We start from the raw sequence: 57,671 nt of genomic DNA, 5'->3' as shown, positions 1-57,671 counted from the left end.
TGTTTTCCTTCTACAACTGATTCGATACCAAATCCCGGAATCGCTTCAAACGTTTCTGAACTTGGGATATCAATTTTCTTTTCTTTAATTCCTTCTACAATCGCTTCTGCAAGTGGATGTTCAGAATTTCTTTCTGCTGCCCCTACTAATCTAAGCAGTTCATTTTCATTGAATCCATCTGCTACAATTACATCTGTTAACACCGGCTTCCCATTTGTCACTGTACCCGTTTTATCTAAAATAACCGTATCTAATCGGTGCGTTGCTTCTAAATGCTCTCCACCTTTAAATAAAATACCATACTCTGCTGATCTTCCTGATCCTGCCATAATAGATGTAGGCGTTGCAAGACCTAATGCACATGGACAAGCGATAACAAGTACTGCTATCATTTTCTCAAGTGCTCCGCCAAAATCACCAGGTGTAACAAATATCATCCATACTGCAAATGTGATAATCGCAATCACAACTACAACCGGTACGAAAATACCTGAAATTTGATCTGCTACCCTTTGAATAGGAGCTTTTGAACCTTGTGCCTCTTCTACTACTTTAATAATTTGAGCTAATGCAGTATCTCTTCCTACTTTAGTTGCTTTCACTTTTAAAAATCCATTTTTATTTATTGTCGAACCTATTACTACATCCCCAATTGACTTATCAACAGGAATACTTTCACCCGTTAACATCGATTCATCAATTGCTGACTTTCCTTCTACAATCTCACCATCTACTGGTATTTTTTCACCAGGCTTTACATAGACGATATCACCAGCTACTACTTCTTCAATCAAAATTTTTATTTCTGTTCCATCTCGCACAACTGTAGCTGTCTTCGCTTGTAAACCCATCAATTTTTTAATTGCTTCTGATGAGCGCCCTTTTGCTTTCGCTTCAAATAATTTACCTAAAATAATTAATGTAATAAGTACCGCACTCGTTTCAAAATATAAATCTGTCATATGTTTCGAAGAACCAATAGATTGAATACTTAAATATACACTATAGAAATACGCGGCCGACGTTCCAAGTGCCACGAGAACATCCATATTCGCACTTTTATTACGTAACGCTTTATAAGCTCCAACATAAAACTGTCCACCAATGATAAATTGAACAGGGGTTGCAAGTGCTAGTTGCACCCAAGGGCTCATTAACATATCCGGTAAATAAATAAACGACGTAAATGAGAAATGACTAACCATTGCCCACAATAATGGGAAAGATAAAATAAACGAAATAATAAACTTCTTCTTTTGTCTTTCAATTTCTTGTAATCGATGATCAGTTGATGCATCTTGATTATCTGGTTTCACTTCTAATTTATATCCTAGCTTCGTAATCGCACTCTTCATTTCATTTACATTAACTTCATCAGGATTAAAGTCTACTGTAGCTGATTCTAAAGCAAAATTTACTGTCGCTTTGTTCACACCATCTAACTTATTTAAGCGCTTTTCAACTCTATTTGCACATGCTGCACATGTCATTCCTGAAACAGTAAATTCAGCTTTATCACTTACAATTCCATATCCTAACGATTCAACTTTTTCTTTAAACTGTTGCGGATTTGTTTTAGTTGGATCGTACATTATTTTTGTTTTTTCAAGTGCAAAATTTACATTCGCCTCATGAACACCTTCTACTTTTTTTAGACCTTTTTCAATTCTATTTGCACATGCCGCACATGTCATTCCTGATATTTGAAGATTGGCCTCTTTTTTTTCATTCATGTCTCTCACCTCTATATACCCTTATGAGGTATAATTATTAGCAAAATAAATCGTACTTCATTTAAAGTACGATTTATTTCCATATCTAAAAATAATTATTGAACATCGTATCCTTGGTCTTCGATTACAGCAACGATATCTTTTAATGTTACGGCAGACGAGTCGATAGTAACTTCAACAGTTCCTTCTGCTAATTGAACCTTCACTTGTTCAACACCGTTTAGCTCTTTCACACTGCTTTCGATAGCATTTACACAATGTCCACAAGACATACCTTCAACCTGTAATGTTAACTGTTCCATTTAAAATCCTCCTCTTGTTTATTCATTGTTTGTTAATCACAATTACATCTTACCATACCCCCCTAAGGTAATCAATGGTTTTATATCATGATTTTTCAATTATTTTCTAAAAGTTTATTTTACACACACTTTTTCACATCAATACGCCGAGATCTTATTATGAAGGTAAACAAAAAAAAACAAGCCAGTGACATACTAGCTTGTTTTTACGCTTTTGAAAAACGTTCAAATACAGTCATTAATTCTTCAATTGCTTCGTCACCATTGCCATCTTTAATAGCACCTGAAACACAATGACTTGTATGGTTTTTTAATACACCCATTCCTACTTTTTTCATCGCTGCATTAATCGCTGAAATTTGCACTAAAATATCCACGCAATAACGATCATTTTCAATCATATTTTGAATACCGCGGACCTGTCCTTCAATTCTCTTTAATCTATTTATAATCTGTTCTTTTTCTTTTTCTGATCTATGTGTTACTGCTTCATGCTCTTTATGATCCATATTATCACCTTCTTAAAGTTTCTCTTCACCCAATAAAACAATTGTTTTTATGAGTATACCAATTATAGCATTAAATATCTACGCACGATACCCCATAAGAGTATATTTACGCTTTATGATTATTCTTAACAATGCATTAGCTTCTTAATCTCAATTTTTAGTATACCCTTTCCTTTTTGTCAAAAAAATCATTATATCTCTCATCAAAATTCAATAAAGTGAAACAAGAATAAGCGGGGATTACCCGCCCCCGCTTATTCTTCATCTATAATATTAAAATCTTAATTTTCAGATATTTAATCCAAGAATTTTTTCTTTCCATATATAATTATTGTTGATCACATACTTTTGTATCATTCACTACTGAAGTTCCTTCAACGGTTACCGTATGAAAACAGTCATTTACTCGAACTGTTACAACATTATCTTGCCGGTCAATGATATGATATTCATTAAAATTTTTATTCAGAGCACTGCGAATTTGTTCTCCTTCATAAATTGGGATGCCATGCGATAGAACCCAAATAAGTCCAGCGATAGCAAGAATAGTTTTCATACGATCTACCTCCTTGGGAATATAGTGAACTTTTAATCCATACTTTTTCAGCTCTACAAATCATGATCGGAATAAACCGAGCCTTTTTGGAAATAAGTTCATTTCGTCTATTTTATGTTTATGCTAATTGTGACCGTTTTGTGACAACTTTTTGTCTCTTTAGACGAAAAGTTGAAACAAAACTTTCAAAAAGGACAATTCTACATATCAAAAAAGGTTATGGAATGTTTCATCCATAACCTTTTTTCCTATATGTAACTAATAAATCTCAACCCTTTACTTAAAGACGTCGGCACAACAGATGCATGATTCTCCCCTTCAGCTTCATAAAACTTAAATTTAAGTTTATCGTGGTTTACTTGGAGAAGGCGCTCTGATAATTCATTTGCACCTACAACCATATGCTCTCGTTCTAGTGACCCAACTGTAAGGAACACTCCTGTTTCAAACTTAGCATTGTTTAATTCATTTATAAGGTTCTCTTCTTTTTCAAGTACGGATTGGTTATTCCACCATATAGATGGACTACTAATAAAATAATTTTGAAAAGCATTTAAGTTTGTAAATAGTATATGGAGAGCAAATAGTCCACCTAAAGAATGTCCAAATAACGTTTGCTTACTTTTATCAATCTCAAAATTCTTTTCAATTTGTGGTTTTAGTTCTTCTTCAATAAAAGTAAAGAAATTATGTGCTCCTCCTGTTTTAGGCCACGGTTTACCGTCTGGTTTTAAAGGGGCATCTTTTGAAATTACGCTAGGCGTAAAATCATAACATCTTTCTTCCCCTGAAAATGCGCCTTCAATTGGATAACCCACTCCTACTATAACAGCTGGTGAAACACCAGTTTTTTCCGCTCTTACTGATTGTATTTTAACTGCTTCATGAAATGTTTGAAAAAAGGCATTGCCATCTAATACGTAAATGACAGGATATCCTGAATCCGGTGCTGGTTGCCTCGGCTTTGAAATATGAATTTGATATTCCTTACCTTCTAATTTTGAATACATTTTCCACTGTTCTGTATTAGATATTATAATCTGCTGTTTTTCAACTGTAGTATTCACCCTATCCCCCCCTTTTTAACTTGTTACATATATTTCGATTTTTTCTTCTTGAGATACAACGCTATCATAACCGAAACAAACAGGAGCCCCGTTATACGGATCAATCATGACACGTGCATCAATATGAAATACTTCTTTTAATACTTCATTTGTAATGATTTCTTCTGGGCTACCAGTTGTAACAATTTCTCCTTCCTTCATTGCAATAATTTCATCTGAAAATCTTGCTGCATGGTTGATATCATGTAATACCATAACAACCGTACAATTATGTTCTTTATTTAACTTCTCCACAATTTGTAATACATCTAATTGATGAGACATATCAAGGTATGTAGTTGGCTCATCTAATAGCAACACTTCTGTCTCTTGTGCTAATGCCATCGCTAGCCATACCTTTTGTCTTTGACCACCTGATAAATTTGCAATTTGTCTCGTTCGAAATTCAGAAGTTTTCGTTATATTTAATGCCCAATCAATCATTTCTTTATCTTTTGTCGTTAACTTATTTACGTTATTTCGATGTGGATAGCGTCCATAAGAAATTAATTCTTCCACTTTAAGTTCACCTGGTGCAATTGGAGTTTGCGGGAGTAAAGCTAACTGCTTCGCAATTTCTTTCGTTGAAATTGTATGTAAATCTTGCCCTTGCAAATATACTTTTCCGCTTTTTTGTTTTAAAATTCTTCCCATTGTTTTTAACAATGTCGATTTACCGCAACCGTTTGGACCTATAATTGTCGTTACTTTTCCTTCTTGTATTTCCACATTTAAATCGCGAAACACTGTAAGCTTTTCATAACTTGTTTCTAAATTTTTTGCACTTAAAATACTCACTTTTATTCCTCCTCTTACGCTTTCGCCTTATAAAGTAAATATAAGAAATACGGTACACCGACAATAGAAATAACGATTCCAACTGGTAACTCTACCGGTGTGAAAACTGTTTTTGCAATAAAGTCTGAGGCAATTACAAGAAACATTCCGATTACGCCGCACGTAGGAATTATATACTTATGTTGAATACCGACAAGTCTTTTCGCTATATGCGGTGCCATTAAGCCAATAAAACCGATACTCCCTGAAACAGCAACACATGCACTCACAAGCCCGATACTGCTTAATAATAAAATCGATTTCTCTCTTTCTACTGAAACACCTAAACTTGTAATACTCGTTTCTTCCAATTGGAATAAATCTAATAAATAAGCTTTCTTTTGTATAAGTGGAATTAAGATAATAAGCCATGGTAACATAGCCACAATATACTTCCAGTTCGCACTATATATGCTTCCAGACACCCACACTGCAGCCATCTCGAAATCAGTTGACTTCATTTTGAGTGATAAGTACATAGAAAAAGCTCCAAATCCCGATCCAATTGCAATCCCTGTTAATAAAAGTCGCTGCGAATCTAATTTACCGTTTTTCCAAGAAAACAGATAAATGATGATAGCTGCACCTAATCCACCTACTAAACCAAACATTGGCATCATCATAATAGAAACCCAGTCTGTGCTTTTTAATTGTCCTTGAAAGAAAAACATAAAAATGACAATCGCTGTTCCCGCTCCGGCATTTACTCCTAAAATACCTGGGTCCGCCAATCCATTTCTCGTAATCCCTTGAATAACAGCACCTGCAACACCAAGGCCTAATCCTACTAATCCAGCAATTACGATACGCGGAAGACGAAACTCAAAAATAACTAAATCATGTTCTGGTACTGGATCAATTCTAAAAAGTGTTTTAAATACATCTGTAATCGTAATGTCGAACGTACCATTTGTTAAACTAATATAGATAGCACATAGTATTAAAAATATAATAATCCCCATCGTCATTCCGAAACGTTGACTTGAACTTTTAAGCATGTCTCTCTCCTCCTCTAGTACGGATTAAATAAAGGAAGAAAGGAATTCCAATTAAGGAGGTAACGACTCCAATAGGTGTTTCAAATGGATAGTTTACAAATCTACTCAAAACGTCACATAACGCTAAGAAAACGCCACCAATAACACCTGCACATGGCAAAATCCACTTATAATCTACCCCAATTATAAAGCGGGTAATGTGCGGAATAATTAAACCTACAAAACCAACTTTCCCCACTAAAGCAACTGCTGTTCCTGTTAAAAAAATTACCGATAAAATTGCCATCGCTTTAACTAGTTTTGTACGCTGTCCTAAATTAATAGAAACCTCTTCGCCTAATGAAAGAATGGTAATAGATTTTGATATTAACAATGCTAAAATTATTCCAATTATCCCAAACGGTATCGTGATTTTAATTATATTAGGATCTACTTGATCTAACTTTGCATTAAACCAAAAACTAACATTTTGAGAAATTTGGAAATACGAAGCCATTGCAGCCGATACACTGCTTAAAAATGTTCCAATAACTGTTCCTATAATCGCTAACCTAACTGGTGATAAGCCATTTTGAAGGAGCGAACCAAAACCAAACACGATACCGGCTCCGAGTGCAGAACCAATCATTGAACATATAACCATACCAATTGATGACATTCCTGGAAGAAAAATTATACAAAGTGTAATAACAAAGGCAGCACCATCCGTCACACCCATAATAGAAGGGGATGCAAGATAGTTTCTTGTCATCCCCTGCATAAGTGCTCCTGATATGGCTAGAAATGCTCCGACTAAAAGAGCTGCAACTACCCTTGGTAAACGTGAAGTAATAATAATATTATGATTTACATCACTTGAATCAAAATGAAATAATGCGTTCCACACTGTTTCAGCATCAATACTTTTCGCCCCATACAAAATCGAAAGTATAACTGTAAATAAGATGAGTATGGGTGCTATACATAATATAGTTACTGGTACTGCATTTGTTTTCTGCATATCATTCAACGCACCTTACTTATTGTATTATTTAGATAAATTTTTCACTGCTTCTTTTAAGAAGGCAGTTTTACTCCAAGCAGTACCACCTTGCGCCATTGGATCTACAACGTTTACAAATACTTTCTTTTCCTTCGCAGCATTCATACTTTGCCAAATTGGATTACTTTCAATTTCTTCTAACACTTTTGGATTTTTATTTTCACTTGCCTCATATTGTAAGAAAATATAATCTGGGTTAAGTTCAGCAAGTTTTTCAAATGAAATTTTCTCTTGTGCTTTTACAGTTTTCAATTGTTCTGGAGCAGTTAGTCCAAGATCTTTATAAATTACAGGGTTGAAGTATACTCCTTCTGGATATAGGAATAATTCGTTTGCTCTTAGTCTAATGACAAGTACTTTTTTATCTTTTAACTTATCTCCTAGTTTTGCTTTTGCTTTTTCAGCGTCTGAATTGTAGTCTTTAATAATTTTTTCTGCTTTATCTTTTTTACCAGTTAATTCTCCCATTAACTTTAAGTTATCTTCCCAATTTGTTGAAACGTGTGATACCGGGAATGTAGGAGCTACTTTCGTAAACTTTTCAGCTGTTTCTGCTGGGAATTTCGTACTTGATGTAATCACATCTGGTTTTAATTGTAGTAATGTTTCGAAATTGGGTTGCATTTTCTCACCAACAGATTTCGCACCTTCTAACTCTTTTTCCAAGTATTTTGGTAGTTTACCACCTACAGTAATGGCACCAACTGGTTTAATTCCAAGTACTGCCGCATCTTCCATTGACTCTAAACTAGCTGTCGCAATTTTATCTACTTTTGCTGGCACTGTATATTCTTTACCTAAATATGTAATTTTTCGTTTTTCATCTTTTTTCGTTTCCGTAGCTTTTGTCTGTTGTTTTTGCTCGCCTGAAGTTTTATCCGCACTATTACATGCCGCTAAACCTACACTTAAAACGGTAACCATCCCTAAAGTAAATAATTTCTTGTTCATCTTTATATGTCTCCTCTCAAATTTTCAAACTATATTCTCAATAGAATTTAACTATATGAATCTTATTCCATATATATATTTCATTAGATTAATAATTTTATCCAGAACTCATTCACGTTCACTTCCCCTAGACTATAATTCTTTTACGTCTTCATCACTTGATAATCATTTTCACTGATAATGATTATCGTTACTAAGTATATATTTAATATAAAATTATTTCAAGAATGATTTGAAAAATTTTAACAAACTGAATTAAAAAAAGAAGTATCTCCCTAATATTAGGGAGATACTTCTTTTTTTAGAAATTTATATGTAATTCAACTGGACAATGGTCTGATCCCATCACTTCACTATTAATTTTCGCTTCTGTTATCTGGTCTTTCATTCTTTCCGAAACAACAAAATAATCTAAACGCCATCCGATATTTTCACCTTTGTAATCTTGCTCTTACATTTATGAATACATACATACGCACTTTATTCAGGTTATACTAATTTCAGAGGTGATGTTCTTTGCACAATGAAGGAGTTACATTAACAAATGAGTATTGGCAAGCAATTATTCATAACGATTCTTCCTATGATAGCAAATTCTTTTATGCTGTGAAATCAACTGGAATCTTTTGCAGGCCATCATGCAAATCAAGAATACCAAATAGAAACAATGTACGAATTTTTCATCATGCAGAGCAAGCATTAAGTGAAAACTTTCGCCCGTGCAAACGTTGTAAGCCAAATGGGATCACTTTACCTAATGAAGAGTGGGTAGAACAAATTAAAGACTATATCGAAAAGCATTATGACAAATCCTTAACTCTCGACATGCTTGCGGGAATGTGTCACGGTAGCCCTTTTCATTTACAACGTACTTTCAAAAGAATAATAGGGCTAACTCCTATAGAATATATACAACAATTCAGGATTCTTAAAGCAACCAAATACCTTTTACACACAAATCAATCTATTAAAGAAATTAGTACTGCTGTCGGGATAGAAAACCCAGAGTATTTCGCAACTTTATTTAAAAAGAAAACCGGCTTTACTCCTACTGAATATCGAAAAAAGAACGAGATGAAAGAGGGATACGATAATGAATTCCTACAAAAATAATTATATATATTGGACGCTACTTACACATAAAAATTGGCGATTTCATATTGCTGCAACTGAAAATGGACTATGTTTCATTGGATCACAAGACGAAAACTTTGAAGAATTAAATATATGGGCTAGAAAAAAACTGCCCCAACATATATTGATTCATAGTCCAGATTACTTGCAAATATATACGCAAGAAGTTATCGAGTATTTAGAAAACAAGCGAGAAACTTTTACATTTCCTATCGATGCTTATGGAACTAATTTTCAATTATCTGTTTGGAATACGGTACGTGAAATTCCTTATGGAAAGACATATTCTTATACAGAAATTGCTGAAAGAATTCAAAAACCTAAAGCTGTGCGCGCCGTTGCTTCTGCTATTGCTGCTAACCCTCTCCTTATTACTATTCCTTGTCACCGTGTTATTGGGAAGAATGGGAAACTAACCGGATTTAGGGGTGGATTAGAAATGAAGAAAAAATTGCTTACATTAGAAAAGTTACAGGTGGAATTCATATGACAGCAGAATATAATAGCGCATTATCTATAGTAGTTCCAAAAGAATTTTGTTTCCAAGAAAATTTACGTTATCTATCACGTTCTAACAATGAATGTATGTTTCATATTGAAGATAACAAAATTTATAAAGTTATCCCTGTTCAAGATGTAAATCCTTTAGTTGAAATTAGTGTGAATACAGATGGCAATATTCAAATACGTTGTTTAGAAGATCATATACATCTGAAAAATCGATACGTGAAACTGTAGCTAACTATGTAAAAGAATGGTTTGATTTAACTACTGATTTAGCTCCCTTTTATACATTAGCTAAACATGATTTACTCCTTCAAGGACCAATTGAACAATATTATGGCCTTCGTACTTTAGGTATTCCAGACTTATTTGAGGCACTTTCCTGGGGAATTATCGGTCAACAAATTAACTTAACATATGCTTATACGCTAAAAAGAAGATTAGTTGAGCAATTTGGCAGTTATGTAGAATGGGACGGTAGAAAGCATTGGATATTCCCATTACCTGAAACAATTGCAAATCTACATGTAGAAGATCTCCAACAATTAAAAATGACGACTAGAAAATGTGAATATTTAATCGGTATTGCGAAGCTTATTACAGAGAGAAAACTATCAAAAGAGGATTTACTGCAAACACAAGATGTAAAGGTTGCTGAGAAACAATTAACCGCTATCCATGGTATAGGACCATGGACTGCCAACTATGTTTTAATGCGTTGTTTAAGATTTCCTTCAGCTTTTCCAATTGATGATGTTGGTCTGCATAATGCAATTAAATTTATAACAGGTTCCGAAAATAAACCGACTAAAAATGAAATAAAAGGTTTCGCGGCAAACTGGGCTAATTGGGAGTCTTATGCGACTTTTTATTTGTGGCGAGTACTATATTAAAAAAACCAAGTAGCACATTCGTACTACTTGGTTCTTTTTTAAGCTTGCTCCTCAAAACGTCTTGCAATTTCCACAATAACTTGAACGGCTTTTTCCATAGTATCTACCGAAACATATTCAAATTTACCGTGATAGTTTTCACCACCAGTGAAAATATTCGGCGTCGGTAATCCCATATATGATAATTGTGATCCATCTGTGCCTCCGCGAATCGGATGAATATTTGGTTCAATGTCTAAACTTTTCATTGCTTCATATGCAATATCAACAATTTCTCTTACCGGTTCAACTTTTTCAAGCATGTTATAGTATTGATCATTCATTTCTAAAACGACTGCATCTTCGCCATACTTTTCTTGCATAGTCTTCACAATATTTTTAACGTTATTTTTACGCGCCTCAAAATTTTCACGATCAAAGTCTCGAATAATATAATACGCTTTACTTTGCTCAACATCACCATTTAAAGAAAGTAAATGATAGAATCCTTCATAGCCTTCTGTATATTCTGGCGCCTCTTCTACTGGTAAATACCCGTTAAACTCCATAGCCAGTTTAGTAGCATTGCGCATTTTATTTTTCGCTGTTCCAGGATGTGTATTCGTTCCGTTAAACGTTAACTTAGCACCTGCAGCATTAAAACTTTCATACTCTAAACCACCTAATGGACCTCCATCCATCGTATAAGCGAATGATGCACCAAACGCTTCTACATCAAAATGCGCTGGCCCACGACCAATTTCTTCATCCGGTGTAAATGCTACTCTTATTTTCCCGTGCTTAATTTGCGGATTATGTATTAAATGGTTCATTGCAACCATAATTTCTGTAAGACCAGCTTTATCATCTGCTCCTAGAAGTGTTGTACCATCAGTTGTAATAATGGTATGTCCTTTATATGATGGTAATTCCGGGAACTGCTCTGGTGTTAACACAACATTTAGCTCTTCATTTAACGTAATTGCATTACCATCAAAATTTTCATGAATTTGTGGTTTGACGTTTTTCCCTGTAAAGTCTGTTGCTGTATCTAAATGGGCTAAAAATCCAATTACAGGAACATCCTTGTCCGTATTAGCTGGAAGTGTTGCCATTACATAACCATTATCATCCATCGTTACTTCTGTTAAACCAATTTCTTTTAGCTCTTCCACTAATAACTTACCAAACTCAATTTGTCCTGGTGTTGTTGGTACTGTATGGCTTTCTTCATTTGATTGCGTATCAATTTTTACATATCTCGTAAATCTTTCAATAAGTTCTTGTTTCAAGTTCATTCACTCCCTTTTATGTTTCTCCCTCCATTATAATCCTTAAAACGAAATATTTTAACTTTTTTGAATGTGAAGATGTATATTTCATTTACATTGTTAACACTTTTACATATTTTACATAACAAAAAGAAAATTAGTGAACATATTTAAAGTACAGCTTAATACAAATAAATTCACCCTATTTACGACTCTCATCGCAAATAGGGTGTTTCTGTTTTTATCTCGCAATTTAAGAATATATACTACTCATTTACAATAAAAGTATATACATCATCATAAATACAGCCATTTACTTTAATCACATACTTCCCAGGTTTATTAAAACTAATTGTGTATTTATTTAACTGAATTGCTTCTTTATCTCCAGAAAGAATATCAATACTTCTGCCACTTAATACATACAATTCATTTAGATTCATCGTTACATCAATTATATTGAAATTTTCTACTTTCACTTGCTGTGCTTCCGCAACGCTTACACTTGGTTCTAAAAACAGTAGTCCACTCAATCCAATCGTCCCCGCTAAAGCAACTCCCGCAAACTTTTTAATCTGTTTCATTACAATGACCTCCTTATAGATTTTGTGTAAAGGTGATGTCCTCCCTTACACCACAAAGCCTATATGTAATGAAATGAAAAGTAAACGGGGACTGTAAGACAAAATTCTACATCTTTTTCTCCTATTGAATATAAATCCAACGTTTGGAGTTTTGACACATTTAAAATTGTTTCCCTAAACCAATTTCTCCATAATTTATTCAAAGACTGAATAATTACTTATTTATTTAACATTCTAAAAATAGTTGATAAAGATGCTTTCTATTCAAAAAAAAGACTTTGCTATAAAAGTAACTTTTACAACAAAATCCATGCAACTAATTTTATTCCTCTTTCCATAATCTCTCTACATTCATTAATTGTTCTTCTTTAAACTCCATCTTATATATATCCGGTTTTGACGTATTCATTAAAAATTCAAAACCATATTGTTTATCAAAATAGTTTATCATTAATGTCATGACAAGCCCATGTGTACCAATTACAATTTTGCATCCTTGAAAATCCATTAAGATTTCTTTTAATACTTTCACTACTCTTCTCTGGCAATCTGCATATGACTCTCCTTCCGTTCGTGCAAAGTCCGGATTAGAGAACATCTTCTGTACAAGTGGATACACCTCTTTGTCTGATATAACCTGATCCTCACTTGAAAACATACACTCTTTAAGATTTTCATATACTACTATTTCTTTTTCATGGAAATTAGCTGACTCCTCTATCGTTAACACAGCCCGATTATAAGGACTTGAAATAAAAGTATCAATCCTCTCCGCTTTTAATATGTCAGTTACTCTACGGGCATCCATATGTCCCCTCTCAGTTAACCCGCGCATTCTTTCATTTCCTTCTAGTTTTGGTGATTCACCTTGTCTAACCATATAAATATATGTGCTCATAATTTCTCCTTAAAATTTTTTATAAAGTGAAACTTTAATTAGCCCTTACTAATCGGGCTTTTACAGGAAAATAGCGAGATAAGTTAATAAATCACGTTCATTTATCCCATTTCAACACTTAGGCGTAATACTAAAATACTTTATAAACTGTGCTGATTTGTTCGTCTAATCCATTCTCCTACTAAACTCTCAAATAATTCAGGCTGCTCAATTTGCAAATTATGCCCTGCCATATCTAACACTGCTAATGTTGCCCTTGGATATTCTTCAATAATTTCTATAATATTTTGATAACCTACTGATATATCTTGTCTTCCAGTCAGTAAAAGAACGGGATTTTCATATTTTTTACGCTGAAAATCCATAGTAAGAGAGTAATTCTTTTGCAACCTTTCAATAAATTCATCATTAGCAACATCTAACCCAGGCTTAATTTCTTCTTTAAATCGCTTATATGTATATTCATTTGCTATTACAGCTAACTCACAAAATTCCTCTCTTTCTGTGGAAGTGAGCGTATTTAAAAATTCCTCATCTTGTACAATTACCTGTTTATCTGGAAGAATCCTTTTTTCTGGCTCCGCTACAACAACAGGACATACTAATAGTAATCCGCTAACTCTCTCAAACATCTTTGCAAGTATACCTTTAGCTAAATAGCCTCCATATGATTCTCCTACCAATAAAAATTTTTCAGTAGAAATGATTTCCTCAATAAATGTGATAAGCACTTCTACTATACGATCTGAACTATTTATCCAATTTGGAGCATTCGATTTTCCCATACCAGGTAAATCAATATATATTCGCTTATAACCTTCATACTTCTGAAATACTGATTCCATACATTTCATCATTAACCTATGGTCAGGGGAGCAGCCATGTATGATAATGACTGGTTTACCCTCTCCCACAATTTCATAGTATATTTCTGCATCTTTAATTCGATATATCATAAAAAAGCCTCCCTATTTAGTGGCAATACTATTCCACTCTGTAAGAATACACGTTCTTATTTTATATCCTTTCTCAACATTTTCACAAATGTTAATTTTCAGATTAAAAATAAAAATCTCACCAAAAAAAGATACACATCATTTTATATGCAATTTTGCATCTCCACTTACAAATCACTAAAAAAACTTTACAATTCAAAGGATGACTAAATATACAATTTCTATTTAAAGTCTTGATACAGTCTATACTATCAACCGCAATATTTTTTCAACCTTAAGAATACTTACACTCTTTAACACTTTCCTTATAAACATGATTTTTATAAGGAAATCTGATACAATTCTTAAATAATATTATTATGTATAGATATAACGAACATAGTGCATAATTAAAGAAGGTGATTTCATTGAAATTAAATAAAAATTTACAATTATGTATATTAATTGGAACATTGATATGCTATTCAATCTATTTTATGTTTTTCTATCTGTTCCCTACTCATTTTTCAAATTCAGATGTACGCTTCGCTTCACTTGTCGTTGAAGCCATTACATTTGTATCACTGATTTACTCTATATATTCTAAGAAAGTCAGTTCAAATCCGTTTTGGATATGTATTACAATAGCAATTGGTAGTTTTTTATTAGGAAAAATAGTATATACATATCAAGATAGCTTCTTCGAAATTCCAATACATCGTTTTACGGTTTCTGATGTATTTTACATGTTTTTTCTATTTTTCTGTCTTATCGCTTTCTGCTATAAAATCTTAAAGGAATGCAATAAATGGGAAAAAGCGTTCTTTATTTGTGATATATGCATAGTGCTTACTTCCATATTCACATTAGAATGGTATTTATTTAATCAACCAAATTTAAATATATTCGCTCTTTCACTAGGAGATGTTTTCCTTTCATTTTTATACCCAATTGCAGATTTATTATTTCTACTGCTAGGTGTTAGTCTCTTTTTCCGTCCAACAATTTTTAATTCCAAACGGAAAATTTATATCTTTATTTTTGTATTAATAAGTTCTGCAACTTTTAACTATATTTATTTTTACTTAAATAACCACTTATCAACTGAAACTATAATATTATTACGTCTTTTATATAGAATACCTATATTACTTATTGCAATAGCTGGCTCTATTTCAGAAGATCATAATAGCCATAAAAATTATTTCCTTGTAAACCCTATAATAGGAAAAAAAGCTTTAGTTGTATTTCCCTATCTTGCTGTTGCAATACTAATCGGGTTTACATTAAAAGAACAAACATCCTCTTCAACTCTCATTACAGGAAATTGTATTACTTTTATTTTCGTACTCATTCGTCATTCTATCGTACGTATGCAAAACAATTCCTTAACAAAACGTTTGCAGGCATTTAATGCCCAACTAGAAGAAAAAGTTACTTTACGGACGTCTGATTTAGTTCATAAATCAGAGGCTCTTTCTCAAAAACAGCAAAAGTTTAAATCATTATATGAATATCATCCTGACCCTATCTTCACCATTGATTTAAATGGAATATTCTTAAATGTAAATAAGGCTGGGAGTGTACTACTTGGGGCACCAACGGATGAGTTACTAGGTGAAACTTGTTTTTCGATCATTTTAGATGAAGATAAGCATAAGCTAGCATTGGCATTAGAAAAAGTGAAACAACAAGAATCGGCATTCTTACAACTTAGTTCTCAATATAAAGATGGCTTTACTTATTTTTTATACGTTACAATCATTCCTATTATAATAGACGGACAAATTTCAGGAAGCTATATTATGGTGAAAGATATTACTGCACTAAAAAAACAGCAAGAAGAAATAAAATATTTAGCATTCCATGACACTGTAACGAAAATTGGGAACCGTGCCTTTTTCCATAAGAAATTAAAGAGAGTTATAAAAAATGCTAAAATAACAGAAAGCGAGTTTGCATTATTATATTTAGATTTAGATCGCTTTAAAGCAATTAACGATACACTTGGACATTCATCAGGAGATTACATATTAGAAGAAGTAGCAAAGCGATTCCAATCATGTCTTCCATCACATACTCATCTTTCAAGAATCGGTGGCGATGAATTTACAATCATAATTGAAAACTATACTGACGAAGATTACTTATTCCAATTATGTAACCAATTATTTGAATGCATGAAAAAGTCATTTATCATACATGAGCATAAATTAACTTTATCACTGAGTATCGGCATCGCTATTTATCCACATTCCGGAATCGATACCGCTACACTTCTGAAAAACGCTAATGTTGCAATGTATGATGCAAAAGCAAAAGAGCTTAACTCTGTCTCTATTTATGACGATGTAATCGCTAAAAAAATTGAAAGACGATTACGATTAGAAAAAGATTTACCAAACGCACTACAAAATGAAGAATTGTTCCTTTTGTATCAACCTCAAGTTGATAGTGAATCTAATAAAATTATCGGTGCAGAAGCTTTAATTAGGTGGAATCATCCTGAATTAGGTATTATTTCTCCATACGAGTTTATTCCGATTGCAGAAGAAACACTACAAATTATTTCAATAGGAAAATGGACATTAGAGCAGGCTTGCAAGCAAATGAAACGTTGGCACGCACTCGGATATTCACATTTAAAAATAGGTGTAAATTTATCTGCTAAAGAATTTGAACAAGAAGATTTTGTAAAATCTATTTCTTCTACTTTAACAAATACAGGTTTACCAGCAAGCTCTCTTGATCTTGAATTAACAGAGCGAATTGCAATGATGGATGAGCGAGAAACATTGATAAAACTGCGTACACTAAAAAGTTTAGGGATTCACATTTCTATCGACGATTTTGGTACAGGTTATTCTTCGCTAGCCTACTTACCTTTGTATCCAATTGATACGTTAAAAATCCCGAGAGAATTTATTACAATGTCTGAAACATGTGATGATGGAATGGAAATTATTAAAACGATCATCACATTAGCAAATACATTAGGAATGTCTGTCATTGCTGAAGGTGTAGAAACGAAAGAGCACGTAAATTTCCTTCAAAAAAATAAATGTCAGTTTATTCAAGGTTATTATTACAGTAAACCTATTCATATTCATGCATTTACTGAGCTATTAGAAAACGGCATTCACCGATAGTACATAACTAATTAGAATAAATAATAATGAATTTGAACAAATATAGTAAAAAGGAAAGAAGATACCTTCTTTCCTTTCGTTTTTCTATTTACATTTCTATTACTCCACCACTTCATTTATTATATCTATTATTTGATGAATTCCCTCATCATTTGTTTTCTTATATCCATTCATGTTTTGAATATATTTCTCCTTATTTGTATACAACTTATTTACTGCATGTATAAATGTATTCGTACTTACTCTGTCTTGGAGTATAACTTCCGCATATCCTTGCCGTGAAAAATATTCAGCATTTAAAACTTGATCTCCCCTGCTGGAACTGTTAGTTAACGGGATAAGCAACATCGGTTTCTTCAAAAATAACAATTCAGAAATAGCAGTAGAACCCGCTCTGGAAACTACAACACTTGCCATATTTAGTATATGCGGCAACTCGTCGCCTATATATTCAAATTGCATATACCCCTCCATGCCAATAGATGGGTCTACCTTCCCTTTACCACATATATGAATAATATTAAATTTTAATAGTATTGTATCTAAACATTCCCTTACCATATCATTTATCCACTTAGCACCTTGACTCCCACCCATAATTAATAATACTGGTTTATCTTGCTGAAATTCACAATATCTTCTTCCTCGTAATACGTTACCCTTCTCAATTTCTTCCCTTACAATTGGTCCTACATAAACCTTCTTCTCATTACTTACATTTTCTCCTGTCTGAGGAAATGTTGTGCATAGCTTTGTAGCAAAAGGTAATGCTATTTTATTGGCAAGTCCTAATGTGCTATCTGGTTCACGTATAATTATAGGCACACGATTTAACCATGCTCCTATAGCTACAGGAACTGAAACAAATCCTCCTGCTGAAAAGATAACGTCAGGCTTTGTTTTCTTAATTAATTTATAACTTTGTAAACAACCTCGTATAATTTTAAAAGGATCTTTAAAATTTTCCCAATCCCAATATCTCCTAAGCTTGCCCGTTGAAACACTATTGTATTTAACATTTTGCACTAATGATTTTTCAATTCCATTTTTGGATCCAATATACTCGACTCTCCAGCCTTTCTCTATAAATTTAGGAATTAATACAATATTAATCATAACGTGTCCGGCTGTACCGCCCCCAGTAAAAAGAATCGTTTTGCTCATAACTTATACCCACCTTTATTATTAAAAATCTAGCTTTATATTTACCTTTTAAATGTAAATAAAATTATTATTTTTTATATAAATCTTTAACTCCACCTCTATATCTTGTAAAAGATCTTTAATGAGTTCATAAAAATCATTTCCATACTCACTACACTCGTATTGAGCAAAGATTTGAATCACATATCTAGTTTCCGTCTCTAATGCTGACTTTATTTGATTAACCCTTTTTTCTTCTACATACGCTTGATATTTATGTATTGCCTCATAAAGACGCAGTACATGCGCTTCTTCATCTCTCCAATCCAACGCATCAACAATTGAAAGAAATAGCGTATTTTGATTATCTATTATTTCATAATCATTCATATATTTCTTACACCCTTTTTTGTTTTTCATTGCATGCAGATGTCACTACACTTCGCATACTCAAGTACATCTTTTAATGATTGATGAAATTCAATTTCTGGGATCCAACCTAACCTTTTTATTTCCTCTATTGCTAAACTCTCATTTGAGTCGCTCCCACTTTTCTCTGTTTCCTCTATAAAAAAATTTAGCTGTGTTAATTCTTTATATTGTTCTAGTACATTTAACAAAGATCGTTTTACTCCTGATCCGATATTATATTGTTTTCCATTTATTCCATCTCGTAATAACACATGATACGCTTTAATCGCATCACGTACATCTAGAAAATCTCTACTATCTTTCAAACTGTTTACTTCAATAATGGCTTTACTTCTACCTGATTCTATATCTATCATTTTCTTTGCGAGAATCGAACAAATGCCATTCGATTCCCCTGGACCAATTAAGTTTGAGGGCTTTGCAATGATAATATTTGAATCCATTAATCCTCCCCAAGCCTCTGCAATAATAACTTGCATCGTTTTACTTAAACTATATGGATTTGAAATTTTTATTTCGTTCATACTATCTGCTTGCAAAGCAGATCCTATAACTAATGTTCTACAATGCGAGGCTTCTTGCTTAATTGCTTCTAATAAATATAATGTTCCTATTACATTAACCTCTATATATTCAAGGGCAGCTGTCCAAGATTCTATAACCGAATTCCTTCCTGCTAAATGCAATACGTAGTCTGGCTTTATTTGTTTCATTACCTTCATTACTTCGCTCTTATTAGTTAAATTACAAGTAATACCATTTCTAATTTTTTCTCCATATGCACGATTTTGAAACATAGGAATTACATGAAAGCCCTGCTGTAAAAAATAGTGGCAAGCATGGCGTCCTGTGAAACCATTTGCACCAGTTATTAAAAGGCTCGCATTTTTTTTCATCGCAAAAACCCTCCTTTTAATAGCATTTGTTTCACCTCATGTTTTGCAAGTAAATCTTGTTGAGAACTAAAACTCTTCACATCCACTAGAGGATAGCTTGAATAATATTGTTGAAGTCCTTGTATAGGAATAGTCGGTAGTACCACAAAATAATTTTGATCAAAACTTATACTTGTTTTACTCTCTACCTCAGATAGAAGCATTTCACTTAATTTTTCACCCGGTCTTATCCCTACCTCTTTTACCTTAACATTTTCTTTTCCGGAATCTTCAATTAATACTTCTGCTAAATCTGTTATTTTACATGCCGGCATTTTCATAACAAAGATTTCCCCGCCTCTACCTTGAGATACGGCTTTAAATAACAACCCAACAGCATCTTCAACTGTTAAGAAAAATCTAGTCATATTCGCATCGGTAATCCCTACTTGTGAAGATTTTTTAATTTGTTGTTTAAAAAGTGGTACTACACTTCCACTCGTTCCTAAAACATTTCCACCACGAACACAAATGAATTTTGTTTTCTTCGTTTGTATATTCGCATGAACCATTAATTTTTCACCAATTGCTTTTGTCATCCCATACGTATTTGATGGATCAGCTGCTTTATCCGTTGAAACATATATAACTTTTTCAACTTGCATCTGTATAGAGGCTTCAATTACATTTTGCGTACCATGTATATTGGTTTTTATAGCTTCATAAGGATAATACTCACATACTGGAACATGTTTTAAAGCTGCAAGATGGAACACATAATGTACACCTTGGCAAGCATAGACTAGTTGATCTTTATCACGAATATCTCCAATAATAAATTTTAACCTATCATCATTTATAAACTGTTGCTGCATTTCAAACTGAACCGTTTCATTTCTTGAAAAAATTCTAATTTCTTTCGGTGATTTTTCTAATAGTTGTTTTATAAGTTCATGCCCCCACGAACCTGTACCACCAGTAATTAAAATCATTTTATTTAACATTCTTCTTCCTCCTACGAAACATCTCAATTTAAATAATATTTATTGAATTATTTTCAATTGATTCAAATCATAATCGTCGTTTGTTACATTTAATTGACAAAATAAAAAAACAGAAACTATTAAACGTAGTTTCTGTTTTTCATTTCATCTCACAACAGTAAGATTTTTTATACCGTTTGCATGATAAATAAATTCCTTGTAAAAAAACACCGCTCATTTATTTCTTATACTCGTAATAAAATAAATAGAATGATTCATAGCCAATAATCATATTTAAATTTATGAAAAAGGGAGGTAACGGAATGGACCGAAGCAATTCAAATCATACATATAACGGACCTTCCAAAGCACTGCCTCTCTCCCTATTCGACGTAAAAAATGAATTGAAACAAAAAAGCAAACTTATTCCTTCTGACACCATGTATAAATTAACGAAAGAAGAACAACTCATCATCAACAAAATAAAAATACAAACAGAACAACTAAATAAAAATAATGTTACAAGAACACGCGCATACTACCAATTTTACATTCAATATCCAGAAATACATTGGGCACTGCTTGGGCATATGGTATCACGTAACGGCGGTTGGAATATGACTGATTTAAAGGGCGATTTATATACGAGAATTTTATCAGAGAAAGATCAATTCATATTTTTTTCTTTTTTAGAAAGAGGGAATTGGCTTATTTTCCAAGATGTATACCCTCAATTTTTACTTTACGAACAAAGTGTAAAGAGATCACAAAAGTTATTTCACCTTCTCCCTCACCTAAATGTTTCTACATTTATGGAAACGATGTGGAACCATTTTTGGAAAACAGGTAACAAAAAAACTTTAGCAATTGCAACTATTATTAATGAACAAAACTACTTAGAAAAAAGAGTAATTCAAAATGTACAATTTAAAAAGACTGTACTAAATAGTATTGGATTTAAACTCTTTGATTTCTTTCAGTTTAATCATATCCTTTTCCCATTCTACGAAAATGATAAGAAACAAAAAGTATTACTATTTGGTGATACAATGAAACATTTCACTTCCTTACATGAACGGATATTAATTGGAAAAAGATTGTACTCATTATTATTTCGAGATACACATGTTTTATCTCAAATAATAAGCTGGGCTCAACACCATCCACATACAGGATCTAGGAAAGATTACTGGCCCCATTTATTTTCAAGTGTAAATGAATCTTTTTCCCGTGAGTTTTATAAGCGCCGAATTAAGAAATGCCAGTTACGAAATGGCGCTTATCGTATATACAGCCCTGCACTCATCTATGCATGGCGAGATATGAAGCATGAAGAAGTTGACAGTGAAGATTGGTTTACCGATTGGCAAGTTGTAAATTACTTAGTTGATAAGGAGGAAAATATAAATGGACAAATTACAGAAGACTACTGCAAAACACTCGAAAAAATTGAAATCGCCATTCTCGCAAAGAAAAATGTCCTCCTCCGAGAAGAAGAATGAGTTTCTAGCATTAGTAGTTACAATCTTTCTCTCTTCTATTATTGCAACTTGCTTAGATGCCTTTTTTGTTCATAAACAAATATATTCCTTTCCGGCTAGGCCCTTCTCATCCACATTTTCGGTTAATATAGCTTTTACATTGTTCGTACTGCCGATTTTAACAGTTATCTTTATACACATTTCAAAAAAATTATCTAAAGTTTCTAGAATTTCATTTATTATTTCAATCGGTATTTGTGCTAGCCTTTTTGAACAGATTGCTGAAAGTTTAGGTTTATTTGTACATAGTGCGAATTGGAACCATACATATTCTTTATTTGGTTATATAATTTTTCATTCTTTTATTTGGAACGTATATAATTGGATAAAAAAATAAAGAGACCATTATAGGTCTCTTCTTAAGCATACTCTTCCGTTATTACTAATGGTGTCAATGTTTGAAGGCTTTTAGAGCGTAAACGATAGGCAACGACTTTCTTCTTATATTGCTTAATGACATCAACATGTTCCTCATAGCTATATAGCGAAAATCTAATCTCTTTACTCCCTTTCTTCGTATCAATGACTATTGGTGTCCCTTCTCCGTGCGGCGGGAAATAATGTTTATCTAAAAACAACGCCTCATTAAATTCATGAATAACTTGTAGTTTCATTTCTCCCTCTATATTTTTTCCATCTATCGATATAGAAGTATTTTCCGCCTCAAGCTTTTGATGCAATTCAAATCTACTAATAATTGATTCTACAACAGAAGTGGGCATGCTAGAAACTAATACTTTAATAGCTCCAAAAACAAATAATGTAACTATAAACCATGTTGTCATTGTTATCATCTCCATTACATTTAAAAAATAAATTTCGTTCCATACGGTATTAGTATACTAATAAGTATTCCAGTTACAATCATCGTTACCGAACCGATAGTCTCTTCTTTCTCGCCTTCTTTCACTAAACGACTCACACCGATAATATGTGATGCACAGCCCATTCCAACTCCTTTTCCAATCGTACTTGTTATACGGAAAAACTTAAGTACTGTTGGTCCGATCATAGCACCTGTTATTCCTGCAACAACTACAAAACTAGAAGTCATAGATGGAATACCACCAATTTGATCCGCTATTGAAAGGGCAATTGGCATTGTCGCTACCTGTGGTAAAGTAGTTAATATAAGTTCCTTATCTATATTTAAAATTCCGCCAATCACTACATTCATGCTCGTTACAGCCACTATACCTATCACTACTCCGATTAGTATCGATGAAAAATTTTTCATCAGTATCTTTCGCTCTTTAAATAGAGGTATGGCCAATGCTACAATTGCAGGGCTCAATAAGCTTGAAAGAATGTTTCCCCCATTTTCCCTATACTCATGATGAGAAATACCAAAAATCAAAAATAAACAAATCATAATTGCCGTAACTGTTAACACTGGTAACGTAAATGCAAACGTAAATTTTTTATATAGCTTTGTCGCCAAGAAATAAATTGCTACAGTAATAATAATTAAGACCATTTGAATCGTGCACCTTGTCGATTTTATTTTTTTGATGTGACTAATAATTGACTTATATACCCTGAAACAATCAAAGTTACTACAGTACTTGCAACTACTAAAAGGAATATAATACTTCCCTTACTGAAAAGAAAAGACCCGTATTCCATGAGCCCTGTTGTCGAAGGGATTAAAAATAACGGTAAAAATACGATTAACTTTTCCGAACCTAACTCAAACCATTTTAACGGTAAAACGCGAGTGGAAAGGAGCAGGAACAGTATTAACATCCCTATTAAATTCCCCGGTATTGATAGATGGAATATTTCCTGAATCCACGTACCCACTAGGCTAAATACATATAGCACGCCTACTTGAAGTAAAAGCGTCACGTACTTCATTTCTTTCCCTCATTTCACTATCACACATCCATATTATGAAATCTCATTTAGCGTGTCGGCAAACCGTTTAATTCCAAGTTGAATTTGTTCTATATTCGCTCTACCAAACGTAAATCGTATATATTCATTTTTCGAACCTAAAACACTGCCCGGAACAAATGCGACACCATTCCGTATAGATTCACCTAATAAGTGATATTCATCAAACTTTCCTGTTACTTTACACCATACATGTATTCCACCCTCTGGCACGAAACATTCAACTCGTTCTCCCAATGTTCCTTCAAGCTCTGCAATTAATTCATCTCTTCTTTGCTTCAATTGTCCACGAAGTATCGTAATATGTGTATGGAAATCCTTTGATTCTAAAAATTGATTTGCTACCCACTGCGTAAATACACTATGGCCAAAATCAACTTGTTGCTTTGCATCTGCTAAACGCTCAATTACGCGTGTAGGACCAATTACCCATCCAATACGTAATCCTGATGCAACAATTTTTGATAGTGAACTTATATAAAGAACATTTCCATTTTGGTCCATTGATTTTAATGTTGGGTTCACTTCTCCATTAAAAGAGATTAAACTATACGGATCATCTTCTACAATTGGTATACCGAACTCAGAAGACAGTTCTAAAATTTTTTTACGTCTCGCTAATGAAAGCACAGTACCCGTCGGATTCTGATAATCTGGATTCAAAAATACCATACGAATGCGATGCTTTTTGTGCAAATCGATTAAGTCATCTGGATTCATTCCATGCTCATCAACAGGTAAATGAAATATGTTTAAACCGGCCGATTTAAACATTGGAAGCGAAAAACAATACGAAGGATCTTCAATCGCAATCGCATCGCCAGGTTTTAATAAACATTGAACGATAAGATTAAGCGCCTGTTGTGCTCCAGATGTAATAAGAATAGAGCTTGAATCTGCTTCAATTTGTTTATATTGCTGAACATGTGCTGCAATTGTTTTTCTCAACATCTCATTTCCAAGTGGATGGTCATAGCCGAGATTTTCCATAAATGTTTTCTCCGACAAAATTGTTCGAAATCTATCACTTGGAATTAATTCTGGTGACAGTTCACCACTTGCTAAATTAATTAAATCATCTTTTTGTGTTTCCGTTCGAATTTGTTGAACGAGTGGTACGTTAGGTAAGAACGATCCATCCTCCACGTACCTACCCCAGTTCGGTATTCGTTTATGTGAGACACCCCATATGTCTGTATTGACCCGTGTTCCGCTTCCCTTTTGCCGTTCTACTACTCCAAGTGATTTTAATTCTTCATACGCAGCTACTATTGTACTCCGGTTCACCTGTAATTCCTTTGCTAACATACGCTCAGAAGGTAACTTACTATCAGAAGGAAATTCGCCTGAAGAAATGCCTCTTTCAATATAATCTGCAATTTGTTTATATACAGGTGTCTTATCTGCACGATTTGGTTTCCATTCCATATAGTTCCCTCCTTTCAAAACGAACTATCCTCATTTTTTACTAACAGTATTCACCGTAAAAATAGTATTAATTAGTCACATTTTCTTATCCGTAAATGGATATATCCAAAATGGTTCTCTTTCTGATTACTCAATAGCTTCTGAAATTCCAACTTCATACTCTCATTTCAGTTCTTTTACAAACTATTAAATCATTACCGCATACCATGTTACCCCAACTAGTAGAACAAAAAGAAGAAGAATATAGATTGCAGATAAGTTTTTCACATTTCTTTTTGTAGACTTACCGTAATTCTCCTCCACGTTTCTTGCAACTAGTACAGTCCCAAATAGCGATACAATTACAATAATAACGACTAGTGAAATTGCAAAACTCATTGTCTTTTCACCTCTCTAAGACCCATCTATTTTAATTAAAGAACTTACATAAAAACCTTCCTCTTTAAAACGTTGATAACATACTACCTTTCTTCTCTTATCATAATAGATGTTTGCAAAAAGCGGACCAACCACTTTCGTGTTTTTTTGCTCATCCACTTAAAAAATAAAAAGCAACTGATCACTTAGGACCAGTTGCTTTTTTCACACAATAATTTTTCATTTAAAATTAATTCGATTTAAAAGTTTCGCCTTTTCATAATGAAACATCGACTGAGATAACTCAAAAATTGTTCCATTTACAAGATACACTGTATTTTCAATAAGAAGCGCCGGATCACCTTCATTTAATTCTAAAAACTGTGCATTTTCTTTATTTACTTTTTCACAACTAATAACTTTATCAGCAAAACCAATATTTAATCGTAAATCTTCAATGAAATAACTGTATACAGAGCTTAATGCTATTTCTTCGTTCAAATATGGAATAATATCCTTTTTGAAATAACTTACTTCAATAGAGAATGGTTTAGCATCTACAATTCTTAAACGCTTCAAAAAATACAACCTAGTTCCAGCTTCGCATTGCATCTGCTTTGCTATCTCTTCGTCCGCATCTATTACTTCAAGCTCTAACACTTTCGTTTCAATATTTTGTGAAACAAGATTTTTCGTTAATCCACGTAAACTTCCTAAATTAATGTAATCTGTTACAGAAGTTTCGCGTAAAAACATGCCACTACCTTGCACTTGAAAAATATAACCTCTATTCACAAGCTGACTAATTACTTTACGTATCGTATTACGGCTTACTTCAAATCGATTCATCAACGCTTCTTCTGTAGGTAGTTTTTTCGTTTCATTAAAAAGCCCATCTCGAATGTTTTGCTCTAACACATCTGCAATTTGTTTATACTTTGCACTCATACACTTTCTCCTAAAATACTCTTTTATCTGTTATAACTCTTCCCCTCTCGTTTCGATCACACGTTTATACCAATGAAACGAAAGTTTCTTCTTACGTTTTAAGTTATCATTATGATCGACAAAAATAAAGCCATATTGCTTTTTATATCCATTTAACCAACTTAAAAGATCAATCACTGACCATGCATAATAACCTTTTAAGTTAATTCCCTCTTCAATTGCACGCTTCATTACTTTTAAATGCGCTTCAATAAATTTAATTCTCGGAACATCTACAATTTCTCCGTCAATGATCGGATCTTCATCACCAAGTCCATTTTCCGTTACATACATCTTTATGTCACCGTAACGTGCTTTCAACATATGCAATCCCTCTAAGAAACCTTCGGGAGATATTTCCCATCCCCATTTTGTATATGTTTTATCATCCATTTTAACTGTTCGATAAAAACCATCAAAAGAAGAGTTACCTGGAGCAAGCGTTGAGTTTTCTCGAGAATGTTCCTCACTCTTTATATCCATATCGTATCTTTCTACTCGTATTGGTTGATAATAATTCAAGCCAATAAAATCATTTTCTTCTGCATTTTGTTTAATGATTTCTAATTCTTCAACCGTACAATTAGGAGTCCATCCTTTTTCCTTTAATTGTTGTACAACATAAGACGGATACTCGCCTTTTAAAATTGGATCATAATACCAATACGTTTCATATTCATTCGCATGATTTGCTGCTTGTATATTTTCTTTTTGATCATCCACACTATAAGCTGGTAAGAAAACATGTGTAATCCCAATTTCACCATATTGTTTCAGCTGCTTGTACACCGCAACTGTTTTCGCGTGTGCATAAAATACATAATGAGTAGCTTGAAAATACTTTGGAACATCATTTTGTATTCCTGGTGGATGTGCACCTTTTAAATAACCTAATCCACAAAACATTACGGTCTCATTAAAAGTAATCCAATGCTTAACTCTGTCACCAAATGCCTTAAAACAAGTTTCTGCATATTTTACGAAAGCCTCTGCTGTTCTTTTATTCGTCCATCCACCATCTTTTTCTAACGGTAATGGTAAATCCCAATGATATAAAGTGACAAACGGCACAATCCCGTATTTTAAACATTCATCAATTAAGTTGTTATAAAATTCAATCCCTTTTTCATTTACCTTTCCATCTCCAGTCGGCAATATTCTCGCCCAAGAAATAGAAAAACGATACGATTCTAATCCCATCTCAGCCATTAAGCGAACATCTTCCTTATATCGATGATAATGATCAACAGCTACATCACCATTTGTTCCATTGTATGTTTTGCCAGGAATTTTTGAAAACTCGTCCCAATTCGTAACACCTTTTCCATCTTCATTCCATGCACCTTCTACTTGATAAGAAGCTGAAGCAGCTCCGAATAAAAAATCATGTGGAAACTTCATAGTATATACCTCCATTTCATTACAACAAATCAAATTCAATCATACATATAAAATTTATAGGTACAAATTTTATATGTATGATTATATCTTATGTTTTTATTTTTTTCTATTATAAAAGTACAATTTATATTGTTGGTTATTGGAAAAGAAAAAGAAGCGATATATTTTATCGCTTCTTACTCTCATCATCTTTATTCTTTTATTAATGACTTATTCGCTCTTATAACTTCTTGATACAATAATGGTGACCACTTTTCATTTATGTAGTCTTGAATTACCCAGCCCACTCTCAAAGGATTCTTTTGTTTTATATAGTTTGCAATTTCAGGATTTATATAAGAAGCATAGTAATATGGACTATTCCATGCTGTACCACCAGAAGACAAGCTTGTAAAATTAATATATAGATGATTTAAATCCTCGCTATTGTTCATCGTTTCATCCATCGTATCTTTAATAGATTTTACTTTCTCATCATAGCTCACTTTATATTTATCTTGTACTGTTACATTTGCATTTTGGTTTACAGTTGTGGTAAACGTCTCATTATCTGGCCAATAAAAATTATTATATCCTCCAGGTTCATTACTACCACTATATCTTTTTAGTAGTACAATTTTCCCACGAGCATCTCCAAGCTTTATATTTCCTTCTGTTTTTAAAAAAATAGGATCAACAAAATATTTTTTTTCAAACGTGCTACTAAATGAATCTTCTGCCCCTTTCATATCCTCATACTCTTTTTTTAAAGACATAATAATTGTTTCACTCGGGTTATCTTTTAAAAATTGTTTCGCTTCATTTATGAATTCATGCAGTGTTACGTAAAGATATAATGGCCCATGATGAAGAACTATCGTATTATCATCTGTTAAACGTCCTCTTATATCAAAAATGCGAGCTCCATGGTCCATTTGATAGCGAAAATCATATTCTTGCGTCATTCCCCATACTTGCTTAATCGGATTTTGCAACTTGAACGTCCCACTATCGTGTGTTCCTGGAATTGAAATTCGTGCTAACGGGATATTATCAGGTATAGGTTGCATCCATTTTGACAAATTTTCAAGCTCATTAACAGAGCTAGCTGCAACTACTCTCTTATCATGTAAAGCAAATACAAATGTGATAAATATTGTACTACATATGAATAATTTCAAAATTAACTTCTTATTGCTCATTATTATCCCTCTCTCTTTCTGTTTTTATATCAAACTTATTGAATATAATATAAGCTAGCTCTGAAAAAATAAATAACATTTCATCAATATGAAATATTGCATAGAAGTAAAGTTAAAAAATCATTCACATATACTAAATTAGAAAAATTTAAAGGAACTTCATCTGAAGTTCCTTTTACTTATTTTATGTTCAATACGTATGAACCATTTTTATTCTCATATTTATAGACGTATAAATAATATTTACCTGGCTTTGCATTATAAGTTCCTTTAACTACATTGCCTTCATTTTCACCATATGCTACATAGTTATTTAAATCTGATTCATGATGAAGTACCCATGTCATTCCAATATTTTGTTCATTTAGTAGAGAAATATTAATATTTTCCGGCGAATCAATTTGGAAAGTAAATACATCTACTCTATCACTATTATGTAGCGTTCCTTTCACCGGTGTATGAAAGTTAACTTTATTTGCCTGTCTAGGCTCATTATTTGGTTCATTTTCTGTTACTTGTAATTCATTCCCACCGTTTGGTTTTCTTTGTTCATAGCCTAAGTTTGCTAGTATAGACTTCAAATCTGGTAAAACACCAATTTTATCTGCATATGGATCTTTAGATTTTGTTCCTGTGCTCTGGTTACTTAATATTGCTCTTAGTTCACTTGGTCTATATGGTTGTCCTAAATTTTCTTTAGCAATGCTTTGTACTAAAGTCGCTGCCCCAGCAATAATTGGCGAAGCACTAGATGTTCCGCTAAAGCTTGAAGTATAAAGATTTACAGCACTTCTACTTTGCTCGGCTGTAGTTGTATCTACATTTTCTCCCCATCCGTACACATCAATACGGCTTCCATAATTCGAAAACCACATACGTTCATGAGGGAAAGATGAAGAGCCAGCTCCTACCATAATTGCACCCGAATCTTTAAAATCTTTACTATTACGATTTAAGACTTGCTTACCTTTTCTATCTTTGAACTGGTCTAAATCATTCCACCCATTTGCTCCGGCCTCTATAATTACAATCCCTTTATCTGTACCAGCACGAATTGCATCAAAGATATCTGGTTGTACTTCAACAGGTAAATATTTATCACCATATCCATCGAAAGATGCTTGTGCCTCTAACAATAAAACATCCCCAGCTTCTAACTGATTTACAGCGCTTAATATTGCATCAGCCGTATTATACTGTCCATTATCTCTTATTTGAGAGATAACCTTTGCTTTCGCTTTTGGCGCAATCCCAATATTCCCAACTTCATTGTCCTCAGAGGATACAATTCCTAGTACAGACGTCCCATGACCGACATGCTGATCTATATTTCTTCCAGACATTAACTCAATTTTTTGATGTAATAAATCCTCATGATTTAATAACCATCCGTATTCCATATCAACAAAAGTGATACCATTTCCATTACCGCCTTGAATTCCCCAGGCGAAAGGCGCATTAATACCGTATGGGGCCGCTTCAAGATAACCTTGTTTTTTAAATCTAGGATTGTTACTAGGATTAAGAGCTACACTTGATGATTGCACTTCAGGTGGCATTATTTTCTCTTGTTTCTTCATATACGCATCTTCTATTAAAGAAGATGCCTTTAACTTATCTACTATTTCTTCTTCATACCCACTATTTTGATTTTGCAGAATATAGTAGTTTAATAAACTTGTAGATACATGATTAGGTGCTTTCACTTCAAGGTTTTGTAGTAACTACTCAGCTTCCTCACGGAGGCTTTTTTAATTTACTAGTCTGATATGTACTTTTTGTGTGAATACTAGATATATCATACAAGGAGGTGATAGTTGTGTTGAAAAAACGAGAGATTCTAGCTGTCTACCAAAGGGGACCTCAAGCTATTTGCGATTTTGTTCATCAATTAGAAAGTCAAATACAGAATTTAAAAGAGCGTATAGAGGTATTAGAAAATCGTTCAAAAAAAAACTCTACAAATAGTCATAAACCACCTTCTACAGATGGTTTGCGTAAACCTATTACAAAAAGTTTGCGCAAATCATCCCAGCGTCAAACCGGTGGCCAGTTGGGCCACAAAGGACATACGCTTCATTTGACAACGACTCCAGATCATACGATTATCTATTCTCCTACGCATTGTACTTGTTGTAACACGTCCTTAAACCACGAACCTGTAAAAGGATACCGCATTCGCCAAGTGTATGATTTACCACCTATCCAGATAGAAGTGACAGAACATAAAGTGGAACAAAAAGAATGCCCACATTGCCATTCTATCCAAGAATCTCAGTTTCCTTCTACTGTCTCTCGTCCTGTTCAATATGGCCCAAATATAAAAAGACTGATTCCCTATTTAACGCATTATCAGTGTCTTTCTTTAAAACGAACGAAAGAATTCTTTCAAGATTGTTTTGGGCATTCTATCAGTGAAGGAACGTTAGTCAATCATACAAACAGTTTTTCGGCTCAATTGCAGCCTTTTCTCAAAGAAGTAAAAGACAAGATTCTTCAGTCTCCTGTTGTCCATTTTGATGAAACCGGTATGCGAGTAGAAAATAAAACACAATGGTTACATACTGCCAGTACACCGGAGGTGACATTGCAACATATTCATCAAAAACGTGGAAAAGAAGCAATGGATGCGGGAGAAATTTTACCTTCTTTTTCTGGAATTGCGATGCATGATGGCTGGAAATCGTATGATGCGTATACAGATTGTCGTCATGTATTATGTAATGCTCATCTCTTACGAGATTTGCAAGGAATTATAGATAGTACGGGACAAAAATGGGCTCAACAGATGCAGAAATTTCTAACGCAAGCGTTAACGCTGAAAAATCAATACAAAGGAAACCTGCCAAAAGCGGAACAACAGCATCTGTTTACTGTCTATCAAGCCATATTGAAAGAACAGCCAGTCTTTTCTACAGAATTAAAAAAGAAAAGAAAGCAAACACCTGCTCAAAATTTATGGAATCGCTTCGTCAAATATGCTGACAGAATTCTAGCATTTTTAGAACATCCAGACATTCCATTTGATAACAATCAAGCGGAACGGGATATTCGAATGACGAAAGTAAAACAGAAAGTGTCTGGGACTTTCCGAAGTAAGAAAGGCGCAGAATCTTTTTGTCAGATACGGAGCTTTATGAGTACCATGAAAAAACAAAAACAATCTGTCTTACAAGCGATAGGACAAATTATAGAAACCGGAACGGTTCCCTGGAATATCACGACTTCATAAGAGAATTTCTCTATTTTATATAGATTCTTTCTCTTATTGGAGTATTTTCTTTTTCATGTTTTCGAACTGAAAGCATGTATTTGGCATGCCTTTTTTCCTAACTAAGCTGAGTAGTTACGTTTTGTATTTGTTCCGGGCTTACAGATGTGAATAAACGAGTAAATGTTACATCTGGATATTCTGTCAAAAGATCTTTTATTACTTTATCATTCGTTTGAGATTGTATTTGTTTTTCAATACCATCTTCATATGGCAAATCCAAATCCGCTTTAAATTTTACAATGATTTGCTTATCTGTTTCTTGTTCTATCCCTGATTTAATCTGCTGTTCTATAGAATCAGCATGTACACTATTGATAGTACCCCCTGTTCCTAAAAGTGTTGTAATGATTACAGTTGACGCACACATTTTTTGAAATATTTCCATTGCATTAATCCTCCTATTAATAATTAATCATTATATTAATCTATAATGATTTCGTTTCTATAACGTATTCCCTTTCTACTAAATAGATTATAGTAATCAGAAATATGAACTTCAATGTATTTTCATATGCAATATTTCATATTCGGACTCTACACTACACGAATATGAAACTTATAGTGATTATTTATTTTATATGTGCTAATATACTTACATTAATATATTACGCATATATACATTTCAAACTACATTACTTAATAGTTTCACCTTAATTTTTTCTTAGGAGGATTTACAATGAAATTACTAAAACTAAAACATATAATCCCTTTATCTGCAGCTGCAATTACATTCGTATGTAGTCAAAGCACAGCTGAAGCTTCTACCATTCATACAGTAAAAAAGAACGATACACTTTGGGGCATTAGTAAACAATACGGAGTTTCAATACAATCCATTAAACAGGCTAATAATAAAGGAAACGATCAAACCTTTATTGGCGAACAGTTACATATTCCAGGGTCCGTGAAATCAAATGAAATCACTGTTCCTCAAAACGCCAAGCCTGCGAACATTTCTGGACAAATTATTTATCAAGTACAACCGGGAGATTCATTAGAAACGATAGCAAGGCGTTACAATGTCACTGTCCAATCTATAAAACAAATTAACAATACAATCGGAAACAAGCTTTATACAGGACAACATTTAAAAATCAACTCAAGTATTTCACAAAAAGAAAAAGACTTAATGGCACGCTTAGTTACCGCTGAAGCAGGTGGCGAATCCTATAAAGGAAAAGTAGCAGTAGCGAAAGTTATACTAAATCGTGTAAATGCAAAAGGTTTTCCAAATACAATAACAGGCGTTATTTATGAACCTATTAAATACGGATATGCATTTACTCCTGTTACAGATGGAAGAATTAATCAGCCTGCAAGCGCAGAAGCAAAAATGGCTGTAGAAGAGGCTATCTCCACAAATGGAGTACATTCTGACTGGCTTTATTTCTACAATCCAAAAACATCAACAGACAAGTGGATTACGACACGTCAGACAGTAGCAGTAATTGGTAATCATGTGTTTGCTAAATAAGATTTAAAATCATTAACAGACCTCTTCACTTAAAAGGTCTGTTTTTTTTCTATGTAAGATGTTATTAATCATATGACATAGTTATTTTTTAAACTATTTCTTCTTTCAAATAAAAATTTTTGTATTTACTCCGCCACTCGTAGAAATTAATAAAGCATCAAGTTCAAAAACTCCCACTTTATTAATAAAAGCTATTTCTTAACTTCATAAAATTGTTATACACTAGAAAAATAAAAAACAAACTATTCGTTAGCAGGTGGAAGAATATGTATGATGTTACAATTATCGGCGCTGGAGTAAGTAGCATTTTTATGGCTTATTCACTAGCTAAAAGTAACAAAAAAGTTTTAATTCTTGATAAAGGTAAAGCGCTAGAAGATCGCCATTGTCCTTTAGACGAAGGAAAAGTGTGTAATTGTACTACATGTGATAAATATTTCGGGTTTGGTGGTTTAGGAAAATCTGAAGGGAAATTTAATTATACAAACGGATTTGGCGGAGAACTTGAGAAAAAAGTCGGTAAAGAGGGTTTTATACAACTCATGGCTGAAGTAGATGAAATTCTATGTCAGTTTGGTGGAAGTTCGGTTTCAAAATATTCTACTGAAAATTCAAGTCTCACTAAGAGAGCTGAAGCGTGTGGTTTACAAATGCTAACAACAGAAGTAAGACATCTTGGTACTACACTTTCCAGTAACATTTTTCAGCAGCTCTATGAATTTTTACTGACGAAAATAAAGATCCAATTTCATATAGATGTACAACATATTCTGAAACAGGAAGATCATTTTACAATAGAGACAAATCAAGGAACAGTTCAAACTAAGCAACTTGTATTTGCAACTGGGCGCTCTGGGGCCGATTGGTTAAAAGAAATATGCAGTTCCCTAAATATTTCTCAGGAGCAAACACGTGTAGATTTAGGAATTAGAGTAGAAATGAAAGAACATCAATTACGTTCTATATTAAAAGATACTTTTGAAACAAAACTTTCTTATCAAGGTGAGCATTTCACAGCAACTACTTACTGTATGAATCCACAAGGCCGCATCATTCGAAAGTACGAAGAAGGTTTAGTTATGCCTGACGGTCAAAATTTTCGGGAACAAGGAACTGGCACTTCTAACTTAAATTTCACTTTATTTATTCCTCGCTATTTTCCAACTCTCAAAGAAGCAAATGCATACGCAAGTTCAATTATTGAAGGCATTAACCAAGGACGAGATCGGATTGTTATACAGCGCTTAGAGGACTTACTAAAGAAACAACCTACGGTGGAAAACAGCATGGAGCATAATCGTATACAGCCTACACTACAGGGGGATTATGGAGATTTGAATCAAGAAATTCCTCAATCATATATTGAAGGGCTAAAAGAATTTTTATTACGCTTAGAACAATTTATACAGGAGCCTATCGATCAACATACTTTACTATATGGAATTGATGGAAAGTTCTATGCTCCTACGATAAAAATTAATAATCATTTTGAAACTAGTATACATGGGCTATTTTTAATTGGAGATTGTTCAGGCGTTACGCATTCATTATCTCAAGCAGCTGCAAGTGGTCTGTATGTTGGAAAGTACTTATCTGACATTTAATTTCTATCATTAAAATATCAGTCAAATATTTTCAATTTCAAAACACTTTACTTATATATAGTAAAAGTATATTAATAAGACCCCTATCCTTCCCTGCTAATGATTAACCGACAAAAAATCGGGATTTTACAAAATACATATGTAATATAACTGTATATTTAAAACGATTGGCATTCAATTCTAATAAATTGAATGTCAACAGTTTTAAAAGTCTCTATCCATTTTCACTTTTATTTGTTCGATATTTTGTAACATCATCATAGTGTTTAATATGGTAGGATGTCTATAAGTCAATTTCACTACAACTATGACTTTTTCTGCCTGTTTCTCAAAAAAGAGTTATATTTATGCTACTACGCTTTAAAAATCCCCATTGTATATATATGAATACTTCAAATTATTCCCTTTAGAAAACAAAGTCTAAATGGTTCATTACAGTCTAATAGTTATAAAAACATAATATATAACTTTAGTTAAATAAATTATATAAAGAAGGTGTAAAAATGAAGAACAAAATAAATTTACAAATGCAAAATATAAGTTTTGTTATAATAATGGCTTTAGCAGTATGGTTAAAAACATATCTTATTACGCGATTCAGTTTTGATTTAAAAATCGAGTCTTCAACGCAAGAGCTCATTTTGTTTATTAGCCCTCTAGCCGCATCATTAGCATTTGTTGGATTAGCATTATTTGCAACTGGTGAAAAGCGAAATTATATAGCGCTCTGTATTAATTTCTTATTAACAATCGTGCTTGTTGGAAATGTAATGTTCTATGATTTTTATAGTGATTTCGTTACATTACCAGTACTTGGACAAACCTCAAACTTTGGCCAATTAGGCGGCAGTATTATAGAAATATTAAACTACAAAATTATACTCGCATTCGTAGACATTGTTTTCTTCTTTATTTTATTAAAAAAGAAATCATTGGTCTTTAAAACAGAACGTGTAACTCATTCTACGCGCTTGTTATACTTTCTTTTAACGATTGGTGTATTCTTTGCGAATCTACATCTTGCAGAAAAAGAGCGCCCTGAATTATTAACAAGATCATTCGACCGAGTCATGCTTGTCAAAAATTTAGGCTTATATACTCACCAAGTATATGACTTAACACTGCAAGTAAAAGCTGGGTCACAAAAAGCACTTGCTGATAGTAGTAAATTACAAGAAACTGAAAACTACGTAAAAGCAAATCAAAGCGAGCCAAACCCTAATATGTTTGGTGCAGCGAAAGGAAAAAACGTAATTGTCGTCACTCTTGAATCCTTGCAGACCTTCTTAATAGGCGCATCAGTGAACGGGCAAGAAGTTACACCATTCCTAAATGAATTCATAAATGAAAGTTATTACTTTGATAACTTTTTCCATCAAACTGGTCAAGGGAAAACATCCGATTCAGAATTTCTAATCGATACGTCGTTGTATCCATTAAATCGAGGAGCTGTATTCTTCACACACGGTAACAATGATTATACTGCAACTCCAGAAATTTTACGTCAGCAAGGTTATTTCACTTCTGTATTCCATGCGAATAACGCAACATTTTGGAATCGTAATATCATGTACTCTGCTCTTGGTTATGATCGTTACTATAATGAGCTTGATTACAAAATTACACCAGAAACAAATTTAAATTGGGGATTAAAAGATATCGAATACTTTGATCAATCAGTAGATATATTAAAAACTGTTAATCAACCATTCTATGCTCGTTTCCTTACTTTAACAAACCATTATCCATTTACGTATGATGAAGATACAAAATTCATTGAACCATACAACTCTGGTAATGGCGTATTTGATCGTTACATCGTAACAGCACGTTACTTAGACGAATCCATTAAAAAATTTATTGAACGTCTAAAGGCCGAGGGGCTTTACGATAATTCTATTATTGTGTTATACGGTGATCATTATGGAATTTCCGAAAAACATAATCGTGCAATGGCACAGTTTTTAGAAAAAGATCAAATAACAGAATTTGATACTTTAAATTTACAACGTACACCTTTATATATTCATATTCCTGGACAAACAGAAGGTCAAACTATTTCAAAGCCTACGGGACAAATCGATATGAAACCTACGATTCTAAATTTATTAGGTGTTGATTCTACGAATGATATCCGTTTTGGCCATGATATGTTTTCAGATGAATATACTGGCTTTGTTGTTTTACGTGATGGTAGCTTCGTTACAGATAAGTATGCATACAAAAACAACACTTTCTACGACCGTATAACAGGTGAAATTGTAGATTTACCAAAAAAAGAAGCTCAAGCCCTCATTAAACGTGCACAAAATGAATTACGAATGTCTGACAAAATTATTGAAGGCGATTTATTACGTTTCTCAGAAAGCAATAAAATTAAAACTGGCGAAGTACAAACTAAAATTAAAGAAACAGAAAAATAATCTATATGAAAAAGGAGCAACTTATTACAGTTGCTCCCTTTTACTTTTATTCTACACTTGTTTCTAAAGCTACATCTGTATAGGTATTATCATCACCTATATTTAAAATTACTTCACATTGACGCAATCTCAATTCAAAGAGCATGATAGAATCATGATAAACTTCAGGATTTGATTTCATTTTATGTAACATCTCTTGTTTTTCTTGTATTTCTAATTGCGTATTTTCTACAGCTTGCTTTAAGGAGTTAAATGGATTCCTAAAGAATATATGAATATCCCTCTCTTGTGTGTTTTCAAACAGCTCAAATTGCAAGAAAAATTTCTTCATAATAGAAGCCGTTACTTCAGTATAATCTTCATTTTCTACATACTGTTTATATTTGTTATATAGCATAGATTTATTTTTAGGAAGAACTCCAAATAATTTACCGGCACTTTTTAGTAAAAATTGTGCTGGCGTAAATCGACGTAAAATATTTACTTCATCCATTTGTATTCTAGTCGTCATCCTGTCAGTATCTCTGCGCCAGTCATCAAGCACTTTAAAGTCACATTCTAACTGTATTTTATTTTCTCCAAATAGTGAATTAAGCCCTTCACTAAGTTCTTCTAAATACGTTTGACTTTGAAGAAGCTCATTATTAGAAGTTGCAATCCAATTTTGCATAGAAAGAGCAAGATTAGGTAATACAGTTTGTTCTAAATATTTATGCACTCTTTCATTCATTGCTTTATTTAGTTCCGTATCCATGTGCCCGAAATCACTTTCTTCACTAATTAAATTAGAACAGCTCTTTAATATCTTCGGAATATTTTCGGTAAGATCATTTGTAATTTCAGTCTTCATTGAACGATATGATTGTGTAATGAAATGAATTTTTTCCCTTTCAAATGCAGTAAGGTTATTAATGCTACCGTTTAGTTTCACTAGCATATCTTCATTCCAATTAATAGCATCCACCAGGTTATTTTCTTTCTCAACACGTTTATCCAAAAGATATGTAATTGTTTTTCGAATGAAAAATAATTACTTTTCAGTACGTTCTGCATCGATATTTTTATGATTAAAGTTAAAATGAATAAACTCAGTTAAACCATTTAATTGTTGACTACTTGTATATAACGAGGAATAAGGGAAAATTCTCGCATACGGGAAATATGTGTTTATTCTCGTTGCCGTATCATGTAATACCCTTTTCACTTCTGCTTCACTGTAAATGTTATCGATTTTATTTAATAAAAAATGAATTTGTAAATTTGGCGTATGTTCTTGAATACTTAATAAAATATCACGTTCTTTATCAGTAAAAGGTGAATCCGCATTCAATACGAATAGTAATTCGTCTACAGAATTTAAATATTCGAATATTTCATCTCTAGTGTCGTTATTTCTATTAAAGCCAGGTGTCACTACAAATGTAAGTTTATTTTCATTTAAAAATCTGCATGGTAATTTAAATTCAACACACGCTCTATCTCTATATGTTTGATGGTGCTGAGACATCATATTATGGTAATCAGAGACATCTTCCGTTGTTGTAATTGCTGAGTCTGTTATAGCGTTTATTTCTATATGAGCATCATTTTTTAAAACTACTACATTTGAAATTGATTTTTCTAATATATTTTCTCCTAATATAGAGTTAATAAATGTAGTTTTTCCGTTCCCTGAAGTTCCCGTTACTAAAATACGATTTGTTCTTAAATCTGCGAGCTCGTCAACTAACCATTTAAATCGGTGACCTATTTCTATATTCTGCTTTTGTGCCCACTGTGTAATAGATTCAAAAAGGTGTAAGCTGTACTCTAAGCCATTTACATGATTAATAGAATGTGACAGTAAGTTTTCCGCATGTTCTATATTTGCTGAATCTATTTTGGAAGGGAAAATCTCATCCCATGCCAATACAGCTGCAGATGGAAATACAGCATAAGATGGATTGACTACCTTTAACCAGTTTGCTAACAGATTTGGTATGATATCGTCTAATTGTCTAAGCGTATATTGACCTTGAATTAATGTAAAGTACGTTTCTTCGTAAAGAGCAGAAACTTTGTTCCATATATCGGACGAATGTATTTCAATATGTAAGAAAAATTCATTTATTGTATTAAGCCATAATAAATAATTTGGTTCATCTTTATAACTGTTCCAAAGTGCTGAAACCATTTGTGTAAATTGTACTTGATCTACATTATTTAATGTAGCTAATGCATCATAAAAATAGTCTGGTGAAATATGTTTAGTAAACCCTTTATCGATATATCCTTTTAACACCTCAAACCACGGATACGACTCTATTCGAATTAACTCATTCACAGCAAGCTCTACTGCACTATCAAAATCTTGCTGTTCCTCATAAAAGGAACGGGCAATTTTTGTGACGTTCGGATAATCAGGATTTAAAGAAACTGCTTCTTTAATAACACCGAAAGCTGAATCAAAATTATTTTGCTCAATGTAAAGAGAAAGTAATTGTAATCTAATTTCGGTCATCAATATTTTATTATCAGTAGTAATGGAAGTATAAATATTTTCAGCATATGGTAATTGATTAAGTTCGAAATAAGCATCCGCAATATTTTTTTGTGCCCATGGTGCTAATTCATTACTAACCTTCTCCCATTTAAAAATAGCTGCTTCAAAATCTTGATGACGATAATAAAATTCACCTTGTGCAAAACGAATATAAGACCCATCAGAAATCTCATTTTTTTCTTCGTTTACATAAGCTTGTCCAAGTACGTCAAGAGTTGGTTTTGTTTCATTCTCCATTAGGAACGTTTCATAATACATCTTTTTTATTAATTGTTTTTCTAATCTCATCTTTTCCCCCACTATATCTTGAAAATAAATTTTTAAGATATGTCAATGCTTTTTGTATGTATGCTTTTTATCTTAACAAAGAATATCTTTTGGAAAATTTCATTTTCCTTTCATTTTTCAAGTTAGATTGAATTTTTATGAGAAAAGTTTCAGTTTTTTTTCAATTCCCTTTCAGTTATGAAACAGCATTAGATGTTCCTAATAACCTAATAACACTATAATATTCCACATTATATTATCAGGAAAACCCCATATAAACCATATTATAAAAACAATCTATAATGAATTTATATGCACAATTCACTGTGCTGTTAAACAAAAAAATAACAATAGGAGCCAACATCTATTCATACCATTTCTTTCTCAAATTGTTTTCCTTTAAAATGTTTCATTAGTTATGTAATTAAATTCCATTAACCTATATAAATAACTAGTCCAAAAAATATCTATATGCATATCATGTTATAGTAAAGAATTTAGGAGATCCTAAAAGGAGGCATTTTCATGTTTGAAGATAAATCTAAAATAAATTACCCATATGAATTTACTGAAACTACAACAGTTCCTCTAAAGAACCCCATTGACAAAAAATTCAAGAACGGCACAGGTACACATAACTTCCCAATTAAGAAGCACTATAAAGAGCAAGTTCTATACACTGAAAAAATTAATAATAATAAAAATAAGTAATTGTATAGATCCTTATGACAATTGGCTAAATAAGAAGCAACATTTGGCCATGCATAGTTATTTAGTTAGTAATGATACAATTCATGCACCTTTTAAAAAGTGCTGTATACAGCGCTTTTTTATACATAGATAAATTTAAGTTAACGCAACCAAGAAATACACTACAAAATTACTCCACCATATTCTCGTTTACAATTAAATCTACATATTAAAAGGGAGCAACAGTAAATGTTGCTCCCTTTTGAAATGTAATCTATTCACTCTACATAACCCTCTTAAACATCTTCTCCAACTCATAAGTAGAATGATGCACAAGAATTGGTCTTCCGTGCGGGCATGTGTACGGGTTTGTTGTTGTACGTAGTTCTTCCAGTAAAGCAAATATTTGATCGTTCGTTAAATATTGATTCGCTTTAATAGATGCTTTACAGCTCATCATGATGGCTGCTTCTTCACGTAACTTTTTAATATCAACTTTTTTTAGTTTAACAACTTGCTCCATCATTTCATCGATGATTTCTGTTTCTTGTCCTTTCGGGAACCATGTTGGATGCGAGCGGACGATAAAGGATTGATGGCCGAATTGTTCTAAAAATAGCCCGACTTTTTTTAGTTCTTCTAACTGCTCTTCGACACGTAAAAATTCAGTAAGAGATAGATCAATACGGTACGGTACAAGTAACTCTTGTACTTCTTGCGCTACTCTTCCTACTTTATCACGGAAGTATTCATAATTAATACGTTCCTGCGCGGCATGCTGGTCAATCATATATAATCCTTTATCATTTTGAGCGAAAATATATGTTCCATGCATTTGTCCAATTGGATAAAGCGGTGGTAAGTCATTCCCGTTCATCTCAATCTCTTTTATTTCCCGAACTTCTTCTTCTAATTCCTCTAGTTCAAAGTCCTCTTCATTACTGTCCCACGATTTCTCTTCTTGAATTGGCTCTTCGATTATCGGTTTAGTGGATGGTTGCCAACTTTGTTCTTCTCTCACGAGCGACTGTGGTGGTTGCCATTCTTGCTTCGGTGGTTGCCAAAGCTGCGCAGGCTGTTTCACAGCCTGCGGTTCTTCTTGTTTTGCATCCATGCCAGTCGGTAAAACGATGTCCGGCATAGATGGTTCTTTCGGCTTCGCATGCTCAAACTGGAACTGTTCTTGCACACTTTCGTCTTTTTCTTTTTTCTTCGTTGTTACACCTGCATCTGGAATAAGCTGTATTTTTTTAAATGCAGCTTGCAATGTTTCTTCGATCAGCTTTAGCAATTCTTGTTCTTTACTAAAACGAACTTCTAATTTCGCTGGATGTACGTTAACGTCAACTAGCATTGGATCCATTTCAATCGATAAGAAACCAATTGGATACCGGCCAACTGGCAGTAATGTATGGTATCCTTGCTGAATTGCTTTCATTAATACAAAGTTTCGAACGTAACGACCATTTACAATCGTTGACATATAATTACGAGATGCTCTCGTTACTTCTGGTAATGTTACATAACCTTTAATTGTAAAGTCTAAAGATTCAGCTTCAATTGGAACAAGCTTCTTCGCAACTTGAATACTGTAAATCGATGCAAGTACTTGTCTTACATCACCGTTACCTGACGTATGAAGCAATTTCTTTTCATTATGAAATAGTTTTAACGATACTTCTGGATGTGACATTGCAATACGATACACGATATCTGTAATATTTCCGAGCTCTGTATGAATGGTTTTCATATATTTAAGACGTGCTGGTGTATTAAAGAATAAATTTTGTACTGTAATATCTGTTCCTTTTCGGCTCGCAGTCTTCTCTTGCTTTATAATGTCTCCACCTTTAATAATAAGGTGTGTACCAGGCGCATCACCTGTGCTAGTAATTAATTCTAATTCACTAACTGAGGCAATACTTGGCAATGCCTCACCGCGGAAACCGAGTGTTCTTATGCGGAACAGATCGTTTTCATCTTTAATTTTACTCGTTGCATGGCGTTCAAAAGCGACGATACAGTCTTCTTCTGCAATACCATCACCATTATCAATGATACGAATTTTCGATAACCCAGCTTCTTCTAAGTGGATTTCAATAGATGTACTATTCGCATCGATAGAATTTTCCACAAGTTCTTTTACGACTGAAGCAGGGCGCTCTACTACTTCCCCTGCCGCAATTAAGTTAGAGAGTTGGTCATCGAGTTTGCGAATTTTCCCCATCTACTTACTCATCCTTTCTTTAACTTTTTCTGTAAGCGATACAATTCGTTCATCGCTTCTAAAGGTGTCATATCAAGTAAATCGATTTTTTTAATTTGCGCCAGTACTGCTGTTTCTTTTTGATCTAGCAGAGGCTTTTCTTGTTTCTTCGAAGACTGTTCTCCTCCAAAGAAAGATAGTTGCGATTCTTCTTCAGTCTCTACTTTCGTTTCCTGTATTTCTGCTATTTCTTCTTTTACAACTACAGGTTCTGGAGTAGCTTCTTGTACTTTCACTTCTACTCGTTTTGGAATAATAATTTCTTCCTGTCCTTCTAGCTGTGCTAACACTTCTTTCGCACGAGCGATTAGGCTATCTGGAAGCTCCGCAAGTTGCGCAACGTGAATTCCGTAACTTTTATCAGCTGCTCCATCTTGAATTTTATGAAGGAATACTACTTTTCCATTCTCTTCAATTGCTGAAACGTGTACATTTTTCAGTTGATTTAAACTCTCTTCTAACACCGTCAATTCGTGATAATGCGTAGAGAATAACGTTTTTGCACCAATTTGGTCATGAATATGTTCAATAATCGCTTGTGCAAGTGCCATACCATCATACGTAGATGTACCGCGTCCAATTTCATCGAATAAAATTAAACTTCTTTCTGATGCGTTTGCAATTGCATTTTTCGCTTCTAACATTTCGACCATAAATGTACTTTGACCTGAAATTAAATCATCCGCTGCACCAATTCTCGTAAAGATTTGGTCAAATACAGGTAATACTGCTTCTGTTGCTGGTACGAAACAACCGATTTGCGACATAACCGTTACAAGTGCTAATTGTCTCATATACGTACTTTTACCAGACATGTTCGGCCCTGTAATTAAAAAGACATCCATATTCTCTGGCATAATACAATCATTCGGTACATACAATTTCCCGTTCAATACTTTTTCAACAACAGGATGACGACCATCTTTAATAAAGATTTCGCGCTTCGTTGTCAGTACAGGTTTTACAAACTGTTCTTCTTCACTAACTGTCGCAAAACTTTGCAGTACGTCTAATTCACTAATTACTTTCGCTAAATGTTGTAATTTCGGAATAAATACTTTTACTTCTTCACGAAGTGCTGTAAATAAATCGTATTCTAGCTGTACAATTTTTTCTTCAGCTTCTAAGATTAACGTTTCTTTTTCTTTCAGTTCATCTGTAATGAAACGTTCAGCATTAGCAAGCGTCTGTTTACGCTCATAGCGACCTTCTGGAAGTGCTGCAAGATTCGCTTTCGTTACTTCAATGTAGTAACCGAAAATACGGTTGTATCCGATTTTTAACGATTTAATTCCGGTAATATCACGTTCTCTTTTTTCAAGCTCAGCAATCCACGTTTTCCCGTTTTTACTAACGTAACGATATTGATCAAGCTTGTCATTATAACCATCTTTAATAATATCTCCATCTTTAATCGAAAGCGGTGGGTTTTCTTGAATACTTCTTCCTAGTAATTCTGTTAAGCTTTCACATGGATCTGCACCTTGAATTAATCTCGATGCATAAGCGTTATCTAACAAACTAATTGCTTCTAAAATAGCTGGTACTTGAAGCAATGAACGTCTTAATTGTAATAAGTCTCTTGCATTTACGTTACCAAATGCAACTTTTCCTGCTAAGCGTTCTAAATCATATACTTCTTTTAACTTTTCCTTTAAATCTTCACGTAAGAAGTAATCATTTACAAACGTTTCAACCATTTCTAAACGCTCTTCAATTCTTTCTTTCTGTATAAGTGGACGTTCCATCCACTGTTTTAACATACGACCACCCATAGCTGTTTTCGTCTTGTCCAATAACCATAATAGTGATCCTGTTTTTTCTTTCGTTCGAAGTGTTTCTGTCAGTTCTAAATTTCGCTTTGAATGTACATCAATTTTCATAAATTGATTCGTATAATAAATTTCTACTGGTTGCAAATGATCTAAAGAACGTTTTTGCGTTCTTATTACATAGTTAAATAAACGTCCAACTGCTTTAATTAATTTTGCTTGTGAAACATTTTTCACAAGATGTTCTAATCCTTCCGGAATTGCCGTTGCATCTTCATACGAAATCGTCATTTTCAATGTTTCAGTTAACTTGTTTAGTTCATCTTTAGAAAATGAAGAATCAACAACAATTTCTTTCGAACCAGTTGCATACACTTCTAATAAAATATCTTCTACTGAACCAGTCAATAACGTTACTGTATTTTGTCCAGTCGTTAAGTCGTTACAAGCTAATGCATATGATCCATCTTCAAAATGTGTTAATGCGGCTAAGAAGTTATTTTCTTTCTCATCAATTGTACGCCCTTCCATCATCGTTCCTGGCGTAATTAATTGTACTACTTCACGACGTACTACACCTTTAGCTGTTTTCGGATCTTCTACTTGCTCACAAACAGCTACTTTATATCCTTTTTCAACAAGTTGTTCAATATAGTTTTTAGCCGCATGATACGGTACACCGCACATTGGTATACGTTCACTACTACCGCCATCTCGGCTCGTTAATGTAATTTCAAGTTCATGAGCTGCTTTTACAGCATCCTCAAAGAACATTTCATAAAAATCGCCTAAGCGAAAAAATAAAAAGGCATCTTGATAATCTGCCTTAACCTTTAAATATTGCTGTATCATAGGCGTATATTGAGTCATACTTTTCCTCCATAATTCTTACATGATAATCTATTTTCATATATGTCGCATTTCACGGACACTCTTATCTCCTATTTCAGGAGTCTTTCTTCATTATAACATATTTCATAAAGAATCATGTTCATTCAGCCCCACTTATGTAAAGTAAAAAGCTAGGAAGAACTTCTCCCTAGCTTTCTATTACTCTTCTTCTGCATCAACTATAAAGTTCGGATCTAATTCTTCAAATTCATCATCAGCAATTTGGAAATCATCATCTGATTCTACGCAGCCTTCAGGATTTACACTTACACAAATTTTCGTTTCTCCAACTACTTCTGTTACAAATTCACGTTCTACAGTTACAACAATTTTATTACCATTTGGTGATACAAGTGCTTCTAAACAATTTGGCGGCTGAATAACACGAGCAATAATTTCTAAATCGTCACCAGAAAAGTTTTTATCACGATAACCAATACTTACTTCGTCCGTGTAGTTCACACGTTCTGTTACAACTTCAGTCTTTGTATTTCCATCAAATGAATACCAAGTGTTCACATCATAGAAACCTTCAATTTCCACATGTTTTCCATTCTTTCTTGCTTCGTACGAGTGGTTAATTACCCAGCACCCTAAAATACTTGTTGGCTCATTATTCGATTCACATGTATGCGTTGACTTTGTATACTTACGTCCTTTTCCAACCACTGCTTTTGTAATAATCTCTCTAAATTCGGACATTCGTAACCCTCCTCAATCACTATTCACTTAATCATATGCGTGACAATAGCGGAATGTGTCATTCTTTTTTTGAGAAGAACTTACGTTTAATCCACAAAAAAAAAGAGATGTCAATATGACATCTCTTTAACAACCACAATTTCCTTTTTTACTTTCTACCGCTGCGCCAGTTTCACCCTTTAGTACATCGCCACCAGTTGAAATTAATATTTCATCTGTTACGTTGTTAGAAATTGTACTAGCAACTAACTGTAATAAGTCATTTACGTATGTTTGTGAAGATTTAAATTGTTGTACGACTGGAATACTGTCTAACTTATCTTGCAATGCATCAATTTCAGCTTCTACCTTTTTTAAAGCTTCCCATTTCCCGTAATGTTGCAAGTTTACTGCTTGTTTTTGCAGTGCTTTAATTTCATCGATTGCGCGCTTTACATTTTCATTTTTATGAATTTGCGCCTCTGCTTTCTTAAAAAAATCAACTTCTTCTGTTTCAGAAATCATTTTTGCTAATTCTTTCGCTTGTTCAACAATGTCATCTTTCGAATATACTTTCATCTATTATTTCACCTCAATCGGCTCTTCAACTAATTCCCCGTTAAGAGACCAAGTTTTTGCTTCCGTTATTTTCACTTTCACAAGCTGACCAATTAAAGATTTTGAAGCGACGAAGTTTACAAGTTTATTCGTACGAGTATAACCTGCAAGTACTTCCGGATTATTTTTACTTTCCCCATCAACTAACACTTCTACAATTTGACCTTTGTAACGACTATTCTTTTCAATTGCCAACGTATTTACTAGTGTATTTAAGCGCTGAAGACGTTCTTTCTTTACTTCCATCGGTACATTATCTTTCATTTTTGCAGCTGGTGTACCTTCGCGAGGAGAATAAATAAATGTAAAGGCAGTATCAAACCCTACTTCACGATATAACGACATCGTTTCTTCAAATTGCTCATCTGTTTCATTTGGAAAACCAACGATAATATCTGTTGTTAATACTACATCTGGAATTGCTTCTTTAATTTTTCTTACAAGTTCTAAATAATGCTCACGCGAATATTTACGTGCCATAATTTTCAGCATATCTGTACTTCCAGATTGAACTGGTAAATGGATATGTTCTACTAGGTTGCCACCTTTTCCAAGCACTTCAATTAAGTGATCATCGAAATCACGTGGATGGCTCGTTGTAAAACGAATACGGGCAATATCAACTTTACGAAGTTCGTCCATTAAATCGCCAAGACCGTATTCTATATCTTCAAAGTCTTTACCATATGCATTTACGTTTTGTCCAAGTAAAGTAATTTCTTTATAACCATTTGCAGCTAAATGACGAATCTCTTGGATAATATCTTCTGGACGTCTACTTCGCTCTTTTCCGCGTGTATACGGTACAATACAATACGTACAGAATTTATCACAGCCATACATAATATTTACCCACGCTTTAATATCACCACGACGTACTTTCGGAAGGTTTTCAATTACGTCACCTTCTTTTGACCATACTTCAACTACCGTCTCTTTCGAGAACATCGCATCTTTTAGAATATACGGTAGTCTATGAATATTATGCGTTCCAAATACCATATCTACATGCTGATTTTTTTGCATAATTTTATTTACAACAGATTCCTCTTGAGACATACAACCACATACACCAATTAAAAGGTCTGGATTTCTTCGTTTGAGTGACTTTAAATGGCCTAGCTCACCAAACACCTTATTTTCAGCATTTTCACGAATTGCACAAGTGTTTAATAAAACTACATCTGCATCCTCAGTTGAAAAAGTTGGTTCATATCCAAGTGCTGTGAAAATACCTGCCATTACTTCCGTATCATGCTCATTCATTTGACAACCATATGTACGAATATAGAACTTTCTTCCTGTACCAAAATTGCGAAACTCTTCAGGTAAGCCAAAATCCCGTTCAATTTTAACTTCTTCTTTCCCACGCTTTTTCGCATCCTTTAAGGAAGGTGGTTGATATACACTTTCAAAGTATTTACTATAATCTTTCTCTTCTTTTTTCGTAGAGGAATTTGCTTGTTGACTTGCTAATCGTTGTTGCTCGTTCATCGGTAATCTCCTTTCACCCTTAACTATACACACTCTATAGTCCATTTTAATGCGCTTAGACTCACCTCAAAAATGGTTAGATAGCTGGAGAGATAACTTGTCCTTTGAAACTTGAGTAATCAATCTAATCATTCACAAGAATGAAGTCTTCCCCACGCAAATAGACATTCCCTTTTTATCATTTCTTGTTGTCCTACCCAAAAGCATATTGCTTTATCCCTATAAACATTACCATAGTATGACGTGTTTCGCCAATTTTAACAATACAAAGGCCTTTTATTACCTTACATTTCATAAGCAATGAACTTGCCATTTTCATACAACGATTTATATATTATTTTATCATTCTGAATTTTCTAAGTAAATAAGGCTACCCTATATTTTTGTACATAAAAAAAGGTTGCCAAATCGGCAACCTTTTTTTCTTACATTACATAAATTCAGCAACAAGCTCATCAAACATTTTCTGATCCATATTTAAATCAGATTTCACTAAAGGCTCTTCACTATAGCCTTTAACAAGTTCTTGATATGATGGTTGCTTAGTATTTTGATAAATTAACCCTGTTACTAAACCGTTATTTTCCATTAAAGTTTGCATAGCCATCATGCGATTAGATGGATCATATCCCTCTACTGTGCTTAGTTTCGTTAAGTTCTCTTTAAACCAATCGTAAGTATTTACTTTATTGTAAGTAACACATGGGCTAAATACGTTAATTAATGAAAATCCTTTATGGTTAATACCAGCTTCAATAATTTGTGTTAATTCTTTTAAATCACTCGAAAAGCTTTGCGCCACAAATGTCGCACCAGCTGTTAAGGCCATTTCCATTACATTTAGTGATGGTTCAATTGAACCTTGTGGTGTGCTTTTCGTTTTAAATCCAGCTTCACTACGTGGTGAAGTTTGCCCTTTTGTTAATCCATAAATTTGGTTATCCATTACGATGTACGTAATGTCGATATTACGACGAATAGAATGGATTGTATGTCCCATACCAATCGCAAATCCATCACCGTCACCACCTGAAGCGATAACTGTTAAATCACGATTTGCCATTTTCACACCTTGTGCAATCGGAAGGGCACGACCATGAATACTATGCACACCATATGAATTAATATAACCTGAAATACGGCCTGAACAGCCGATACCAGAAATAACAGCAAGTTCATCTGGATTTAGGCCAACGTTAGCTGCCGCACGTTGAATTGCAGCTTGCACTGAGAAGTCTCCGCAACCTGGGCACCAGTTTGGCTTTACACTGTTACGAAAGTCCTTAAATGTTGCCATTTAATACAACCCCTTTTTTGCATTCGTTGTAAATCTCTTTCGGCAAGAATGGGTTTCCATCATATTTTAAAAGACTAGAAATTTTCTCACCATTACCAAGATTCATTTTCATAATGTTAGCAAGCTGACCTGTTGCATTGTTTTCTACTACTACAACACGCTTCGCCTTTTTCACAAGTGGATCGATTTCAGCTGTTGGGAACGGGTGAATTAAACGCACATGAGCATGGTTTACTTTCATACCCTCTTGTTCTAAACGCGTCATTGCCTCTTCGATCGCACCACGAGTTGAGTTAAATCCAACAAGCAATACGTCTGCTTCTTCATGCTTAACATTTTTATAAACAGGGGTATTAAACTTCAAGTTCTCCATTTTACGGAAACGTTTGTCCATTTGATCTTTACGGTTTATTGCTGATTCCGATGGTTTTCCAGTTTCATCATGTTCTACACCTGTAACATGGTGAACACCATTTTTCATACCAGGTAAAACACGTGGTGAAACGCCGTCTTCTGTTACTTCATAACGCTTGAAGTATGCTTTATTTTCACGTTCTGGTAATTCTTCTTCTAAATCAAGCTTACCACGACGAATTTCCACTTTATCTAATTTAAGTGGTTCTACTGTTTGTTTTCCTAACGAAAGCTGTAAATCTGTTAAGAAAATAACAGGAACTTGATATTCTTCAGATAAGTTAAACGCTTCTACAATGTCATAGAAAGCTTCTTCAACTGTACTTGGCGCCATTACGATTTTTGGAATTTCACCATGCGTACCGTAAATCATCGCCATTAAGTCAGACTGTTCTTGTTTCGTTGGTAATCCTGTACTTGGGCCGCCACGTTGTGTATCAACAATTACTAATGGGGTTTCTGTAATACCTGCTAAACCGATTGCTTCCATCATTAATGAAAGACCAGGACCAGCAGATGCCGTTAATGTACGAACACCAGCATAGTTTGCACCGATTGCCATTGTACAAGCTGCGATTTCATCCTCAGTTTGGATTACTGTTCCGCCGACTTTCGGTAATTTTTTAATTAAGTATTCCATAATTTCTGATGCAGGTGTGATTGGGTATGCTGACATAAAACGAGCACCACCAGCTACCGCACCAAATGCGATTGCATCGTTTCCAATCATAAACATGCGTTTTTTACCATCAGCTTTTTCAAGCTGCATCATGTTTACTTTCTCACCTAGTAATTCTTTCATATATTGAGAGCCGCGTTTAATTGCGTCCATATTCTTTTGAACGACTTGCTCTCCTTTACGACCAAAGATTTCTTCAACAACATCTAAATAAGCTGTTTCATCTAATCCTAATACTGCACTTGATGCTCCAACAGCAACCATGTTTTTCATTAATGATGTGCCTAATTCTGAAGCAATATCTGTAAACGGTATCACATATAGATTTACATCTGTATTGTCAGGTATTGTTGGATTAAATTTCGCATCCGCAACTACAATTCCACCTGGACGTAGTTCGTGGAAATTAAAATCGATTGTTTCTTGGTCAAAAGCAATTAAAATATCTAAATCATCTGAGATCGCTCGTACTTCTGTTGTACTTACACGAATTTTATTATTTGTATGGCCGCCTTTTATACGTGATGAGAAGTGGCGGTAACCGTATAGGTAATATCCTAATCGGTTTAATGCAATACAGAAGATTTCTCCTGTACTTTCAATTCCTTCACCTTGTTGGCCTCCAACTTTCCATGAAAGTTGACTAATCATCTCCTACACCCCTTTTGGCTGCATTCATTGTAGTGTATTTTTTTACAGTAATAGTTTAGCATTTTTTATGCAAATAAACTACAACGGACGCAAATTATGCCTCTTCTGATTTCCCTGAATCTTTAGTATAAAGCTATTTTGTTTTTCATTCTAGTATTAGGTCTTAAAAAAAGCAATAAAATCAAATGAATTAATTTTAATTTTTCTGAATTTTAAATCAGAATTTAAAAACTCATATGTTCTACAAAATTATCATATAAAAATCGTTCTACAGTAGATGCAGCATAGTGTTTACAAAGCTCATTCATTACATTTTCATAATCTCGATACGCTGATACATTTACAACTGTATCTACAATCCCATCAAAATCTGAACCAAACCCTATATTGTTTTCTCCACCTAGCAAGCAAATATATTCGATATGTTTTATTATATCTGCTACATTCGCTTGTTTTTCATTTGTTAGAAACTGCGGTACAAAAGTGACACCAATCATGCCATTTCGCTTTATAAGAGCTTTAAGTTGTTCATCGTTTAAATTACGTGGGTGCTCGCAAAGTTTCATACAATTTGAGTGGGAAGCAATAGGATTTTTTGCAATCTCTATAACATCCCAAAAACTTCTTTCATTCAAATGAGACACATCAGTCCATACATGTAACGTATTCAGTTCTTGTACAACATGTTTACCAAAAGTCGTTAAACCCGCCCCACGTGTCTCTAGCGCACCATCAGCTAAGAGATTGGCATAATTCCATGTTAGTCCAAAAGAACGTACTCCTAGGCGATACAACAACCGTAATTTCATTGCATCTTTTCCAATTGCTTCGCATCCTTCTATTGTTAATATCGCTCCAATCCCGTCCTGTTTTAACATGTTAATATCATCTTTTGTCTGAATAAACTTCACACCTTGTAGGGATAAAATTTCATTATAAAAAATATCTACCATTTGTAATGCTACTTCAAATCGTTTTTCATATGCCACTGTTTCTGGTACATATATAGCAAAACATTGTATACTTCCTTTTCTTCTCTTTAACTGTTCAAATGTAATATGTAATTGTGAATCATCTTTAAAATTCCTTTTCCCTTGTGCACTCCATAACTGAAGAAGCACGTCACAATGAGCATCAAAAATTTTCATTTTCATTTTCATTCCTCCATTATAAAAACAACCTGTTTGCATACTGCAAACAGGTTGTTTAAACTTAACGAGGTTCTACAATTAATTTTATTGCTGTACGCTCTTCGCCATCAATCATAATATCTGTAAACGCTGGGATACAAATTAGATCCAAACCACTAGGCGCTACAAATCCTCTTGCGATTGCTACTGCCTTTACCGCTTGGTTCAATGCACCTGCACCAATAGCTTGAATTTCTGCTGTTCCGCGTTCGCGAATAACACCTGCAAGTGCACCAGCTACAGAATTAGGGACCGACGTTGCTTTAACTTTTAATATTTCCATTCCGCGTTTCCTCCTCGTTTCTTTAAAAAGTATTAGCAATTATTTCACTTTAACTTATATTCACGAGGAATGGCGCGTATTCCTGCTAAATTTCTGTAATTTTTCTAAAAAATTAAAATATAATAACTTATCTAAAATTTAACGGAAATTTACTCAAAAAACGGTTGATCGTCATTAATTAAAATACGTTCAATTTTCTTTGCTTTTCCTGTATTTGGATCCACATCAATTAACACTGCGCTTAATTGCGTTCTACCATTTGTTACTTCAAATCGTACTGGTAAGTTTGTTAAAAACTTCTTCAATACTGCTTCTCTGTCCATACCTAATATTCCGTCATACGGCCCTGTCATCCCAACATCTGTAATGTATGCCGTTCCGCTTGGTAAAATACGGTTATCCGCTGTAGGGACATGCGTATGCGTACCTACTACTGCTGTAGCACGTCCATCTACATACCAACCTAGCGCTTGTTTTTCACTTGTAGTCTCCGCATGGAAATCAACAAATATAATATTCGTACGTTTTTTCGCAATATTAATTAATTCATCCACTTTACGGAATGGACAATCAATTGGAGGAAGGAAAGTACGTCCTTGTAAATTAATAACTGCAACTTCTGTTCCATTACAGTTCACAAAGATAAGTCCTTTTCCTGGAGTTCCTTCTGGAAAGTTAGCTGGTCTTGCAAGATATTTTGCATCATCGATGAATTCAAATACTTCACGATTATCCCAAGCGTGGTTTCCAAGTGTAACTGCCTGCGCCCCACACTCTAAAAAGTTTCGATATATTTTTTCTGTAATCCCACGGCCACCTGCTGCATTTTCTCCATTAATGATTGTTACTGTAGGTGTATATTTTTTCTTTAATGCCGGTACGTATTGTTGAATCATACCTCTACCAGGAGATCCTACTACATCCCCAACAAATAATATTCTCATATGTCTTACCCTTTCTATGTACTGCATTTTTTATTGCTATAGCATCAAGTAAATTCCTTATAATATCTTTATTATAAGTTTGCTTCACTTTTATGCTATATAACTAACTGTCTTTATTTTATCCAATTCCAACACAAAAAAATAAAGTGGTGTTTCACCACTTTATTTTGCGTATTCCACTGCACGTGTTTCACGAATAACAGTTACTTTAATATGTCCTGGGTAATCCAGTTCATTTTCAATACGTTTTCGGATATCACGAGCTAAACGATGAGCTTCTAAGTCATCGATTGTATCTGGTTTTACCAAAATACGAACTTCACGTCCTGCTTGAATTGCAAATGATTTTTCAACGCCTTCATAAGACTCTGAAATCTCTTCTAACTTTTCAAGACGACGAATATAGTTTTCAAGTGTTTCACTACGAGCTCCCGGTCTTGCAGCTGATAAAGCATCTGCTGCTGCAACTAAAACTGCAATGATAGAAGTTGGTTCTGTGTCACCATGGTGAGATGCGATACTGTTTATAACTACAGGATGCTCTTTATATTTCGTTGCAAGTTCAACACCAATTTCAACGTGGCTTCCTTCTACTTCATGGTCAATCGCTTTTCCGATATCATGTAATAGACCTGCACGTCTTGCTAGTTTTTCATCCTCGCCAAGCTCTGCCGCCATAAGTCCAGTTAAATATGCAACTTCCATAGAGTGTTTTAAGACGTTTTGACCATAACTTGTACGGTATTTTAAACGACCTAAAATTTTAATTAAATCTGGATGTAATCCATGAACACCCACTTCAAACGTTGTTTGCTCTCCTACTTCGCGAATATACTCGTCCACTTCACGTCTTGATTTTTCGACCATCTCTTCAATACGCGCTGGGTGAATACGTCCGTCCTGTACTAGTTTATCAAGAGCGATACGAGCTGTTTCACGACGAATTGGGTCGAATCCAGAAAGGATTACCGCCTCTGGTGTATCATCGATAATTAAGTCAATACCCGTTAACGTTTCTAACGTACGAATATTACGACCTTCACGCCCGATAATACGTCCCTTCATTTCGTCATTTGGAAGATTTACAACCGAAACGGTTGTTTCAGCAACATGATCAGCTGCACATCTTTGCATTGCAAGAGATAAAATCTCTTTTGCTTTCTTATCCGCTTCTTCTTTCGCGCGAACTTCACTTTCTTTTACCATAACAGCGATTTCATGAGAAACTTCATTTTCTACTTTACCAAGAATAATTGCTTTCGCTTGTTCGCGTGTCAGATTGGAAATGCGCTCTAATTCCGTTTGTTGCTTTTGAACTAACTCTCCCACTTTGCTTTCCAACTCTTCAATCTGTTGTTGTCTCGCTACAAGAGAATCCTCTTTCTTCTCTAACTGCTGCTCGCGTTTATCGAGCGTTTCGTCTTTACGATCAAGGTTCTCTTCTTTTTGCATTAAACGATTTTCTTGTTTTTGTAATTCGCTTCTACGGTCACGAATTTCTAATTCAGCTTCTGTACGAAGTGTATGAATTTCATCCTTTGCTTCTAAAAGCGCTTCTTTCTTAAGTGCTTCAGCCTCACGATTCGCTTCGTCTAGAATACGTTTCGCTTCATTAGCCGCACCATTAATCTTCGCTTCAGCAATAGACTTTCGAACAAAAAAGCCAACAACTGCACCGACTGTTGTTGCAAGCAAAATGGAGATGAGTATCCAAACTGTACTACTCATGATTTCACCTCCCCTTGCTATGAATGAAAAAAGACTGTCGGCATGTACATTAAATTACAACATACAGCAAAGACCGTCGTCCCGCTTTTTTTAAGGGACTTTCTTCATTTCACAATTAAAATGTCATATTATTATTTCGGTAAGATTTAAACCTTACTCCGAATATTACTTCTCTTCTTGAGAAGAGTATATCGTATATAAGAAAAAATATACATTCTCATTGTATCTATCGTAATTTTCATTGTCAAGCGTTGTCTACTTTTACTTTCTTTACCTTCAGCCTTGAATGTGACCTAAATTTAAAAAGTAGGGAGCCTATTATACTGGAAAACCTTAGTAATTCCCATTTCTTTACTTAAAATATTTAAATATCCTTCTTTACACAACCCATTTGAAGTCAAAAAATATTTTTATCTATAGTATTACGCTCCTTAATAGTAGATAAAAAAATAAAAGACACGAGACCGTGTCTTTTATTTTTTTAATCAAGAAGAGTTGAATCTTCTGCGCCCTCAGCACCAGAATCTTCACTAATTCCGTGATGCTCACGAATAAAGAAGGCAATTTCTTCTCTTAAATCTGTATTTTCTTTTAAGAACTGCTTCGAATTTTCACGACCTTGTCCTAGGCGTTCTTCATTATAAGAATACCAAGCACCGCTCTTTTGAACAATATCAAGCTCAGAAGCCATATCCAAGATTTCACCTTCTCTTGAAATACCTTCTCCGTACATAATATCAACTTCCGCAACACGGAATGGTGGTGCTACTTTATTTTTCACTACTTTTACTTTTGTTTTATTACCAACGATGTCGTTACCTTGCTTTAATTGCTCCGCACGACGCACTTCAAGACGGACAGTTGAATAGAATTTCAACGCACGA

At 33.8% G+C, this 57,671-nt stretch carries 47 protein-coding genes and 5 pseudogenes (2 of these 52 running past the window's edge); 11 read left to right on the top strand and 41 right to left on the bottom strand.

What is annotated here, in order from left to right:
- The 10 genes and pseudogenes from ACS2CR_RS04485 to ACS2CR_RS04440 form a co-directional block, all read right to left on the bottom strand.
- Positions 1-1,733 carry the 5' portion of a heavy metal translocating P-type ATPase gene (locus tag ACS2CR_RS04485; protein ID WP_016111201.1) on the bottom strand. The gene continues 688 nt to the left of window position 1, outside the view, so 1,733 of the gene's 2,421 nt are visible here — the first part of the coding sequence; its start codon is at positions 1,731-1,733; the stop codon falls past the left edge of the window.
- Between the two features lie 95 nt (positions 1,734-1,828).
- A complete protein-coding gene (copZ, locus tag ACS2CR_RS04480; protein ID WP_000436973.1) occupies positions 1,829-2,035 on the bottom strand; it encodes a copper chaperone CopZ in 207 nt (68 codons plus the stop codon).
- A gap of 206 nt (positions 2,036-2,241) precedes the next feature.
- Positions 2,242-2,544 carry a metal-sensing transcriptional repressor gene (locus ACS2CR_RS04475; RefSeq protein ID WP_000349636.1) on the bottom strand — a complete coding sequence of 101 codons (303 nt, stop codon included), beginning with the start codon at positions 2,542-2,544 and terminating at the stop codon, positions 2,242-2,244.
- 328 nt (positions 2,545-2,872) lie between these two features.
- Complete coding sequence (locus ACS2CR_RS04470; protein WP_000849103.1) at positions 2,873-3,100, bottom strand: hypothetical protein; 228 nt, start codon at positions 3,098-3,100, stop codon at positions 2,873-2,875.
- A gap of 248 nt (positions 3,101-3,348) precedes the next feature.
- Complete coding sequence (locus tag ACS2CR_RS04465; protein ID WP_053513885.1) at positions 3,349-4,167, bottom strand: alpha/beta hydrolase; 819 nt, start codon at positions 4,165-4,167, stop codon at positions 3,349-3,351.
- 15 nt (positions 4,168-4,182) lie between these two features.
- On the bottom strand, positions 4,183-5,004 hold the full coding sequence (locus ACS2CR_RS04460; RefSeq protein WP_000025773.1) for an ABC transporter ATP-binding protein: 822 nt from the start codon (positions 5,002-5,004) through the stop codon (positions 4,183-4,185).
- 14 nt (positions 5,005-5,018) lie between these two features.
- Positions 5,019-6,041, bottom strand: a complete 1,023-nt coding sequence (locus tag ACS2CR_RS04455) for a FecCD family ABC transporter permease (RefSeq protein WP_000920450.1) — start codon at positions 6,039-6,041, stop codon at positions 5,019-5,021.
- Complete coding sequence (locus ACS2CR_RS04450) at positions 6,034-7,041, bottom strand: FecCD family ABC transporter permease (RefSeq protein ID WP_001173051.1); 1,008 nt, start codon at positions 7,039-7,041, stop codon at positions 6,034-6,036. The genes ACS2CR_RS04455 and ACS2CR_RS04450 overlap by 8 nt, the downstream gene beginning before the upstream one ends.
- Before the next feature lie 27 nt (positions 7,042-7,068).
- Positions 7,069-8,034, bottom strand: coding sequence for an iron-hydroxamate ABC transporter substrate-binding protein (locus tag ACS2CR_RS04445; protein WP_001035506.1), 966 nt, complete (start codon positions 8,032-8,034; stop codon positions 7,069-7,071).
- Between the two features lie 301 nt (positions 8,035-8,335).
- Positions 8,336-8,473: pseudogene (locus ACS2CR_RS04440) on the bottom strand (exodeoxyribonuclease III); the annotation flags it as partial.
- Positions 8,474-8,550: 77 nt separating this feature from the next.
- Here ACS2CR_RS04440 and ACS2CR_RS04435 point away from each other — a divergent pair.
- The 3 genes and pseudogenes from ACS2CR_RS04435 to ACS2CR_RS04425 all read left to right on the top strand — a co-directional run bounded on the left by ACS2CR_RS04435 (position 8,551) and on the right by ACS2CR_RS04425 (position 10,565).
- A complete protein-coding gene (locus tag ACS2CR_RS04435) occupies positions 8,551-9,147 on the top strand; it encodes a bifunctional transcriptional activator/DNA repair enzyme AdaA (RefSeq protein WP_000551325.1) in 597 nt (198 codons plus the stop codon).
- On the top strand, positions 9,128-9,658 hold the full coding sequence (locus ACS2CR_RS04430) for a methylated-DNA--[protein]-cysteine S-methyltransferase (RefSeq protein WP_001089839.1): 531 nt from the start codon (positions 9,128-9,130) through the stop codon (positions 9,656-9,658). Before ACS2CR_RS04435 ends, ACS2CR_RS04430 begins: the two co-directional genes overlap by 20 nt.
- A pseudogene (locus ACS2CR_RS04425) lies at positions 9,655-10,565 on the top strand (DNA-3-methyladenine glycosylase 2). The gene ACS2CR_RS04430 and the pseudogene ACS2CR_RS04425 overlap by 4 nt, the downstream one beginning before the upstream one ends.
- 38 nt (positions 10,566-10,603) lie before the next feature.
- Here the strand turns inward: ACS2CR_RS04425 and pepT are convergent.
- From pepT to ACS2CR_RS04405, 4 genes are all read right to left on the bottom strand, one after another.
- Complete coding sequence (gene pepT, locus ACS2CR_RS04420) at positions 10,604-11,836, bottom strand: peptidase T (RefSeq protein WP_016111205.1); 1,233 nt, start codon at positions 11,834-11,836, stop codon at positions 10,604-10,606.
- 245 nt (positions 11,837-12,081) lie between these two features.
- Positions 12,082-12,399, bottom strand: a complete 318-nt coding sequence (locus ACS2CR_RS04415) for a hypothetical protein (protein ID WP_000809493.1) — start codon at positions 12,397-12,399, stop codon at positions 12,082-12,084.
- 322 nt (positions 12,400-12,721) lie between these two features.
- Positions 12,722-13,297, bottom strand: a complete 576-nt coding sequence (locus tag ACS2CR_RS04410) for a histidine phosphatase family protein (RefSeq protein ID WP_153602384.1) — start codon at positions 13,295-13,297, stop codon at positions 12,722-12,724.
- Positions 13,298-13,437: 140 nt separating this feature from the next.
- Positions 13,438-14,253, bottom strand: coding sequence for an alpha/beta fold hydrolase (locus tag ACS2CR_RS04405; RefSeq protein ID WP_053513887.1), 816 nt, complete (start codon positions 14,251-14,253; stop codon positions 13,438-13,440).
- Positions 14,254-14,660: 407 nt separating this feature from the next.
- On the opposite strand from ACS2CR_RS04405, the gene ACS2CR_RS04400 reads away from it, so the two are divergent.
- Positions 14,661-17,381 (top strand): putative bifunctional diguanylate cyclase/phosphodiesterase, encoded by a 2,721-nt coding sequence (locus tag ACS2CR_RS04400; RefSeq protein WP_000773555.1) that lies wholly within the window; start codon positions 14,661-14,663, stop codon positions 17,379-17,381.
- A gap of 99 nt (positions 17,382-17,480) precedes the next feature.
- On the opposite strand, the gene ACS2CR_RS04395 is transcribed toward ACS2CR_RS04400, so the two are convergent.
- From ACS2CR_RS04395 to ACS2CR_RS04380, 4 genes are read right to left on the bottom strand one after another with little or no spacing between them, the layout of a single operon-like run.
- Positions 17,481-18,545, bottom strand: a complete 1,065-nt coding sequence (locus ACS2CR_RS04395) for an undecaprenyldiphospho-muramoylpentapeptide beta-N-acetylglucosaminyltransferase (RefSeq protein WP_053513889.1) — start codon at positions 18,543-18,545, stop codon at positions 17,481-17,483.
- Positions 18,546-18,593: 48 nt separating this feature from the next.
- Entirely contained in the window at positions 18,594-18,944 is a 351-nt protein-coding gene (locus ACS2CR_RS04390; protein WP_002101267.1) for a DUF6572 domain-containing protein, read from the bottom strand.
- On the bottom strand, positions 18,941-19,852 hold the full coding sequence (locus ACS2CR_RS04385) for an NAD-dependent epimerase/dehydratase family protein (RefSeq protein ID WP_000739083.1): 912 nt from the start codon (positions 19,850-19,852) through the stop codon (positions 18,941-18,943). Before ACS2CR_RS04385 ends, ACS2CR_RS04390 begins: the two co-directional genes overlap by 4 nt.
- Complete coding sequence (locus ACS2CR_RS04380; RefSeq protein ID WP_053513891.1) at positions 19,849-20,835, bottom strand: UDP-N-acetylglucosamine 4,6-dehydratase family protein; 987 nt, start codon at positions 20,833-20,835, stop codon at positions 19,849-19,851. The genes ACS2CR_RS04385 and ACS2CR_RS04380 overlap by 4 nt, the downstream gene beginning before the upstream one ends.
- Before the next feature lie 302 nt (positions 20,836-21,137).
- Here ACS2CR_RS04380 and ACS2CR_RS04375 point away from each other — a divergent pair, with 302 nt between their 5' ends.
- Both ACS2CR_RS04375 and ACS2CR_RS04370 read left to right on the top strand, forming a co-directional pair.
- Entirely contained in the window at positions 21,138-22,316 is a 1,179-nt protein-coding gene (locus ACS2CR_RS04375) for a DUF2515 domain-containing protein (RefSeq protein WP_000376162.1), read from the top strand.
- Entirely contained in the window at positions 22,291-22,692 is a 402-nt protein-coding gene (locus ACS2CR_RS04370; protein ID WP_033667178.1) for a CBO0543 family protein, read from the top strand. Before ACS2CR_RS04375 ends, ACS2CR_RS04370 begins: the two co-directional genes overlap by 26 nt.
- Before the next feature lie 22 nt (positions 22,693-22,714).
- Here ACS2CR_RS04370 and ACS2CR_RS04365 read toward each other — a convergent pair whose 3' ends face one another.
- The 9 genes and pseudogenes from ACS2CR_RS04365 to ACS2CR_RS04325 all read right to left on the bottom strand — a co-directional run.
- Positions 22,715-23,140: a YfmQ family protein gene (locus ACS2CR_RS04365; RefSeq protein ID WP_000214645.1), complete on the bottom strand. Its 426-nt coding sequence runs from the start codon at positions 23,138-23,140 to the stop codon at positions 22,715-22,717.
- Positions 23,141-23,160: 20 nt separating this feature from the next.
- Entirely contained in the window at positions 23,161-23,832 is a 672-nt protein-coding gene (locus ACS2CR_RS04360; RefSeq protein WP_053513893.1) for an LrgB family protein, read from the bottom strand.
- Positions 23,833-23,855: 23 nt separating this feature from the next.
- On the bottom strand, positions 23,856-24,212 hold the full coding sequence (locus tag ACS2CR_RS04355; RefSeq protein WP_000878485.1) for a CidA/LrgA family holin-like protein: 357 nt from the start codon (positions 24,210-24,212) through the stop codon (positions 23,856-23,858).
- A 33-nt stretch (positions 24,213-24,245) separates the two neighbouring features.
- On the bottom strand, positions 24,246-25,679 hold the full coding sequence (locus ACS2CR_RS04350; RefSeq protein ID WP_000454966.1) for a PLP-dependent aminotransferase family protein: 1,434 nt from the start codon (positions 25,677-25,679) through the stop codon (positions 24,246-24,248).
- A gap of 186 nt (positions 25,680-25,865) precedes the next feature.
- A complete protein-coding gene (locus ACS2CR_RS04345; RefSeq protein ID WP_000006459.1) occupies positions 25,866-26,057 on the bottom strand; it encodes a hypothetical protein in 192 nt (63 codons plus the stop codon).
- A 219-nt stretch (positions 26,058-26,276) separates the two neighbouring features.
- Positions 26,277-26,984 carry a GntR family transcriptional regulator gene (locus ACS2CR_RS04340; protein ID WP_001274908.1) on the bottom strand — a complete coding sequence of 236 codons (708 nt, stop codon included), beginning with the start codon at positions 26,982-26,984 and terminating at the stop codon, positions 26,277-26,279.
- 30 nt (positions 26,985-27,014) lie between these two features.
- The gene (locus ACS2CR_RS04335; protein ID WP_153602385.1) at positions 27,015-28,424 is read right to left on the bottom strand and encodes a GH1 family beta-glucosidase; all 1,410 of its coding nucleotides are present in this window, start codon (positions 28,422-28,424) and stop codon (positions 27,015-27,017) included.
- Positions 28,425-28,615: 191 nt separating this feature from the next.
- Positions 28,616-29,605 (bottom strand): phosphatidylinositol diacylglycerol-lyase, encoded by a 990-nt coding sequence (plcA, locus tag ACS2CR_RS04330; protein ID WP_000066292.1) that lies wholly within the window; start codon positions 29,603-29,605, stop codon positions 28,616-28,618.
- Between the two features lie 179 nt (positions 29,606-29,784).
- Positions 29,785-31,326 (bottom strand): annotated as a pseudogene (locus ACS2CR_RS04325) (S8 family peptidase); the annotation flags it as partial.
- 89 nt (positions 31,327-31,415) lie between these two features.
- Here ACS2CR_RS04325 and tnpC point away from each other — a divergent pair.
- The gene (gene tnpC, locus ACS2CR_RS04320; protein WP_438906006.1) at positions 31,416-32,837 is read left to right on the top strand and encodes an IS66 family transposase; all 1,422 of its coding nucleotides are present in this window, start codon (positions 31,416-31,418) and stop codon (positions 32,835-32,837) included.
- Between the two features lie 115 nt (positions 32,838-32,952).
- Here the strand turns inward: tnpC and ACS2CR_RS04315 are convergent.
- A pseudogene (locus tag ACS2CR_RS04315) lies at positions 32,953-33,264 on the bottom strand (S8 family peptidase); the annotation flags it as partial.
- Between the two features lie 291 nt (positions 33,265-33,555).
- Here ACS2CR_RS04315 and ACS2CR_RS04310 point away from each other — a divergent pair.
- From ACS2CR_RS04310 to ACS2CR_RS04300, 3 genes are all read left to right on the top strand, one after another.
- Positions 33,556-34,353 carry a cell wall hydrolase gene (locus ACS2CR_RS04310; protein WP_000771173.1) on the top strand — a complete coding sequence of 266 codons (798 nt, stop codon included), beginning with the start codon at positions 33,556-33,558 and terminating at the stop codon, positions 34,351-34,353.
- A 266-nt stretch (positions 34,354-34,619) separates the two neighbouring features.
- Positions 34,620-35,957 (top strand): NAD(P)/FAD-dependent oxidoreductase, encoded by a 1,338-nt coding sequence (locus ACS2CR_RS04305; protein ID WP_000272401.1) that lies wholly within the window; start codon positions 34,620-34,622, stop codon positions 35,955-35,957.
- 503 nt (positions 35,958-36,460) lie between these two features.
- A complete protein-coding gene (locus tag ACS2CR_RS04300) occupies positions 36,461-38,380 on the top strand; it encodes an LTA synthase family protein (protein WP_000791028.1) in 1,920 nt (639 codons plus the stop codon).
- Positions 38,381-38,426: 46 nt separating this feature from the next.
- Here the strand turns inward: ACS2CR_RS04300 and ACS2CR_RS04295 are convergent.
- Positions 38,427-41,210 (bottom strand): annotated as a pseudogene (locus ACS2CR_RS04295) (dynamin family protein).
- Between the two features lie 504 nt (positions 41,211-41,714).
- Here ACS2CR_RS04295 and ACS2CR_RS04290 point away from each other — a divergent pair.
- Positions 41,715-41,900 (top strand): hypothetical protein, encoded by a 186-nt coding sequence (locus ACS2CR_RS04290; RefSeq protein WP_000461138.1) that lies wholly within the window; start codon positions 41,715-41,717, stop codon positions 41,898-41,900.
- 262 nt (positions 41,901-42,162) lie between these two features.
- On the opposite strand, the gene mutL is transcribed toward ACS2CR_RS04290, so the two are convergent.
- The 12 genes from mutL to recA all read right to left on the bottom strand — a co-directional run.
- Positions 42,163-44,106: a DNA mismatch repair endonuclease MutL gene (mutL, locus tag ACS2CR_RS04285; protein ID WP_000516463.1), complete on the bottom strand. Its 1,944-nt coding sequence runs from the start codon at positions 44,104-44,106 to the stop codon at positions 42,163-42,165.
- Between the two features lie 8 nt (positions 44,107-44,114).
- Positions 44,115-46,787, bottom strand: coding sequence for a DNA mismatch repair protein MutS (gene mutS / locus ACS2CR_RS04280; RefSeq protein ID WP_000196029.1), 2,673 nt, complete (start codon positions 46,785-46,787; stop codon positions 44,115-44,117).
- 180 nt (positions 46,788-46,967) lie between these two features.
- Positions 46,968-47,510, bottom strand: a complete 543-nt coding sequence (cotE, locus tag ACS2CR_RS04275) for an outer spore coat protein CotE (RefSeq protein ID WP_001288799.1) — start codon at positions 47,508-47,510, stop codon at positions 46,968-46,970.
- Between the two features lie 126 nt (positions 47,511-47,636).
- Positions 47,637-48,068: a RicAFT regulatory complex protein RicA family protein gene (locus ACS2CR_RS04270; RefSeq protein WP_000870461.1), complete on the bottom strand. Its 432-nt coding sequence runs from the start codon at positions 48,066-48,068 to the stop codon at positions 47,637-47,639.
- Between the two features lie 3 nt (positions 48,069-48,071).
- The gene (gene miaB / locus ACS2CR_RS04265; protein ID WP_001005388.1) at positions 48,072-49,601 is read right to left on the bottom strand and encodes a tRNA (N6-isopentenyl adenosine(37)-C2)-methylthiotransferase MiaB; all 1,530 of its coding nucleotides are present in this window, start codon (positions 49,599-49,601) and stop codon (positions 48,072-48,074) included.
- Between the two features lie 430 nt (positions 49,602-50,031).
- Positions 50,032-50,898, bottom strand: a complete 867-nt coding sequence (locus tag ACS2CR_RS04260; protein ID WP_000190155.1) for a 2-oxoacid:ferredoxin oxidoreductase subunit beta — start codon at positions 50,896-50,898, stop codon at positions 50,032-50,034.
- Positions 50,885-52,642: a 2-oxoacid:acceptor oxidoreductase subunit alpha gene (locus tag ACS2CR_RS04255; protein ID WP_053512447.1), complete on the bottom strand. Its 1,758-nt coding sequence runs from the start codon at positions 52,640-52,642 to the stop codon at positions 50,885-50,887. The genes ACS2CR_RS04260 and ACS2CR_RS04255 overlap by 14 nt, the downstream gene beginning before the upstream one ends.
- Positions 52,643-52,866: 224 nt before the next feature.
- On the bottom strand, positions 52,867-53,790 hold the full coding sequence (locus ACS2CR_RS04250; RefSeq protein WP_053512448.1) for a dipeptidase: 924 nt from the start codon (positions 53,788-53,790) through the stop codon (positions 52,867-52,869).
- A 64-nt stretch (positions 53,791-53,854) separates the two neighbouring features.
- Positions 53,855-54,115 (bottom strand): stage V sporulation protein SpoVS, encoded by a 261-nt coding sequence (spoVS, locus tag ACS2CR_RS04245; protein WP_000404341.1) that lies wholly within the window; start codon positions 54,113-54,115, stop codon positions 53,855-53,857.
- A gap of 149 nt (positions 54,116-54,264) precedes the next feature.
- Positions 54,265-55,059: a TIGR00282 family metallophosphoesterase gene (locus ACS2CR_RS04240; RefSeq protein WP_001221095.1), complete on the bottom strand. Its 795-nt coding sequence runs from the start codon at positions 55,057-55,059 to the stop codon at positions 54,265-54,267.
- Between the two features lie 162 nt (positions 55,060-55,221).
- Positions 55,222-56,787, bottom strand: a complete 1,566-nt coding sequence (gene rny / locus ACS2CR_RS04235; protein WP_000099769.1) for a ribonuclease Y — start codon at positions 56,785-56,787, stop codon at positions 55,222-55,224.
- 481 nt (positions 56,788-57,268) lie between these two features.
- On the bottom strand, positions 57,269-57,671 hold the final stretch of the coding sequence (recA, locus tag ACS2CR_RS04230; protein ID WP_001283860.1) for a recombinase RecA. The gene runs 629 nt beyond the window's last position; 403 of the gene's 1,032 nt are visible here — the last part of the coding sequence; its start codon lies off the right edge, out of view; the stop codon is at positions 57,269-57,271.

This window comes from Bacillus cereus group sp. BceL291 (assembly GCF_051776705.1).
GTDB classification, from domain to species: Bacteria; Bacillota; Bacilli; order Bacillales; family Bacillaceae_G; genus Bacillus_A; species Bacillus_A cereus.
Note: the sequence above shows the minus strand (reverse complement) of the source record. Positions and strands in the feature narration are given on the sequence as shown.

What these genes read in the sequence shown, in the direction of transcription:
- rny (WP_000099769.1), bottom strand. Translation starts at nt 56,787, where the DNA reads ATGAGTAGTACAGTTTGGATACTCATCTCCATTTTGCTTGCAACAACA.
- ACS2CR_RS04380 (WP_053513891.1), bottom strand. Translation starts at nt 20,835, where the DNA reads ATGTTAAATAAAATGATTTTAATTACTGGTGGTACAGGTTCGTGGGGG.
- ACS2CR_RS04370 (WP_033667178.1), top strand. Translation starts at nt 22,291, where the DNA reads ATGTCCTCCTCCGAGAAGAAGAATGAGTTTCTAGCATTAGTAGTTACA.
- ACS2CR_RS04470 (WP_000849103.1), bottom strand. Translation starts at nt 3,100, where the DNA reads ATGAAAACTATTCTTGCTATCGCTGGACTTATTTGGGTTCTATCGCAT.
- ACS2CR_RS04385 (WP_000739083.1), bottom strand. Translation starts at nt 19,852, where the DNA reads ATGAAAAAAAATGCGAGCCTTTTAATAACTGGTGCAAATGGTTTCACA.
- ACS2CR_RS04455 (WP_000920450.1), bottom strand. Translation starts at nt 6,041, where the DNA reads ATGCTTAAAAGTTCAAGTCAACGTTTCGGAATGACGATGGGGATTATT.
- ACS2CR_RS04350 (WP_000454966.1), bottom strand. Translation starts at nt 25,679, where the DNA reads ATGGAATGGAAACCAAATCGTGCAGATAAGACACCTGTATATAAACAA.
- ACS2CR_RS04365 (WP_000214645.1), bottom strand. Translation starts at nt 23,140, where the DNA reads ATGACAACATGGTTTATAGTTACATTATTTGTTTTTGGAGCTATTAAA.
- mutL (WP_000516463.1), bottom strand. Translation starts at nt 44,106, where the DNA reads ATGGGGAAAATTCGCAAACTCGATGACCAACTCTCTAACTTAATTGCG.
- ACS2CR_RS04410 (WP_153602384.1), bottom strand. Translation starts at nt 13,297, where the DNA reads ATGAGCACATATATTTATATGGTTAGACAAGGTGAATCACCAAAACTA.
- ACS2CR_RS04290 (WP_000461138.1), top strand. Translation starts at nt 41,715, where the DNA reads ATGTTTGAAGATAAATCTAAAATAAATTACCCATATGAATTTACTGAA.
- ACS2CR_RS04390 (WP_002101267.1), bottom strand. Translation starts at nt 18,944, where the DNA reads ATGAAAAACAAAAAAGGGTGTAAGAAATATATGAATGATTATGAAATA.
- ACS2CR_RS04345 (WP_000006459.1), bottom strand. Translation starts at nt 26,057, where the DNA reads ATGAGTTTTGCAATTTCACTAGTCGTTATTATTGTAATTGTATCGCTA.
- ACS2CR_RS04450 (WP_001173051.1), bottom strand. Translation starts at nt 7,041, where the DNA reads ATGCAGAAAACAAATGCAGTACCAGTAACTATATTATGTATAGCACCC.
- mutS (WP_000196029.1), bottom strand. Translation starts at nt 46,787, where the DNA reads ATGACTCAATATACGCCTATGATACAGCAATATTTAAAGGTTAAGGCA.
- ACS2CR_RS04395 (WP_053513889.1), bottom strand. Translation starts at nt 18,545, where the DNA reads ATGAGCAAAACGATTCTTTTTACTGGGGGCGGTACAGCCGGACACGTT.
- ACS2CR_RS04260 (WP_000190155.1), bottom strand. Translation starts at nt 50,898, where the DNA reads ATGGCAACATTTAAGGACTTTCGTAACAGTGTAAAGCCAAACTGGTGC.
- ACS2CR_RS04355 (WP_000878485.1), bottom strand. Translation starts at nt 24,212, where the DNA reads ATGAAGTACGTGACGCTTTTACTTCAAGTAGGCGTGCTATATGTATTT.
- ACS2CR_RS04405 (WP_053513887.1), bottom strand. Translation starts at nt 14,253, where the DNA reads ATGATATATCGAATTAAAGATGCAGAAATATACTATGAAATTGTGGGA.
- plcA (WP_000066292.1), bottom strand. Translation starts at nt 29,605, where the DNA reads ATGAGCAATAAGAAGTTAATTTTGAAATTATTCATATGTAGTACAATA.
- ACS2CR_RS04255 (WP_053512447.1), bottom strand. Translation starts at nt 52,642, where the DNA reads ATGATTAGTCAACTTTCATGGAAAGTTGGAGGCCAACAAGGTGAAGGA.
- ACS2CR_RS04300 (WP_000791028.1), top strand. Translation starts at nt 36,461, where the DNA reads ATGAAGAACAAAATAAATTTACAAATGCAAAATATAAGTTTTGTTATA.
- ACS2CR_RS04340 (WP_001274908.1), bottom strand. Translation starts at nt 26,984, where the DNA reads ATGAGTGCAAAGTATAAACAAATTGCAGATGTGTTAGAGCAAAACATT.
- ACS2CR_RS04250 (WP_053512448.1), bottom strand. Translation starts at nt 53,790, where the DNA reads ATGAAAATTTTTGATGCTCATTGTGACGTGCTTCTTCAGTTATGGAGT.
- cotE (WP_001288799.1), bottom strand. Translation starts at nt 47,510, where the DNA reads ATGTCCGAATTTAGAGAGATTATTACAAAAGCAGTGGTTGGAAAAGGA.
- ACS2CR_RS04360 (WP_053513893.1), bottom strand. Translation starts at nt 23,832, where the DNA reads ATGGTCTTAATTATTATTACTGTAGCAATTTATTTCTTGGCGACAAAG.
- spoVS (WP_000404341.1), bottom strand. Translation starts at nt 54,115, where the DNA reads ATGGAAATATTAAAAGTTAAAGCAACGTCGGTCCCTAATTCTGTAGCT.
- ACS2CR_RS04430 (WP_001089839.1), top strand. Translation starts at nt 9,128, where the DNA reads ATGAATTCCTACAAAAATAATTATATATATTGGACGCTACTTACACAT.
- ACS2CR_RS04310 (WP_000771173.1), top strand. Translation starts at nt 33,556, where the DNA reads ATGAAATTACTAAAACTAAAACATATAATCCCTTTATCTGCAGCTGCA.
- ACS2CR_RS04305 (WP_000272401.1), top strand. Translation starts at nt 34,620, where the DNA reads ATGTATGATGTTACAATTATCGGCGCTGGAGTAAGTAGCATTTTTATG.
- ACS2CR_RS04335 (WP_153602385.1), bottom strand. Translation starts at nt 28,424, where the DNA reads ATGAAGTTTCCACATGATTTTTTATTCGGAGCTGCTTCAGCTTCTTAT.
- ACS2CR_RS04375 (WP_000376162.1), top strand. Translation starts at nt 21,138, where the DNA reads ATGGACCGAAGCAATTCAAATCATACATATAACGGACCTTCCAAAGCA.
- copZ (WP_000436973.1), bottom strand. Translation starts at nt 2,035, where the DNA reads ATGGAACAGTTAACATTACAGGTTGAAGGTATGTCTTGTGGACATTGT.
- ACS2CR_RS04415 (WP_000809493.1), bottom strand. Translation starts at nt 12,399, where the DNA reads ATGAAACAGATTAAAAAGTTTGCGGGAGTTGCTTTAGCGGGGACGATT.
- ACS2CR_RS04240 (WP_001221095.1), bottom strand. Translation starts at nt 55,059, where the DNA reads ATGAGAATATTATTTGTTGGGGATGTAGTAGGATCTCCTGGTAGAGGT.
- ACS2CR_RS04445 (WP_001035506.1), bottom strand. Translation starts at nt 8,034, where the DNA reads ATGAACAAGAAATTATTTACTTTAGGGATGGTTACCGTTTTAAGTGTA.
- miaB (WP_001005388.1), bottom strand. Translation starts at nt 49,601, where the DNA reads ATGAACGAGCAACAACGATTAGCAAGTCAACAAGCAAATTCCTCTACG.
- ACS2CR_RS04270 (WP_000870461.1), bottom strand. Translation starts at nt 48,068, where the DNA reads ATGAAAGTATATTCGAAAGATGACATTGTTGAACAAGCGAAAGAATTA.
- ACS2CR_RS04475 (WP_000349636.1), bottom strand. Translation starts at nt 2,544, where the DNA reads ATGGATCATAAAGAGCATGAAGCAGTAACACATAGATCAGAAAAAGAA.